At 60.1% G+C, this 57,671-nt stretch carries 48 protein-coding genes (1 of these 48 running past the window's edge); 30 read left to right on the top strand and 18 right to left on the bottom strand.

The annotated features are described in order from the left end of the window. The 9 genes from helD to ACFQZG_RS24340 form a co-directional block, all read left to right on the top strand. On the top strand, window positions 1-2,209 hold the 3' portion of the coding sequence (gene helD / locus ACFQZG_RS24380; RefSeq protein WP_378157337.1) for an RNA polymerase recycling motor HelD. 209 nt of this gene lie to the left of the window's left edge; 2,209 of the gene's 2,418 nt are visible here — the last part of the coding sequence; its start codon lies beyond the left edge, outside the window; the stop codon is at window positions 2,207-2,209. A gap of 224 nt (window positions 2,210-2,433) precedes the next feature. After that, window positions 2,434-2,931 (top strand): RNA polymerase sigma factor, encoded by a 498-nt coding sequence (locus ACFQZG_RS24375; RefSeq protein ID WP_378157336.1) that lies wholly within the window; start codon window positions 2,434-2,436, stop codon window positions 2,929-2,931. Continuing rightward, window positions 2,912-3,538 (top strand): hypothetical protein, encoded by a 627-nt coding sequence (locus tag ACFQZG_RS24370; protein ID WP_378157334.1) that lies wholly within the window; start codon window positions 2,912-2,914, stop codon window positions 3,536-3,538. The genes ACFQZG_RS24375 and ACFQZG_RS24370 overlap by 20 nt, the downstream gene beginning before the upstream one ends. Before the next feature lie 176 nt (window positions 3,539-3,714). Then, window positions 3,715-4,545, top strand: coding sequence for a metallophosphoesterase (locus ACFQZG_RS24365; RefSeq protein WP_378157332.1), 831 nt, complete (start codon window positions 3,715-3,717; stop codon window positions 4,543-4,545). A gap of 220 nt (window positions 4,546-4,765) precedes the next feature. After that, window positions 4,766-5,959, top strand: coding sequence for an Alp7A family actin-like protein (locus ACFQZG_RS24360; protein WP_378157330.1), 1,194 nt, complete (start codon window positions 4,766-4,768; stop codon window positions 5,957-5,959). Further along, complete coding sequence (locus ACFQZG_RS24355) at window positions 5,956-6,393, top strand: hypothetical protein (protein ID WP_378157328.1); 438 nt, start codon at window positions 5,956-5,958, stop codon at window positions 6,391-6,393. Before ACFQZG_RS24360 ends, ACFQZG_RS24355 begins: the two co-directional genes overlap by 4 nt. A gap of 14 nt (window positions 6,394-6,407) precedes the next feature. Further along, a complete protein-coding gene (locus ACFQZG_RS24350) occupies window positions 6,408-6,863 on the top strand; it encodes a hypothetical protein (RefSeq protein WP_378157326.1) in 456 nt (151 codons plus the stop codon). Window positions 6,864-6,927: 64 nt separating this feature from the next. Beyond that, complete coding sequence (locus ACFQZG_RS24345) at window positions 6,928-7,404, top strand: nucleoside deaminase (RefSeq protein ID WP_378157324.1); 477 nt, start codon at window positions 6,928-6,930, stop codon at window positions 7,402-7,404. A gap of 151 nt (window positions 7,405-7,555) precedes the next feature. Further along, window positions 7,556-9,112, top strand: coding sequence for a histidine kinase N-terminal 7TM domain-containing diguanylate cyclase (locus ACFQZG_RS24340; RefSeq protein ID WP_378157323.1), 1,557 nt, complete (start codon window positions 7,556-7,558; stop codon window positions 9,110-9,112). 86 nt (window positions 9,113-9,198) lie between these two features. Here the strand turns inward: ACFQZG_RS24340 and ACFQZG_RS24335 are convergent, their stop codons facing one another. Further along, on the bottom strand, window positions 9,199-10,311 hold the full coding sequence (locus tag ACFQZG_RS24335) for a PdaC/SigV domain-containing protein (protein ID WP_378157321.1): 1,113 nt from the start codon (window positions 10,309-10,311) through the stop codon (window positions 9,199-9,201). Between the two features lie 144 nt (window positions 10,312-10,455). On the opposite strand from ACFQZG_RS24335, the gene ACFQZG_RS24330 reads away from it, so the two are divergent. After that, a complete protein-coding gene (locus tag ACFQZG_RS24330; RefSeq protein ID WP_378157319.1) occupies window positions 10,456-11,403 on the top strand; it encodes a LysR family transcriptional regulator in 948 nt (315 codons plus the stop codon). A 256-nt stretch (window positions 11,404-11,659) separates the two neighbouring features. On the opposite strand, the gene metE is transcribed toward ACFQZG_RS24330, so the two are convergent. The 6 genes from metE to ACFQZG_RS24300 form a co-directional block, all read right to left on the bottom strand. Then, window positions 11,660-13,930, bottom strand: coding sequence for a 5-methyltetrahydropteroyltriglutamate--homocysteine S-methyltransferase (gene metE, locus ACFQZG_RS24325; protein ID WP_378157317.1), 2,271 nt, complete (start codon window positions 13,928-13,930; stop codon window positions 11,660-11,662). 95 nt (window positions 13,931-14,025) lie between these two features. Then, a complete protein-coding gene (locus tag ACFQZG_RS24320; protein WP_378157315.1) occupies window positions 14,026-15,804 on the bottom strand; it encodes a sensor histidine kinase in 1,779 nt (592 codons plus the stop codon). A 28-nt stretch (window positions 15,805-15,832) separates the two neighbouring features. Continuing rightward, window positions 15,833-16,624 (bottom strand): response regulator transcription factor, encoded by a 792-nt coding sequence (locus ACFQZG_RS24315; RefSeq protein WP_378157313.1) that lies wholly within the window; start codon window positions 16,622-16,624, stop codon window positions 15,833-15,835. Window positions 16,625-16,701: 77 nt separating this feature from the next. Next, window positions 16,702-18,378, bottom strand: coding sequence for an extracellular solute-binding protein (locus ACFQZG_RS24310; protein ID WP_378157311.1), 1,677 nt, complete (start codon window positions 18,376-18,378; stop codon window positions 16,702-16,704). A 79-nt stretch (window positions 18,379-18,457) separates the two neighbouring features. Further along, window positions 18,458-19,354: a carbohydrate ABC transporter permease gene (locus ACFQZG_RS24305; RefSeq protein ID WP_378157309.1), complete on the bottom strand. Its 897-nt coding sequence runs from the start codon at window positions 19,352-19,354 to the stop codon at window positions 18,458-18,460. Window positions 19,355-19,397: 43 nt separating this feature from the next. Further along, a complete protein-coding gene (locus ACFQZG_RS24300; RefSeq protein ID WP_378157403.1) occupies window positions 19,398-20,339 on the bottom strand; it encodes an ABC transporter permease in 942 nt (313 codons plus the stop codon). A gap of 269 nt (window positions 20,340-20,608) precedes the next feature. Between ACFQZG_RS24300 and ACFQZG_RS24295 the strand changes: the two genes are divergently transcribed. Then, complete coding sequence (locus ACFQZG_RS24295) at window positions 20,609-21,334, top strand: HAD family hydrolase (protein ID WP_378157307.1); 726 nt, start codon at window positions 20,609-20,611, stop codon at window positions 21,332-21,334. 140 nt (window positions 21,335-21,474) lie between these two features. Continuing rightward, entirely contained in the window at window positions 21,475-23,154 is a 1,680-nt protein-coding gene (locus ACFQZG_RS24290) for an SGNH/GDSL hydrolase family protein (protein ID WP_378157305.1), read from the top strand. Window positions 23,155-23,718: 564 nt separating this feature from the next. Here ACFQZG_RS24290 and ACFQZG_RS24285 read toward each other — a convergent pair. Then, on the bottom strand, window positions 23,719-25,254 hold the full coding sequence (locus ACFQZG_RS24285; protein ID WP_378157304.1) for a M20/M25/M40 family metallo-hydrolase: 1,536 nt from the start codon (window positions 25,252-25,254) through the stop codon (window positions 23,719-23,721). A gap of 160 nt (window positions 25,255-25,414) precedes the next feature. On the opposite strand from ACFQZG_RS24285, the gene ACFQZG_RS24280 reads away from it, so the two are divergent. The 4 genes from ACFQZG_RS24280 (at window position 25,415) to ACFQZG_RS24265 (ending at window position 27,776) form a co-directional block, all read left to right on the top strand. Continuing rightward, a complete protein-coding gene (locus ACFQZG_RS24280; RefSeq protein WP_378157302.1) occupies window positions 25,415-25,666 on the top strand; it encodes a hypothetical protein in 252 nt (83 codons plus the stop codon). 92 nt (window positions 25,667-25,758) lie between these two features. Next, window positions 25,759-26,751: a glutathione S-transferase family protein gene (locus tag ACFQZG_RS24275; protein WP_378157301.1), complete on the top strand. Its 993-nt coding sequence runs from the start codon at window positions 25,759-25,761 to the stop codon at window positions 26,749-26,751. Window positions 26,752-26,780: 29 nt separating this feature from the next. Next, on the top strand, window positions 26,781-27,284 hold the full coding sequence (locus ACFQZG_RS24270) for a GNAT family N-acetyltransferase (protein WP_378157299.1): 504 nt from the start codon (window positions 26,781-26,783) through the stop codon (window positions 27,282-27,284). 36 nt (window positions 27,285-27,320) lie between these two features. After that, complete coding sequence (locus ACFQZG_RS24265) at window positions 27,321-27,776, top strand: GNAT family N-acetyltransferase (RefSeq protein ID WP_378157297.1); 456 nt, start codon at window positions 27,321-27,323, stop codon at window positions 27,774-27,776. Between the two features lie 102 nt (window positions 27,777-27,878). Here ACFQZG_RS24265 and ACFQZG_RS24260 read toward each other — a convergent pair whose 3' ends face one another. The 4 genes from ACFQZG_RS24260 to ACFQZG_RS24245 form a co-directional block, all read right to left on the bottom strand. Continuing rightward, a complete protein-coding gene (locus ACFQZG_RS24260; protein ID WP_378157295.1) occupies window positions 27,879-28,658 on the bottom strand; it encodes a sporulation protein in 780 nt (259 codons plus the stop codon). Window positions 28,659-28,749: 91 nt separating this feature from the next. Continuing rightward, entirely contained in the window at window positions 28,750-31,104 is a 2,355-nt protein-coding gene (locus ACFQZG_RS24255; protein ID WP_378157293.1) for an ATP-binding protein, read from the bottom strand. A 176-nt stretch (window positions 31,105-31,280) separates the two neighbouring features. Next, complete coding sequence (gene sigJ, locus ACFQZG_RS24250) at window positions 31,281-32,180, bottom strand: RNA polymerase sigma factor SigJ (RefSeq protein ID WP_378157291.1); 900 nt, start codon at window positions 32,178-32,180, stop codon at window positions 31,281-31,283. After that, window positions 32,170-33,498, bottom strand: coding sequence for a phytoene desaturase family protein (locus ACFQZG_RS24245; protein ID WP_378157289.1), 1,329 nt, complete (start codon window positions 33,496-33,498; stop codon window positions 32,170-32,172). Before ACFQZG_RS24245 ends, sigJ begins: the two co-directional genes overlap by 11 nt. A 202-nt stretch (window positions 33,499-33,700) precedes the next feature. On the opposite strand from ACFQZG_RS24245, the gene ACFQZG_RS24240 reads away from it, so the two are divergent. Genes ACFQZG_RS24240 through ACFQZG_RS24205 form a run of 8 tightly spaced genes read left to right on the top strand, consistent with a single transcriptional unit; the run spans window position 33,701 to window position 39,652 of the window. After that, complete coding sequence (locus ACFQZG_RS24240; protein ID WP_378157287.1) at window positions 33,701-34,072, top strand: GntR family transcriptional regulator; 372 nt, start codon at window positions 33,701-33,703, stop codon at window positions 34,070-34,072. Window positions 34,073-34,075: 3 nt separating this feature from the next. After that, entirely contained in the window at window positions 34,076-34,816 is a 741-nt protein-coding gene (locus tag ACFQZG_RS24235; protein ID WP_378157285.1) for an ABC transporter ATP-binding protein, read from the top strand. Further along, window positions 34,816-35,559 carry an ABC transporter permease subunit gene (locus tag ACFQZG_RS24230; RefSeq protein ID WP_378157283.1) on the top strand — a complete coding sequence of 248 codons (744 nt, stop codon included), beginning with the start codon at window positions 34,816-34,818 and terminating at the stop codon, window positions 35,557-35,559. Before ACFQZG_RS24235 ends, ACFQZG_RS24230 begins: the two co-directional genes overlap by 1 nt. 5 nt (window positions 35,560-35,564) lie before the next feature. Continuing rightward, window positions 35,565-36,659 (top strand): DUF4097 family beta strand repeat-containing protein, encoded by a 1,095-nt coding sequence (locus ACFQZG_RS24225; protein WP_378157281.1) that lies wholly within the window; start codon window positions 35,565-35,567, stop codon window positions 36,657-36,659. Beyond that, on the top strand, window positions 36,656-37,582 hold the full coding sequence (locus tag ACFQZG_RS24220; protein WP_378157279.1) for an ABC transporter ATP-binding protein: 927 nt from the start codon (window positions 36,656-36,658) through the stop codon (window positions 37,580-37,582). Before ACFQZG_RS24225 ends, ACFQZG_RS24220 begins: the two co-directional genes overlap by 4 nt. Then, window positions 37,575-38,519, top strand: coding sequence for an ABC transporter permease (locus tag ACFQZG_RS24215; RefSeq protein ID WP_378157277.1), 945 nt, complete (start codon window positions 37,575-37,577; stop codon window positions 38,517-38,519). Before ACFQZG_RS24220 ends, ACFQZG_RS24215 begins: the two co-directional genes overlap by 8 nt. A 37-nt stretch (window positions 38,520-38,556) precedes the next feature. Continuing rightward, complete coding sequence (locus ACFQZG_RS24210) at window positions 38,557-39,255, top strand: YdeI/OmpD-associated family protein (protein ID WP_378157275.1); 699 nt, start codon at window positions 38,557-38,559, stop codon at window positions 39,253-39,255. 19 nt (window positions 39,256-39,274) lie between these two features. Then, complete coding sequence (locus ACFQZG_RS24205; protein WP_378157273.1) at window positions 39,275-39,652, top strand: MmcQ/YjbR family DNA-binding protein; 378 nt, start codon at window positions 39,275-39,277, stop codon at window positions 39,650-39,652. 142 nt (window positions 39,653-39,794) lie between these two features. On the opposite strand, the gene ACFQZG_RS24200 is transcribed toward ACFQZG_RS24205, so the two are convergent. After that, window positions 39,795-42,203, bottom strand: a complete 2,409-nt coding sequence (locus ACFQZG_RS24200; RefSeq protein WP_378157271.1) for a glycoside hydrolase family 2 TIM barrel-domain containing protein — start codon at window positions 42,201-42,203, stop codon at window positions 39,795-39,797. Between the two features lie 143 nt (window positions 42,204-42,346). On the opposite strand from ACFQZG_RS24200, the gene ACFQZG_RS24195 reads away from it, so the two are divergent. Beyond that, window positions 42,347-43,198 (top strand): AraC family transcriptional regulator, encoded by an 852-nt coding sequence (locus ACFQZG_RS24195; protein ID WP_378157402.1) that lies wholly within the window; start codon window positions 42,347-42,349, stop codon window positions 43,196-43,198. Between the two features lie 7 nt (window positions 43,199-43,205). Here ACFQZG_RS24195 and ACFQZG_RS24190 read toward each other — a convergent pair whose 3' ends face one another. Next, window positions 43,206-45,791, bottom strand: a complete 2,586-nt coding sequence (locus tag ACFQZG_RS24190; protein ID WP_378157269.1) for a winged helix-turn-helix domain-containing protein — start codon at window positions 45,789-45,791, stop codon at window positions 43,206-43,208. Between the two features lie 160 nt (window positions 45,792-45,951). On the opposite strand from ACFQZG_RS24190, the gene ACFQZG_RS24185 reads away from it, so the two are divergent. Then, window positions 45,952-49,344 (top strand): S-layer homology domain-containing protein, encoded by a 3,393-nt coding sequence (locus tag ACFQZG_RS24185; RefSeq protein WP_378157267.1) that lies wholly within the window; start codon window positions 45,952-45,954, stop codon window positions 49,342-49,344. Window positions 49,345-49,395: 51 nt separating this feature from the next. On the opposite strand, the gene ACFQZG_RS24180 is transcribed toward ACFQZG_RS24185, so the two are convergent. Next, window positions 49,396-49,932 carry a hypothetical protein gene (locus tag ACFQZG_RS24180; RefSeq protein WP_378157265.1) on the bottom strand — a complete coding sequence of 179 codons (537 nt, stop codon included), beginning with the start codon at window positions 49,930-49,932 and terminating at the stop codon, window positions 49,396-49,398. A gap of 157 nt (window positions 49,933-50,089) precedes the next feature. Next, entirely contained in the window at window positions 50,090-51,250 is a 1,161-nt protein-coding gene (locus ACFQZG_RS24175; RefSeq protein WP_378157263.1) for an MFS transporter, read from the bottom strand. Between the two features lie 140 nt (window positions 51,251-51,390). Between ACFQZG_RS24175 and ACFQZG_RS24170 the strand changes: the two genes are divergently transcribed. Continuing rightward, complete coding sequence (locus ACFQZG_RS24170) at window positions 51,391-51,783, top strand: winged helix-turn-helix transcriptional regulator (protein WP_378157261.1); 393 nt, start codon at window positions 51,391-51,393, stop codon at window positions 51,781-51,783. On the opposite strand, the gene ACFQZG_RS24165 is transcribed toward ACFQZG_RS24170, so the two are convergent. Both ACFQZG_RS24165 and ACFQZG_RS24160 read right to left on the bottom strand, forming a co-directional pair. Continuing rightward, entirely contained in the window at window positions 51,780-53,057 is a 1,278-nt protein-coding gene (locus ACFQZG_RS24165) for a sensor histidine kinase (protein ID WP_378157260.1), read from the bottom strand. The two genes, ACFQZG_RS24170 and ACFQZG_RS24165, sit on opposite strands and share 4 nt — an antisense overlap. Then, window positions 53,057-53,734 (bottom strand): response regulator transcription factor, encoded by a 678-nt coding sequence (locus ACFQZG_RS24160; RefSeq protein ID WP_378157258.1) that lies wholly within the window; start codon window positions 53,732-53,734, stop codon window positions 53,057-53,059. Before ACFQZG_RS24160 ends, ACFQZG_RS24165 begins: the two co-directional genes overlap by 1 nt. A gap of 167 nt (window positions 53,735-53,901) precedes the next feature. On the opposite strand from ACFQZG_RS24160, the gene ACFQZG_RS24155 reads away from it, so the two are divergent. Genes ACFQZG_RS24155 through ACFQZG_RS24145 form a run of 3 tightly spaced genes read left to right on the top strand, consistent with a single transcriptional unit; the run spans window position 53,902 to window position 57,205 of the window. Next, window positions 53,902-54,642 (top strand): polyphosphate polymerase domain-containing protein, encoded by a 741-nt coding sequence (locus tag ACFQZG_RS24155; protein ID WP_378157401.1) that lies wholly within the window; start codon window positions 53,902-53,904, stop codon window positions 54,640-54,642. Next, window positions 54,639-55,319, top strand: a complete 681-nt coding sequence (locus ACFQZG_RS24150; protein ID WP_378157256.1) for a DUF4956 domain-containing protein — start codon at window positions 54,639-54,641, stop codon at window positions 55,317-55,319. Before ACFQZG_RS24155 ends, ACFQZG_RS24150 begins: the two co-directional genes overlap by 4 nt. Before the next feature lie 32 nt (window positions 55,320-55,351). After that, the gene (locus ACFQZG_RS24145) at window positions 55,352-57,205 is read left to right on the top strand and encodes a carbohydrate-binding domain-containing protein (RefSeq protein WP_378157254.1); all 1,854 of its coding nucleotides are present in this window, start codon (window positions 55,352-55,354) and stop codon (window positions 57,203-57,205) included. Window positions 57,206-57,671 lie beyond the last annotated feature (466 nt).

Genomic DNA, 57,671 nt, shown 5'->3' with positions numbered 1-57,671 from the left:
AGAAGCGCTGTTGTCCGAACGGGAGCGCAGTCATCGCCTGCGAGCGCAGCAATGGCACAATATGAAGAGACTGTTGCCGTCGCCATACTTCGGACGCATCGACTTCCGGGAGGATGGCCTCGGCTTCACCGAGCAGATCTACATCGGGGTCGCTTCCTTCGCCGACAAGGACGGCATGACTTACTTGATCTATGACTGGCGCACGCCGATCGCGGGCATGTACTACGATTATGCTCCCGGTGCGGCCGCTTACGATACGCCGGACGGGCGCTTCGGGGGGACGATGGAGCTGAAGCGGCAGTACCAGATCCGCGAGGGCGTCCTTCGGAACGTGTTCGACGCGAACGTAACGATCGGCGACGAGCTGCTGCAGCAGGCGCTGGGTCAAGGCGCGGACGCTCAGATGAAGAGCATCGTGGCGACGATCCAGCGGGAGCAGAACGCCATTATCCGGGAGGATAAGAGCCGGATGCTCATCGTGCAAGGGGCTGCGGGCAGCGGGAAGACGTCCGCCGCGCTGCAGCGGGTCGCCTACCTGTTATACAAACACCGGGATCGGCTCAAGGCGGATCAGATCGTCTTGTTCTCGCCGAACCCGATGTTCAACAGCTACGTCTCGACCGTGCTTCCCGAGCTCGGCGAAGACAACATGCAGCAGGCGACGTTCCAAGAATATCTCGAACACGGCGTCGGAGAGACGTTGCGCCCGGAAGATCCGTTCGATCAGATCGAATACGTGCTGACCGAGCAGGCTACGCTAGCCTACGAAGCCCGGTTATCGGGCATCGTATACAAGGCTTCCGCGTCGTACCTTCAAGCGCTCCAGCGTTATGCGCAATGGTTGGGCCAGGAGGGAATGCGATTCAACGGCATCCGCTATCGCGACCGAGAGCTGATTAGCGCCGAGCGAATGCAAGAGCAGTTCTACCGCTATGATCGTTCTATTCGCTTGGCCAATCGCCTCGCGATGCTGCAGGAGTGGCTGCTGAAGGAGCTCGCCTCGCTGGAGCGCCAAGAGCTGGAGGCTGCCTGGGTACGGGAGGAGCTCGATTATCTCGAGAAGGAGCAGTACGCGGACGCGTTCGGGCAGCTGCACAGGGAGAGAGGCGTCTTCGACTTCGCCGAGAAATACGAGGTGATTCAGGAGATGCTGAGCAACGACCGCCCGCGGGACGAGAGCGAGTTCGACTATGCCGAGCGCGAGGAAGAGCTTCTAGGCCGCGAGGTCGTGAAGGCAAGCTTCCGTCCGCTGAGGCGCGGCGTGAAGCGGATGTCGTTCGTCGATACCGTCGGGATGTACGCCCAGCTGTTCGGGGATGCGGACGCATTCAAGTGCATGACGAACGGGACCGAGGCGCCCGAGCATTGGGCGATCGTCGGAGAGCAGACGAAGGAGAAGCTGAGCCGCGGCGAGCTGTTCTATGAAGACGCGACGCCGTACCTGTACTTGCAAGAGCTCATGATCGGCACCAGGAGCAGCTCGGAGGTGCGACATGTGTTCGTCGACGAAGGCCAGGACTATTCCGTCTTCCAATACGAGTTCCTGAAGAAGCTGTTCCCCCGCGCCCGCATGACCGTGCTCGGCGACTTCGGCCAAGCGATCTTCTCCCAGGCGACGGAATTGGCCGGCGCGGATTCGCCGCTCGCCCGGCTCTACGGCGAGTCCGAGACGAGCTTGGTCCGCCTTGTTAGCAGCTATCGCTCCACCTTCGAGATCGTCTCGTTCACGAAGTCGCTCCTGCCGGGCGGCGAGGACATCATTCCCTTCAATAGAAGCGGGAAGAAGCCGACCCTCTGCCGAGCGAACGACGAGGAGCAGCTTGCCGCGCGCATCGCCAGGGACGTCGCGGCCTTGCGGTCGGAAGGCTGCGATTCGATCGCCGTTATTACGAAGACGGCCGCCGATAGCCGCGTCGCGTACGATCTGTTGACGGCGCAAGGGTGCAAGGGGCTGAAGCTGGTGACGAAGGAGACGCCGACCTTCGAGAAGGGGACGATGCTGCTCCCCGCGTATCTCGCCAAGGGCGTCGAGTTCGACGCGGCGCTGATCTACGATGCTTCTTCGCGGACGTATCGGCGGGAGAGCGAACGCAAGCTCTTCTATACGGCATGCACGCGCGCGATGCATCGGCTGCTGCTCTATGCGACGGGAGAATGGACGCCGTTCGTTCAAGGCGTAGATCCGTCGCTGTACGAGGTAGAAGAGTAGGAGAATGGACGACGAGCTCCGCAAGTTAATCGATAACCGAGGGCACCTTTAGAAGGTGCTTCTCGGTTTTTTTTCGTTCATGCGCCATTTTCCACAATAAGGCCTGCACGCATTCGCGATCCTTCCGTCGTCTATAGCATTAGAACGCGGCGAAAAAAGAATTTTGGGCGAAATGAAAAATACCGGGCCGCTCAGTTGTGTTATAAGCGAAAGGGGGTACTGAGGTGTACAATTCATTAGAGCTCAATGAATCTGTGCGGCGGGCCTTGAATCAATATTCGCAAAGCTTGATCAAAGTCGCCTTCGCCTATTTGAAGAATATGGCCGACGCGGAAGAAGTGACGCAAGAAGTATTTCTCTCTTATTTGCAGAAGCGCCCCGTGTTCGAAAGCGCCGAGCATGAGAAAGCGTGGCTCATTCGAACGACGATCAATAAAAGCAAAAACATGCTGAAAACCGGATGGTTCAAAAGCAGAAATCCCGTTCCCGAAAACCTGAGCTACCTCCCGAAGGAAGAGAACGAAGTGTTGCAGGCCGTACTCGCGCTGGACAGCAAATATCGGATTCCGATCCATCTGCATTATTACGAAGGTTATTCGATCCAAGAGATCGCGGTTATTTTGCGGGCCAAGCCCGCAACGGTAGGTACATGGCTCGCCAGAGGGCGTCTGCTCTTAAGAGAGAAGATGGGAGGCATGGAAGATGAAGAAATCTGTTTATAAATCCGCGATGTCCCGCGTCGAGACGAGCAAGGACTTCGAGGAAGCCACTTATCGCAAGCTGTTACGGGAAATGAACAAGACGCAAGACCAAACTTTCAAATCCAAGGAGCGGATCAATATGACACAAGTGAAGAAAAGCAAGCGCATCGGGTTGGCAATCGGAATCGCGGCATGCGCGGCGGCGCTGTCGATCGGGATTTTCAACATGAACCAGAATACGTCCAATACGGCATCGCCTGAGCCTTCGGTATCGGCTTCCGCGCCGGCGACTACGACTCCGTCGCCTTCGATCTCGGCACCCGAGTCTTCGGCTCCGGCCCAAACGACGAGGCCGCCGGTTACGGGTAAAGTACAGGTTAATATCGACGGCGTCATTAGCGAAGTAAGCGCGGACGGCAAGAGCTTCAAGGTCGGCGATCTGTGGGTAACCGTGACTCCGGAGACGATCATGGGCATCGACGGTCCGACGGCAGGAGAACAATCCGAAGAGCTGCTGCAGAAGGAATTCAAAGTCGGCAACATCGTATCGGGCTTCACGTCCGAGGACATGAGCACGGGCAAAGTTAACGCCACTCGCATCTACAACAACATGGCTCCGCAACAATAATGCCGACGCACGTTAGGCGCCTTCTCGCGAAGGCGTCTTTTCTTATTGCGTGGGCTGCCTTCCTGGACAGGCCGGAAACCGGCATCGTACGTCGAAGGTCCAAGAGAGAGGGAAGACTTCCGAATATAAATGCTCATATGCCGCAACAGGCGAATCCGAAATAAGGGTGATGGCATATGAAAGCCGCGACTAGGAGCAAGCCACTCCTCTGCAAGCCCATAAGTACCGCGATGCGAACGCTGCCGAGAGCTTCGGCCCAAACCGTGAACTTCGCGATTATCGGCGATAGCCACGTCGGGTATCAGAATAGCCTTGCGATCTTCAAGGGCTTGCTGCCCAAGGCCGTGAAGTCGGGGAACAAGCGGTTCGCGATATTCGGAGGGGACAACAAGCACGGCTCGAAGGGGGCGCAGGCCGAAGCGGATTACAAGGCGTTCAAGGACGTCGTCGACAACGCGCTCGGGAGCATTCCTTACCGCGCGTCGATCGGCAACTGGGAAGACGACACGAGGGACCTGTTCCGGAAATACTTGAACAGGGTGTACGGAATCATCAACTTCCCCGGAACGGGCGGCAAGGTAAAATACGTCTGGTTGGACAACGCGCCGGGCAAATTCTCGTACCAGAGCATCAACCTGCTGAAGTCGCTCAGCCCGAACTATTCCTATATCATCGATTGCCACTGGCCGCTGCGGGTGAACGGCATCACCGTCGATCCGACGCACGTCCTGAGCGCGACGGAGACGGGACACTTCTTCAACGCGATTCCCGCGAACGTGCGGGACAAGGTGCTAGGCATCTTCACTCATCACGCGCATACGTTCTTCGAGAACAAGAGCACGATCTATACCGGCTTCGCCAATACGAAGTTCTATGTATGCGGCTGCTCCGGCGATTATAACTGCCGCTGCTCCGGGGCCTCCTGCAACCGGGGGTACTACGAAGGCTCGCTGATCATCCAAGGCAGCCAGATATCGCTCGGCCTGGTGAAGTCCGTGCGGGTTTGAGACAATCGCGGAAGCACCCTTGAAGGGTGCTTTTTGTTTTGTCCGTACTCAACTTTAAATTTTAAAGTTCACCTTTTAAAATTCAACGTTCAAAGGGCAACTCCGCGAAGCGCTTTTCATTAGAAAAGCTAAATGTTAAAAACTTCTAATTACCATCACAAACTGCCATTTTTATGCGAATCTATTATTTATCTCATAGTAGGGTAGGGAGGGAACGCTTATGGCCAAGCATGATTACGTCGCCGCGAACGTTCGGCTGGCGATCGATAACGGCAGCAGTCACATCAAGGGCATCTGCGACGAGTTGAACGACGCGTTTATTTTCCCGAATGTCGTGGCTCAGCCGTTCGGAGAGCGCCATCTGCTTATGGAGCAAGGCGATCCGCTTGATTTCCTGGACGTCCAGATCACCTCGCACGCGATCGATTCGGAGCAATACCGCCACGTCTACGTCGGCAACCTGGCGATCGGCGAGGAAGGCATCGTGCACGAGATCGTCGGCGATAAGGCCGTCCAGAAGAAAGCGCAGCGGCCCGAGACGATCGTCACCCTCCTGACGGCCGCGGCCTATGCGGTCGCCAAGAAGCACGAAGAGGATATTAGGCGCGGCCGCAAGCATATTAAGGCCGACGTCGACTTAGGGACGGGGCTGCCCATCCGGGAAATCACGAAGTTCAGGGAACCGTTCGCCCGCCGGATCGCGGGAGGCGTTCATTCCGTTACGTTCGTGACGACCCCGGTATTCAAAGGCGTGACGGTCGATCTGGCGTTCTCGCTGCCCTCGGATATCAGCATCGACGACGTATCCGGCGTCTACGACATGGAAGCGACCTCGCAATCGCAACTGGCTCATAAGGGCTTCGGCATCGCGGACGTCGGCGGCGTCGATATGGACATCGCCTTTTTCCGGCGGGGGCTGGACCTGGACCAGCGGCATTCGACCGGGGTCAAAATATATCTTAACGACGCGCTCGAGAGCATACGCAACGAGGTCAACGCAGGCGGCGAAGAATTCATCTCCAGCACGGCGGAGCTGACGTTAATGCTGGTCAACAAGGAATACGAGATCTATGCGGAAGGCAAGGTCGCGTTAGACATGACTCCTCTCGTCAACCGCCATATGCGCCTATTGGCGGAGAAGGTGCTGAAGTACGCCCGCAACGCCTGGAAGGACGTCCGCTACGCGAAGGAATTCTGGTTCATCGGCGGCGGAGCGATCGTGCTGCAGCCGTGGATCGAGAAGCTGAACGCGGAGCTCGGCTTGCCGATTCGCTTCGATAGCGCGGAATACAGCCAATATCGCAACGTAAGGGGAACGTTCTTCCTGTTGGAGCACGCTTTGAAGCAAGGGGCCGACGTGGCCGCGGGCGATGCGAACGGGAAGGGAGATCCGGGCGTGAGCGAGACGGATTGAAGAAGAAGCGGAGATCGACGGTGCCGGTTGTTCCCGGCAAGGACGTCACCCTCTACGTGCCGACCGATACGCCGCCCGCGGTCGTTCGGTTCATGAACCGTCTGAAGGACGAAGGCCGGTTCAGCGAGGGGATCATGGAGATCGTAACGGGCCATGTTCTCCATGCGCATTCGGCTTCTGTCGAGACGTCATTCGAGGTGGCGGGGGTCGCGCGGGAGGAAGAAGCATTCGACGCCTCGGACAGGGTCGTCTTCGAATTACGCTTCGAGGAGCCGGCGGCTTCGGAAGAGGCGGTCGGATCCGAGCCCGGCGTGCCGCGCGAATACAGCCCCGACGATCTGTTCCGCCTGGCCAGTCGGAATGCCGGCAAGTTGCTGGGCCATAGAGACAACGACGAACGGAGCGATCGCGAAGCGGGGAGCTCCGATACATGAAGGGAGGACATCGCATGTCTAACGAGGCTGCCGAAGGGGCGCGCACGATTACGCTGAGCGACGATATTTTTCGCCAACCGGGGTTGGATATCTATTCGCAGATGGTCTATATCATTCTGAGAAGCACGTCCACGGATTCGAACATTCCCGAGCTGTCGACGATCGCCAAGCTCGGCCGGATGAGCGACAAGCAGGCGGTGAAGGCGCTGCAGCATCTCGCGGAGCTGAAGATCGTCTCGGCGAAGTTGTTCCGGCGCATGGTCGGAGACTTCCACGACGACCGTCTCTCGTGGGCGGCCAAAGGCTTGTACGCGTACTGCAAGAACAATCCGCACATCAGCTGGCACGACCTGCTCGAGCTCGCCGGCCAATCGGGAGAGGACGAGCACCGCGTTCGCGCCGCGCTGAAGGAACTGAATAAGCATGGCTACCTTGACGAATATCCCGAATGGCGGCACCTCGCGAATTGAGCCGGCGTGGTAAGATAAGGGGACGAGTCTGATCCGCATAAGCGGACGCCAAGGAGGTCTACCCATGATTACAGGTACGGATATGAAATACTTGCAACGCTGCATCGAACTGGCCGAGGCCGCGCTGGAAGCAGGGGACGAGCCGTTCGGTTCCGTCCTCGTGTCGGCCGACGGAGAAGCGCTGATGGAAGACCACAACCATGTCGCCGGCGGCGACCACACCCAGCATCCGGAGTTCGCGTTGGCGCGCTGGGCGGCGCAGCATCTGACGATCGAGGAGCGAAGCGCGGCGACGGTCTACACGTCCGGAGAGCATTGCCCGATGTGCGCGGCGGCCCACGGCTGGGCCGGACTCGGCCGGATCGTGTACGCGAGCTCGTCCGCGCAGCTCGCCGAGTGGCTGGGCGAATTGGGGGTCCCGCCTTCCCGCGTGCGCAATCTGCCGATCGGCGAAGTCATTCGCGATACGGTCGTCGAAGGCCCCGTGCCCGGGCTCGCGGAGAAGGTGCGAGAGCTGCATCGCCGGATGCGAGCGAAGTAGCGACAGGCATGCGCATGCTTCCCGGGAGTCGTCCGGCTAACCCCGAATATTGCCGATTTATGTTAATATAGAGGGACAAGCTTGGTCGAAGGCGGCGAAGCCGGATGCGTTACGATAGGCGGCGGCGCGGCTTGGAAAGAGGGATCGCAACATGAATTCGCAATTGACGGCGTTCGTGACGCTCGCGTGCACTTCGGGCGTGTTCAACTTGTTCCTATGCCTATACGTCTTCGCGAAGCGCCATCTGTACACCGACATCGCGAACCGGTTCATCTGGTATACGGTTTCCATTACGATCTACTGCTTCGGTTCCGCGTTCAGCCTCATGGCGACGACGCTGGAGCAGATCGAGTTCTGGACGGCCGTGCTGTACGTCGGCATGCCGGTCTCCCCGCCGCTCGGGCTACTGTTCGTCATGCATTACTTGGGTTACCGGATTACGAAGGGACGCATCGCGGCGTTGGTGGCGATTCCCGGCATCAGCTTCGCGCTCGTCGCGACGAACGGTTGGCATCATCTGTTCTACCGGACGCTGGCGCTCGATCCGATCCGGGGCGCTCCATACGTGTACCTGGAGATCGGCGTGTGGTACGTCGTGCACGGCGTCTTCATCTTCTCCTGCATGTTCGCCGCGCTCCTGCTCGTCTTGTCCCGGTGGAAGGAGACGGACAAGGCGTACCGGCCGCAGCTGCTCGCGCTCATCATCGGCCAGATCGTCCCGATCGTGACGGCGTTCGTCTACTTGATCGGCCTAACGCCTCCGGGCATCGATCCCGTGCCGATGGTATTGTGGCTCTCCTCGGTATCTTACGTGGTCGCGATCAACGCTTCGCGCATGTTCTCGCTGACTCCGGTCGCGAAGGACGCGATCTTCCACGGCATCCAAGACGGCGTCATCGTGTTGGACGGATCGCATCGCATGGTCGAGTTCAACGAGACGAGCAAGCGGATGTTCCCGCGGCTCGACAAGGCGATGTTCGGGCAGCCGTTCGAGCAGGTCTGGCACGAGATAACGGGAGAGCATGCCGCGCCCCGGCTGGAGGAGGCGCCGTTCGAATGGGCGGCGTCTCCGGAGACGGGCGGCGCGAATCAGATTTACGCGATCACGACGTCGCCGCTTAGCGGCGCCCATCATCGCGGAGGCTTGCTGATCTTGTTCGCCGACGTTACGGAGATGAGGAGCCTTCAGAATAAGCTGGAGCGCCAGGCGTACTACGACGAGCTGACCGGCGTCCTCAACCGGCGCGCGTTCTTCCTTCGCGGAGAAGAGGCTTTCGCGGACTCCGGACGCTCCGCATCGCCGTTCGCCGTCGTTCTATTCGACATCGACCACTTCAAGTCGGTGAACGATACGTACGGTCACGCCGCCGGCGACGACCTGCTCGCGCACGTCGCGAACGCATGCCGCGCGGAGCTGGCGGACGACGTGTTGTTCGCGCGCTACGGTGGCGAGGAATTCGTGCTCGCCCTGGCGGGAACGGCCGCGGAAGGCGTCGCGCTGGCGGAGCGGCTGCGCAAGGCGCTGGAGGCGCAGCCTCTCGCGACGGACGCGGGGACGATCGCCGTAACGGTAAGCTGCGGCGTTGCCGAAGCTTCGCCTTCGCAAGGGCAGACGCTTCACCAGCTGCTGCATCTGGCCGACCAGGCGTTGTACGCGGCGAAGCGCCAAGGGCGTAACCGGACGGAAGCGTACGCGGCGGGATCGTAATTCGATAGGCAAGAACGACGAAGCACCCCGAATTCGGGGTGCTTCTTTCAACTTCTATAGGACAATTCCCTTGTCGCGCCGCTTCGTTACCCTCTAATCGTGAGAGAGCCGTCGGCGCCCGTTGTCGCGCTCAGACCCAGGATGCGGGAGAACAATGCGTCCGGTACGTACGTCGTGCCTTGGATTAGCTTCGGGGCGGAGAGCAGCTTGATCGGAGTCGAGCCGTTCAGCGAATAGCTGTTGACACCGATCGTAAGCTGCGTTCGCGCGCCGTCGCGGGACAGCGTAGCGGTGCGCGTCTTCGGCACCCACGTTAACTTGTAGCCAAGCGCTTCGGCGACTTTGCGGAGCGGTACGAGGGACTCGCCGTTCGCGCCGGTCTTCAGCTCGGAACGAATCAGCGCGATCGACGGGCCGAGCGTCGTCTTCTTGTCTACGGGAATCTCGATGATACCGCCGGCGTAAGGCGCAAGATCGTATTGCTGGAAGACGAGATTGACGATGCCTTGATTCACGTAGAAGGACGTGTCCGACGCGACTCCGCCGAACGTTTCCATGGCGTCGGGGAAGTAGCGGTCCGGATCGTGCTGAATCGCATAGCGAACCGCGCGGTTCGCCGCCGCGGTTCCGCCGTCGCCGAGCGCCTTCGTTAACGTCACATCGGACGCTTGCTGCTCGTTCGCGACCGTGTACCCGGCCACGAACGTGCCGCCGTGCGCGCCGCCCGTGTACGTGTAGGTAGACACCGTGAACGAGAGGATGCCGCCGGAAGCCGCGCTGCCGTCGGACTTCAGCTCGTAGGACAGTTCCATGGCGTAAGGCCGGGCGGGATAGTCGAACTTCTTGGCGTCTTCGGCGTTCTCCGCGGATTGCTTCTTCAGCGAAGCGAGCAGATCCGTCGCCTTCTTCTCGATGGCGGCGTTCAGCTTATCTTGATAAGCGACGTCGAGCATGCCGCTAAGGACCGGCAGCTTAATATTCGCTTCGATGAGATCCGAATTCTCTTCGATGACCTTGTCGGCGATCTTGACGGCTTGCGTCGAAGCGGGCAGCTTCGCGCTGATCGGGGCGGCGACGGCGATCGGCGCCGCGATCGGAACGGCGACGACGGGTTGTTGCGCCGCGGCGAGAGCGGGCGCCATGGCGAGCAGGCTCGTGCCTGCAACGGCGACGGCGAGTAATTTGAACGGAGATTTCATCGGGTTAGCCTCCAGTAGTTGGTTCGTAAGTTGCGCACATCCATGTAGACGAACGATCGGGGCAAAAGGTTCATTCCGATCCGCCCGGTCATGTTATAGTTAAATCTAGTAAGCAATCGACTGCCATAAGGACGGATTATCGCGATGACCCTCCAGCAACTGAAGTATATCTTAACGATCGTCAATTACGGCTCCATCAGCGAGGCCGCCAAGCAGCTGTTCATCTCCCAACCGAGTCTGTCGAGCGCGGTGAAGGAGCTCGAACAGGAGATCGGCGTGGACATCTTCCTCCGCTCGTCCAAGGGAATCGCGCTGTCGAACGAAGGAGCGGAGTTTCTCGCCTACGCCCGGCAAGTCGTCGAGCAGGCGGAACTGCTCGAGCAGCGGTACATGAACAAGGCGCCGTCCCGGAAGCTGTGCTCGATCTCGACGCAGCACTACGCGTTCGCCGTGCAAGCGTTCGTCAGCCTGCTGAAGGACTTGAACGCGAACGAATACGAATGCACGCTCCGCGAGACGAGAACGCACGAGATCATCGAGGACGTGCGGAACATGCGCAGCGAGATCGGCATCTTGTACTTGAACGACTTCAACCGCAAGGTGCTTGAGAAGCTGCTCAAGGAGAGCGACCTGCGGTTCCATCCGCTGTTCGTCGCCGAGCCCCACGTCTTCATCAGCACGGAGCACCCGCTCGCCGCCAAGCCGATCATCGAGATCGAGGACTTGGACGAGTTCCCGTGCCTCGCGTTCGAGCAGGGAGAGTTCAATTCGTTCTACTTCTCGGAGGAAATTCTGAGCACGAGATCTCACAAGAAGAAGATCCTGGTCAGCGACCGCGCCACGTTATTCAATCTCGTCATCGGGCTGAACGGTTATACGATCAGCTCGGGCGTGTTGAACAAGGACCTGAACGGCGAGCAGATTACGTCCGTGCGTCTTCGCACCGACGAGCGCATGGAGATCGGCTACGTGACGAACAAGAAGACGAACCTGAGCCAGCTGGCCGCGGCCTACGTCGGCAAGCTGCAGGACGTCATCGAGCAATTCGGCTACACGATCGTGCGAGAACGCGAAGAGGATGATCCCGTCTGACGGGGACCATCCTCTTTTTTTGCTTGTCCTTAACGTTGCCGCGGACCGTGGAGCTCTTATTTCGTTGAAATCCCCCAATGTCGCCGTTCGAGGGACACAGGAGCCGCTAATTGGCTTTCGGAGTATTCGCTTGCCTGTCGCGCGTGCGAATAGGGGCTGCTATGTCCGCCTTGTGTCGGTATCTAGCCAATCTCGCGCCAATAAGGGCTCGTGTGTCCGTTAGGTTCGGGGCGAGATGGGCTAGCGGGACACCCGATTACAACGTCGCGCGTACTTCCTTCGCCGCTTGGACGAGGTTGCGCAGGCTCTCCCACGTCTCCGCGTTGCCGCGCGTCTTCAGCCCGCAGTCCGGGTTGACCCATAGCTTGGCTACTTCGATCTTGCCCAGCATGCGGCCAAGCGCTTGCTTGATCTCGTCTACGCTGGGAATGCGCGGGGAGTGGATGTCGTAGACGCCAGGTCCGACTTCCGTCCGGAAGCCGCACGCGTTCAGGTCGTCGATGAGCGCGAGGTCGGAACGGGAAGCTTCGAACGTAATGACGTCGGCGTCCATCGCGTCGATATCGCGGATAATATCGCTGAATTGGCTATAGCACATGTGCGTATGGATTTGCGTCGTCGATTTCACGCCGCTATGCACGAGGCGGAACGCCGGAATCGCCCAGCTCAGATACTCGCTCTGCCAGTCGGAGTGGCGCAGCGGCAGCTTCTCGCGCAGCGCGGCTTCGTCGATCTGGATAATCTCGATGCCGTTCGCTTCGAGGTCGAGCACTTCGTCGCGGATCGCGAGGGCGATCTGAAGCGCGCTGTCCTTGAGGCTGATATCCTCGCGAGGGAACGACCAGTTCAGAATCGTGACCGGACCCGTCAGCATGCCCTTGACCGGCTTATCGGTGACGCTGTTCGCGTAGACGGAATATTCGACGGTCATCGGTTTCGAGCGGGAGATATCCCCCCAGACGACCGGCGGTTTCACGCAGCGGGTGCCGTACGATTGAACCCAGCCGTTCTGCGTGAAGAGGAAGCCGTCCAAGCACTCGCCGAAGTATTCGACCATGTCGTTGCGCTCGAATTCGCCGTGCACGAGCACGTCGAGGCCGATCTCTTCTTGCTGCTTGACGCATTCCGCGATGCGATCGAAGTTGAACTGCTTATATTGTTCTTCGGAGATGTTGCCTTTCTTGAAGGCGGCCCGGTTAGAACGCACTTCGGCCGTCTGCGGGAACGAACCGATCGACGTCGTCGGCAGCGGAGGCAGGGCGAACTTCTCGTTCTGGATCGCTTCGCGCTCCGCGAAAGCCGGCAGGCGGGTGAAGGCGGCATCGGTCAGCGAGGACAGGCGAGCTTGCACTTTGCCGTCGTTCGCCAGACGAGCGCCTTGGAACAACTTCTCGTTCTGCACGTATTGAGGCGTCGCTTTCGGGCTGGCCGAAGCCAGAATCGTCTTCAGTTCGGCGAATTCCTGCAGCTTCTCTTCCGCGAACGCGAAGTAGCGCTTCGTCGTCTCCGGCAGCTTCGTCTCGTGCTTCAGGCTGTACGGAACGTGCAGCAGCGAGCAGGAGGAACCGAGCACGACTTGCTTAGCGAGCGAGTTCAGCTCTTGGCACAGCTCGACCGTGCGGCTATAGTCGTTCGCCCAGATGTTCTTGCCGTTCACGAGGCCGGCGAACAGTACCTTGTCGTCGGCGAAGCCATGCTCGCGAACGAGCGCGAGCGTCTGCTTGCCTTCCGCGAAGTCGAGGCCGATGCCGTCGAAGGGCAGCGCTTGAAGCGCTTGGTAGCCGTCGCGAACGTCGCCGAAGTAAGTCTGGGCGATGACTTTGACGGAGCCTTTGGCGGCCAGGATGCGGGTGTACAATTCATTGAACAGCGAGAGTTCTTCCTTGGTCAGGTCGGTCACGAGCTGCGGCTCGTCGAGCTGCACCCACTCCGCGCCGAGAGCGCCGAGCTTCGAGATCGCGGAGACATAGGCGTCGGCGATCGCCGCGACGAAGTCGCCGGCTTGCTTCGCGCCCGTGTAACGAGCCAGCTTCAGCAGCGTGAAGGCGCCGACGAGCACGGGCTTCGTCACGATGCCGAGCTGCTTCGCTTCTTGGAATTCGTCGAACGGCTTCGTGCCCGCGAGGCGGATCTCCGTCGTATCGTCGATCTCCGGCACCATGTAGTGATAGTTCGTGTTGTACCATTTCTTCATCGCGAGCGCTTTGACGTCGCCCTGCGCGCCTTGGTAGCCGCGAGCCATCGCGAAGTACGTCTCGAGCGGAGACAGGCCGAGCGCCTGGTAACGCCGCGGGACGATGCCGAACAGGCTGGCTGCGTCGAGCACGCCGTCGTAGTAAGAGAAGTCGCCCGAAGGGATGAAGTCGATCGCGCTGTCTTGCTGACCGCGCCAGTGCTTCGCTCTCAGCTCGGCGCTCGTCCGATTCAATTCCTCGAGAGACAGATCGCCTTTGAAAAATTTCTCCGACGCGAACTTCAGCTCGCGCAATGCCCCGACGCGAGGATAACCGATAATGGATGTTTTCAATGCGAACAACCCCTTGCTCTGAATGTTGACTTCAGTATAGAGCGAGGGGTCTGCTATCGGGAAACACGTAAATACTATGATCGGCTATAGTTTTTTTATATGGCGTCGTTCGTGGATTTACCGTTCTCGTACATTCGCTCCATGCAAGGGATCACGATCGTCACCGCCGTGCCAATGCCCGGCTTGCTGGAGATCGACACGCCGTACTTGTTGCCGTAGTACAGCTTGATGCGTTCCTCGACGTTACGGATGCCGTAGCCGGCTCCCTCGAAGCCGTCCGACGACCGGAGCTCCTTCAGCCGGCCGGGCATGATGCCGGTGCCGTCGTCGATGACTTGGAACACGATCGTATCCTGATCTTTCTCGGCTACGATTCGAATATGAATGCGGTCGCCGATCCACCCGTGCTTGAGCACGTTCTCGATGAACGGCTGCAGCACGAGCTTGATCGTATCGTAACGGAACACGTCGGCGCTGACGTCGAATTGGATCGACAACCGGTCCCCGTGCTTGATTTTCTCAATATCCAGATAGGCTTGCGCCTGCTCCAGCTCCCGATAGACCGGAATGATCTTGCGTCCTTCGTTCAACGATAGCCGGTAGAACGTTGCCAATCGCCGCACCATCTCGTGAAGCGTGTCCACTTGGCCGAACTTGGCCAGCCGGCTGATGGAGGACAGCGTGTTATAGAGGAAGTGCGGATTGATCTGGGCTTGCAGCGATTCGAGCTCCGCCTCGGTCTTGCGCAAGTTCGTCGCGTACACTTCCTCGAACAGCTGCTGCGTCTTCCCGCCCATCTCGTTCAAGGCGACCGCGATCTGGTGGAATTCGTCCCGGCCCTTGTATTGCATCCGCTTGTGGAATTCTCCGCCGCGGAACGATTCGAGCACGGCTACGACCTTATGCACCCTCCTGGCGAAGAACCTCGAGACGAGCATGCCGACGAACGAGAACACGACGACGCACCCTAAGCATACGAGGATGGTCAGCAGGCGGACTTTGTTCGTATCCCCGTCCGTGATGCTCTTGGGCACGAGGGCGGTCAGATGCCAACCGAGCGCGGGCAGCGGCTGATCGATGACCAGATCGTCGCTCGTGTCCGTATTCGTCCAGAGAACACCCTTCGGAAGCGCGATCTCCCCGGACGAGACGACGACCCTGTCGCGATCGTCGGAGATGAGCAACGTCGTCCCTTCGCCGATTTTCCGATAGTCGACGCTCTGGAACAAGTCCGCGAGATGGACGCTAATGCGGATGAATCCGATCTCCGTCACCTTGCCGGCTTTGAAGTCGACGATTCTGCGCAATAGCGAAATCCGGCCGTGTTCGTCGTCGTCCTCGATGGTCCGCCATTGCAGGGTTTCTCCGAATACCTCCGCGGGGTAATCGGCATACCAATCCTTGTCGACGATCCGTTTGATATGATACCAGTCGTACAGCCGGTTCTTCGATTGAAGCGGATCCATGCCGTTATAATCGCTATAGATTTCCGGGAGCGTCTCGTTGTGAAGATAGATGGACAGCCAGATCTTCCGATTGGTCGCCTCGACCGTCGTACGGAATTTCGGCTGCAAATATTTCGTCGTCGTCTCGTATCCGACCCAGCCCGCCTCGTAATTACGGAGATGGTCGGCCAAAGACTCGTCGTAATAGAGCATATCGGAGAGCCGCTTCGTATCCTCGAGCCGGTACGCGATATTGTCCGTTACTTGCTTCAGCGTGCCTTGTATCGCGCTCCGCGTCTGCTCGCGGATCGAGTCGACGAACACGGAATTGGCGAAATAGCCGACCAGCAGCACCGGAACGATGATGATGGCGGAGTAAGAGAGCATGAGCTTATATCCGAACGGAATGTACTTCTTGTTCTTCGGCATGCCGGCGGCCTCCGCTCGTCTATCGTTCCTAATGCTTGCGCCTGTATTCAAGCGGAGTCATGCCGACCGTCTCCCGGAATTGGCGGCTGAAGTAGGGCAAGTACCGGTAACCGACCTGCTCCGCGACCTCGTAGATCTTGATTCTCGTATCCCTCAGCAGCTCCTTCGCCTTCTCCATGCGAAGACCGATCACATAGTCGTTGAACGATTGCCCGGTTTCTTCCTTGAAGAGGAGGCCTAGATAATTGGGCGAAAAAGAGAACCGAATCGCGAGATCCCGGAGCGTCACGTTCTCGTGCAGGCGTTCGCGAATGCTGGCGACGACGCTCTCGATCAGCTTGCCGTTCTTCGTCGATTCCTTGGCCGGCAGGCTCTCCGAGTCGGTCGTGCCGGCGGTTCTGGAGAGCTCCAAATAGGCGTTCTCGGTTCTCTCCCGTTGCATCTTCACGATCAGATGCTCGCGAATCTTGGTTAAGCTATCGATCAATTCTCTATCGTCCATCGGCTTCAATACGTAGCCGAACGCGTTCATCGTCATGGCTTGCTTAATATAGTGAAAATCCTGATGCCCGCTGACGAATACGACGCTGATGTCCGGCTGCAGCTCCAGCGCCTTCGCCGCCAGCTCGAGTCCGGTCATGTTGGGCATGCGGATATCGGTGACGAGAATATCGATCGGCTCGCTGTCTAGCACTTCGCAAGCGGCGAAGCCGCTGTTCACCGCGGCGACGACTTCCATGCCGAGCTCCGTCCAGGGAATGAACGCGCGCATCCCTTCGAGATCCAACATTTCGTCATCGGCCAGCAATACTTTGTACATCGTCGCCAACTCCTTACGAAAGGGGGAAAAGAGGGTATACCGTAAAGTATACCCTCCCCGTTAGGCTATTCCAATGCTTAGCCTTCCATCTTCGCCTTGTTCTCTTGCCACTTCGCCGTCTTGTAGGCGAGCACTTTGTCGTAGCCGACGTCCATCGCGTCCTTGTCGGCTTGGTCGAGAACGGCCAGCACTTCTTCGTCGCTCTTCGCGAACAGCGCCTTCGCTCTCGCTTCGAGGAAGATGTCCTCGACGGCCGTCATCGCGATGCCTTCCTCCGTGTCCGGAGCCGGCTCGAGGTTGATGAACTGCGTGGCGTCCGCTTGCGTTTTCCACGTGATCTCATACTGCCAACGAGTCGACCAGTTGCGCTTCTCTACCGGCAGCGTACTTTCGAACTTCGCTTTGGCCGTATCGATGAATACGGTATTGCCGTTCCACATGATGTTCGTCGTGACCGCTTGCAGCTTGTTGAGACCTTCGGCGTCGGACGTGTATTTCTCGGTGAAGACCGGCGTCTCGCCGTCCGCTTCCACGCCGTCCCAATAGCCGCCAGGAGGTCCCCACATCTGAATGCTCTGGCCTTCCGGACCGGTGTACCAGTCGAGGAACGCGAACACCGCTTCCGGATCCTTCGCGGACTTCGTGATGACGCTGACGTTCCAGCCGAGACGCGTGAACGTGCCCGGGAAGATCTTCTTGTTATCGAGACCCGGCTTGGCGATCGGCCAGATCATAATATAGCCGGCATTCGGATCTTCCTTGGACAAGATCGCATGGCCTTCCATTCCGAGCTCGGTCGGGCTTGCGGAGGACAGCACCGCGACGCGGCCCGAGTTGACTTTCTCTTTCACCTGATCGACCGTCTGAGTCATGGCGTCTTGCGTCATGAGCTTCTCGCGGAACAGCTTCGAAGCGTATTGCATCGACTCGCGGAAGATCGGGTCCTTGAAGATGGAGCCCAGCTGGTCGCCGTTCGGAACGCCGCGAATGCCGACCCACGTGTTGAGCGCGTTCTCGCCGAAGGCGGTGTAGAGCGTGTCGAGTCCTTGGCCGTCTTTGGCCAGATGCGATTCGTATGGGATAACGTCCGGATACTTCTCCTTGACGAGCTTCAGGTAGTTGTAGAGATCGTCGGTCGTCTCCAGCTTCGGAGAGCCGAGCTCTTCGTAGATCTTCTTGTTCACGACGTAGCCGGCGTTGCCGTTCGGCTGGCTCGTGTACCAGTTCGGGAACTGATACAGCTTGCCGTCCGGGGAGCGCAGCATGTTGATGCCTTCTTCGCCGAGCCACTTCTTCAAGTTCGGGTACTTCTCCAAGTAATCGTCGAACGGCACGAGCATGTCCGCTTGGCGAAGCATCTCCACGTCCGCGCCGCGGTCGAGCCAGACGACGTCCGGCAGCTCCTTGGACGCGAGCATCGTGTTCAGCTTCTGCGCAGCGCTTCCGCCGGAATGGATGGCGGTGACGTTGACCTTCTTGTTCTCCTTGATCCACTTCGAAGCGGCATCCTCGCCCCACGGCGGCATCGTGTACCAGTCGTAATGCCCGTAGAAGCTCAGCTCCAGGGGTTCCTTGCCCAGTTCGTACGCGGCTCCCGCCGAAGCGGACGCGGTTTCGGTGCCCTGAGGCGCGGAGGCGTCCGGACTCGCGTTGCCGTTCTCGCCATTGTTGCCGTTCGAGCAGCCGGCAAGGACGGTCGTGCCCATAAGGACGACGCCGAGTGTCGAGAGTAAAGCCTTCTTCGTGCTTTTCATTCTCTGATTGCCCCTTTCGATTTCGAATGTAATCTATGTTTAAAGCGCATGCTCTAAACGCGGAAGAGAGGTGTCGTTCCTATTCCTTCAAGGAACCGACGAGAACGCCTTTGACGAAATACTTCTGAAGGAACGGATAGACGGCTACGATCGGAACCGTCGCGACCATCATGATCGCCATCGATAACGACTTGCTCGTCACCGTTCGCATGCGGCCCATCGCGCCTTGCGCGGCGGTATCGATGGAAGAGACGTGAGCGGTCACGATGTTGGAATTCAGAATCTGCTTCAGCAGCGTCTGGATCGGGATCAGGTCTTCCTTGTTGATGTAGATGCTCGCGAGGAACCACTCGTTCCAATGGTAGACGGCGGTGAACAGCGCGAGCGTCGCGATGACGGGGCCGGACAGCGGGAACACGATCCGGAAGAACGTTCCCCAGTGGCCGCAGCCGTCAATCTTCGCCGATTCCTGCAAGCCGTCCGGCAAGCCGTTGAAGAACGTCCGGAAGATGATCATGTTCCAGACGCTGATGAGCGACGGAATGATGAATACCCAGAACGAATCCATCATGTCGAGGCTGCGAATGAGCAAGTAGCTCGGAATGAGTCCGCCGCTGAAGTAGAGCGTCACGATGCAGAACACCATGTAGAACTTGCGGCCGATGAGCTCCTTCTTCGTCATGCCGTAAGCGAAGATCGCCGTCGCGAGAATGGACGTTACGGTACCGACGACCGTGCGCAGCACGGATATGGAGAAGGCGCCGAGGAGACGGTCGTCCTTGAACACGATCGAATAGTTCTCCAGCGTCCAATCCCTCGGCCAGAAGGTGACGCCGCCGATCGACGTGTCCTTGCCGGTGTTGAACGAGACGACGAGCGAGTTCCAGAACGGATAGAAGGTAACGAAGGCGAGCAGTGCAAGCAGCACGTAAATGACGTTGATCATTGCGCGGTCGCCGAAGGCGAGTTTTCTCATGGGTGACTATCGTCTCCTTTCCCTGACGGACTGACGGCGCGGATTACCATAGGCTGTTGCCGGAGCGGCGCGCCAGCCAGTTGGCGATGAGGAGCAATCCGACGCTGATGACCGCTTTGAACAAGCCGACCGCGGTCGCGTAGGAGAACCGGTTGTTCGCGATGCCGACGCGGTAGACGTACGTGTCGAGCACGTCCGATACGTCCCGCAGAATCGGGTTCGTCGCCAGCAATAGGATGTCTTCGAAGCCGGCGCTGAGCAGGTTGCCGATGGCCAGAATCATGAAGATAACGACGACGGGCATGATCGACGGCAGCGTGATGAGGAACATCTGCTTGAATCGGCTGGCGCCGTCCATCTCCGCCGCTTCGTACATGTGAGGGTCGACGCCGGCGATCGCCGCCAAGTAGACGATGGAAGCGAAGCCGATCTCCTTCCACAGGTTGGTCGCCACGAGAATGGACCAGAAGTATTCGGGAATCGACAGGAAGTTGATCGGTTCCTCGATCAGGTTCGTCTTCTCCAGCAGGATGTTGACGCTACCGTTATCGGTGGACAGCATCGACATGACGAACCCGGCGACGATGACCCAGGACAAGAAGTGCGGCAAGTAGCTGACGGTCTGGACGATCCGCTTGAACGCCATGTTGCGAACCTCGTTCAACATGAGCGCGAGCAGAATCGGAGCCGGGAATCCGATGCAGAATTTCAGCAAGCTGATAATGATCGTGTTGCGCATGACGTCGTTGAAATCCGGCGAATCGAAGAACGCTTCGAAGTGCTTGAATCCGACCCACGGGCTATCCCAGAAGCCCTTCAGAATCTTGTAGTCCTGGAACGCATTCAATACGCCGTACATCGGAATGTAGCTGAAGATGAAGATGACGACGAGCGCCGGGAGCACCATCAGTTGAATATCCCATTGCTTCAGGAAGCGAATGGCCGTCCCCGGTTTCTTGTCGTTCGTCTTGGTTCCTACTCGCATTGTCGGCTGCGGCAACGCCATCCCTCCTGACCGGGTGATCTATAGGTCTCATTATAAGGAAGTGAAAGCGCTTAAACTATTGAACGAATTAACTAAAAATGATAATAATCAACTGAGTTTAAGCGCTTCAACTTTCAGGCGGAAAATCGCGCTTGGCGAACGTTGCAGGAATGTGTCGTAAAAGGTCGAAGGAGACGAGGCCGTGGTATAATGGGGGAATTCTGTTGTTCCGCGGTCGTTCGATCTCGGCAAAAGTGGGGGAATCGCGCATGTACGATACTTATATATTCGATCTGTACGGCACGCTGATTGATATTCATACGGACGAGGAATCGCCCGAAGCATGGGAGCGGCTCGCGTTCCATTACCGGTACGGCGGGGTAGAAATCGGCGCGGAGGAGCTGCGGCGGGAATTCGGGGAGGAAGTTCGGAGACAACTGGATGCGCCGCGAATCGCGTGCGAGCATCCCGAATTCGTCATGGCGGAGACGTTCGAGGCGATCGCGAGGCGCGGAGGGATGTCGCCCGCGGAAGGATGGGCGGAAGAAACGATGCGGTGGTTCCGGGTGCTGACGGTTCGCAAGCTGCGGCTGTATCCCGGCGTCGAAGAGACGCTTCGCAAGTTGCGAGCGGCCGGCAAGAGGACGTACTTGCTCTCGAACGGACAGAAGACGTTCATCGAGATGGAGCTGCGGGCGCTCGGCATCGATGGCTTGTTCGACGGCATCGCCATTTCGTCCGAAGCTGGCGTGGCGAAGCCGGACCCGCTGTTCTACGCCTATCTCCGGGAGACGTACGGAGCGGACTTGTCTTCCGCGGTCATGATCGGCAACGACCATCGGACCGACGTCGAAGGCGCTCGCCGCGCCGGCATCGACGCCTGCTACATCCACTCCAATTGCTCGCCGGACGCCGGCGAGGCGGACGTGGATTGCAGGTTCAAGATATGGGACGGCGACTTCGGCAGCGTGGCACGGTTGCTGCTGCGGGCGTGAGAAGGCAGGGGCAGTGTCGGCGGCAACCTCTAACGAAGATTAGACCGCCCGCGGAAAAGCCAAGATCGCCTCATTCGAACGGAAGCGGGACTCGGTTACGCTAGGAGGAGACAATCTTAGCGAAGGAGCCCGAGATCCTCATGAATCCCTTATTTCAACCTGACGTAAGGCCGCTGAAGAAGCTGCGCATCGCCTTCCTCGGCGATAGCTTGACCGATGACGGCAAGTATATCGCTTACCTCGACGCGTATTTCCGTTATCACGCGCCGGAATGCGACATTACGCTTATTAATCTGGGCGTCGCCAGCGAGACGGCTTCGGGTCTTAGCGAGCCGAGCCATCCGTTCCCGCGGCCGGTCGTCTTCGACCGGCTCCAACGAGCGCTCGCGGAGAGCAAGCCGGACTGGGTCGTCGTTTGCTACGGACTCAACGACGGGATCTACTATCCGTTCGGCGACAATCGATTCGCGGCGTACCGCGACGGCTTGCAGCGGCTGCTTCGCGTGATCCGCGGCTTCGGCGCCAAAGCGATCGCGCTGACGCCGTCGCCGTTCGACGCGCGGTCGGTGCCCGAACTCGCCAGCCTGAGGCCGGAAGACGCGGCGGACTTCGCGTTCGACGCCCCGTACGAGCAGTACGAGACGGTCATGCGGCGTTATGCCGATTGGGTGCTGTCGCTCGGCGAAGAGGAGGCCGATGCCGTCATCGACATTCACGGTCCGATGCTCGCCCGGATCGAAGCGGAACGCCGGGCCGACGCAGGCTACCGGTTCGGCGACGGCGCGCATCCGGACGCCAAGGGGCATTGGGAAATCGCGAAGGCGCTGTTGCGCGCGTTGTTCCATGTGACGCTGGAGCGGACGCCGGACTTCGTCGCCGACGGCGAACAGGGATCGGGGACGTTTTCTCTCGTATGGGAGCGGCATCGGCTGCTGAGCGCGGCTTGGAAAGAACACGTCGGGCATGCGAATCCGCGGAAGGAGGAGGGGGCGAAGCCGCTGCCGGAAGCGCTGGCGGCGGCGGAAGAGTTGGCGGAGCGGATCGGCAGAGCGATCGCTGACGACCCGGGCGCACGGCTGCAACTGCGCGAATCGGAGTGGCGGGGACGGAAGCGGCTGGACTTCCTGTTCGAAGGCCGCGAAGGGCTGCTCGTCGTGCCGGATTCGCCGGCGGAAGGGAGTCCGTGGATCTGGCGTGCGGAGTTTTTCGACGCGTTCGCGCAAGCGGACGAGGCGTTGCTCGACCGGGGCTGGCACATCGCGTACTTCCGGTTGAGCGACATGTACGGCAGTCCGGGCGCGGTGGAGCGGATGCGCGAATTCCAGCGCCATCTGGTCAAGGTTCATGTTCTCGCGGAGCGGGCCGTGCTGTTCGGGTTCAGCCGCGGCGGGCTGTACTCGTTCAACTACGCGGCGACGTATCCGGATCAAGTGGCGGCGCTCTACCTGGATGCGCCAGCGCTCGACTTGCGCCGATGGCCGGGGGACAAGACGAAGGCTTCCTACTCCGAGCAGGCTTGGCACGAGTGCTTGGCGCTATATGGGCTAACGGAAGAGATGTTCCCGGCCGCGCGCGTCTCGCCGCTCGACCGCGTCGCGGAAGTCGCCGCGGCGAACGTGCCGATTCTGATCGTGACGGGAGACGAGGACGAGGCGGTGCCGATGGAGCAGCACGCGCTGCTGCTCGTTGACGCGTACCGCCGTCTCGGCGGCGACGTCGAGCTGATCGTGAAGCCGGGCGGCCGTCATCATCCGCACAGCTTGTCCGATCCGACGCCGATCGTGCGGTTTATCGAGGAGCGGACGGGGCGGAACCGATAGGCGACTCGGCGTGCAGTAGGCGGGAAAAGTCGGGTTACTGAAGAGAAGTTGGCGACTTGGCGTACAGTAGCCGGGAATAGTCGGGTTGCTGAAGAGAAGTTGGCGACTTGGCGCGCAGTAGCCGGGAATAGTCGGGTTACTGAAGAGAAGTTGGGCGCGCGGCGTGCAATAAGCGGGAAAAGTCGGGTTACTGAAGAGAAGTTGGGCGCGCGGCGAGCAATAGGCGGGAAAAGTCGGGTTACTGAAGAGAAGTTGAGCGCGCGGCGTGCAATAGGCGGGAATAGTCGGGTTACTGAAGAGAAGTTGGCGACTCGGCGTGCAATAGGCGGGAAAAGTCGGGTTACTGTAGAGAAGTTGGGCGCGCGGCGTGCAATAGCCGGGAAAAGTCGGGTTACTGAAGAGAAGTTGGGCGCGCGGCGAGCAATAGGCGGGAAAAGTCGGGTTACTGAAGAGAAGTTGAGCGCGCGGCGAGCAATAGGCGGGAAAAGTCGGGTTACTGAGGAAACCGGCTGCTACGCAACAACGGAGCCCGCGATCGCGTGAGCTCCGTTGTTCATCTAGCGTCTATCGAACGCCAAGCAGGCCATAGATCATGACCGCGGCCTGCGCGCGGGTGACGATGCCCTTCGGCGCGAAAATACCGTCAGCCACGCCGCTTACGACGCCTTGCTCCGTCAGCAAGGAGACTGCGGTCCTCGCGCCGGCGGAGATCGTCCCCGCGTCTTCGTACCCGGCTAACGCGGCATCTGCGTTCTGCGTTGTTTTGCCGGTCAAGGCCGTCATTATCTTCGCGCCTAGCACCGCCATCTCTTCCCGCGTAATCGGGCGGGACGGCTCGAACAGGTCGTCGCCGAAGCCTTGCACGAGGCCTAGCGCCGCCGCGGAAGCGACGTAAGGATAGTGCCAATCTCCCGGCTTCACGTCGGCGAACGTCGCCGTCGCTTCCGGGTCCAGCAGGCCGTACGCGCGCACGAGCATCGCCGTCAATTCGGCGCGGGATACCGTCTTAGACGGCTCGTAATGTCCGTTGCCGTCGCCGACGGCAACACCGATGGCATACAGCGCGCGAATGGATGCGCTCGCCCACGGCACGCCATCCAGGTCCTCGAACGAAGTCGTGGCGCGAGGCGCCCGGATTTCGAGCAATAGCCGGGTAAGCAGCCGCGTGAACGTGCTTAGGTGCTCCTCGATTCGTCCCGGGTAGTTGGCCGTCACGTAATCGAGCGTGTCCTTCTCCGTGTGCCAGATTTCCCCGTCCTTGACCGTCTGGGTGTACCCGTCCTGCTTGCCGAGCGTCCAGTTCGTCGCTTCCAAGTACCCGTAAGGAATGCCCGCATACTTGAAGTGGACGTGGTCGCTCGCGTCGATCGTCGTTCCGGCAGGATAATCGGGATTGAGGCCGGCCTGCGTCGTCACGTTCAGCCCGAGCCGCTTCGCGATGTCGAGTCCGAGCTCCCGGACGAACCCGTCGGCTCCTTCGCTGCCGTAGACGTGCATGTCGTCGCCGACGGCGAGACTGTCCAGATTGATCATCGCGACCGCGTTCTCGATCTCCTCGTGCGTCAGCAGGGATACGAAGTATTCCGAACCGATCAGCCCGACCTCCTCCGATCCGAAGGCGATAAACTTGATCGTGTACGGCGTCTCCGCCTTCGCGACAGCCTTGGCCGCCTCCAGCATGACGCCGATACCCGAGGCGTTATCGTCGGCGCCCTTCCCGACTTCTACCGTATCGTAATGCGCGCCCACGTATAACACGCGAGACGAGGCTCCCGGCTTGGTCGCCACGATATTCGCCGACGCGACGACGGGGCCGTCTTCCTCGAGCCGATATTCGAACGGCTGTTTCTCTGCCGCGAGTCCCATGCCGAGCAATTCCGCCATAATGTATTCGCCGGCAGCCGCTTCTTCCTCGCTGCCCGCGACGCGCGTTCCGAACGTCTCGCTGATGTACCTCGTTGTCTCGTAAGCGTAATAACCGGGGTCGCCTTCCTTCAACGGAGAGACGCCCGCCTCTTCCGCCATTGCGCCCGGCGCGATCGCGCCTCCCGCCAGCATGAAGCAAGCCAACATGCCTAGCACTCTTCTCTTACCGAACATCGTCATCCTCCTAGCGAATGTCATCGTTCCTAACCATTCGATAGGCCGCTCGCGTATTCCTTCGCGATACATTCTTACATTCCGGTGATGCGGCTTGGACATAGCGATAACATTCGTTCGGTAAACTGGAACAAATTACATATAAGGAGTCGTTCCGACCATGATCGCAACGCATTATCAAGAACCTTCCAGGATGCCCGAGTATCGCATCGGCGACAGCGAATCGATGCAGAACAAGCTGTTGTACCTGATTCGCACCGGGAACATGAATGCCCCGGCATTGGACAAGCTGCAATCGCAATGCACGGACGAGCTGTATCGGCTGCGCTCGGAGCTCGATCTGCTGCTGCAGGAGCTAAGGGATCTCGCGAAGCCGGCGGATTACGCCGATAGGGAAAGCATCGCTGCCTAGGAGAAGGCGACGATGCTTTTTTTATTCGCCGAATTCATCTAAGATAAGTAGCAAACAAGCTTCAGATTCTATATAGATCGAGGGTGACGCGCATGACCGAACAGACTGGCAGTCCGAATGCCGAAATCCGCAAGGACGGCTCCTTCAACCGTCAGATTAACCGATTCACGACCCCGTTCGGAGAGGGGCCGGACGAATTACCCGTGGAAGAGGGGCGCTACCGGCTCGTCTGGTGCGCGGCTTGCCCGTGGGCGCACCGCGCGGTCATCGTCCGCGGCGTGCTCGGGCTCGAGGACGCGATCGGCCTAGGAACGGTAAGTCCGATGCGTCCGAGAGTCGGCCGCGTCGATTGGGAATTCTCCCTCGATCCGGACGGCGTCGATCCCGTTCTCGGCGTCCGGTACATGAGCGAGCTATACGCGAACTCGGACCCCGACTACGCGGGGAGACCGACGGTACCGGCAATGATCGACGTCGATTCGCGCAAAGTCGTCAACAACGATTACTTCACGCTTACGAACGCGTTCGAGACGGCTTGGGCGCCTTATCATAAGCCGGGGGCCCCGGATTTGTATCCGGCGCATTTGCGCGGGGAGATCGATTCGCTGAACGAGACGATTTTCCACGAAGTGAACAACGGCGTCTATAAGTGCGGCTTCGCGTCGTCCCAAGAAGCTTACGAACGGGCGTACGATACGTTGTTCGCGAGACTGGACGAGCTGGAGAAGCGGCTGTCCGAGCGTCGGTTCCTGCATGGGGACTACATAACGGATTCCGACGTGAGGCTCTATACGACATTGGCTCGCTTCGATGCCGCCTACTATGCCGGGTTCCGGACGAACCGCAACCTCATCCGCGAGTTCGAGCATCTATGGGGCTACGTTCGCGACTTGTACGAGACGCCGGGCTTCGGGGACACGACGGACTTCGACGCGATCAAGCGGCATTATCACCTGTCCATCACGATACATCCGGATCGGCCCGAAGTCGGCATTCTGCCTAAGGGTCCCGATCTCGCGGCATGGCAAGTTCCGCACGGGCGGGAGCGGCTGAGCAAGCAGGAGAGCAAGTTCCTCATTCCGTAAAAAGAGGAATACGAAGGAGTCGATCACGAATGATCTTGCGAGAAGCGACGGAAGAAGAGTTGGCGTACGTCCGGGAACGGCGCGTCGCCGCATACGAGCCGTACGCGAAGCTCATCCCGGCGGGCCATTGGGAAGCGCTGAAGCGATCGCTATCGTCGGCTTCCGACCGGGCGCCCGGCGTACGGCTGATCGTCGCCGAAGCCGCGGGAGCGATCGCGGGCAGCGTTGCGCTGTTCCCTCCGAAGGCGAACGCTTACGACGGACTCGTCGACGCGGTCGACTATCCGGAGATCCGCATGCTCGCGGTGGATTCCGCTTATCAGGGCGGAGGCGTGGCATCGGCGCTCATTCGGGAATGCATCGCGAGCGCGAGAGCCCAAGGCTACGCGTCGATCGGCTTGCATACCGGGGAATTCATGGCGCCGGCCATTCGGCTGTACGAGAAGTTCGGCTTCGAGCGCGTGCCCGAGCAGGACTTCCAGCCGGCGGACGACGGGATCAACGTCCTGGCGTTCCGGCTGACGATAGGATAACGAAGGGATAGACAATAGAATAGGGGAGAATGCAACGTGGATATCAGGGTCGACGATTTAACCGAAGCGAAGGTATTGGGACTTATTCGGGAGCATCTGGCGGGGATGTTCGAGAGCAGTCCGCCGGAGAGCGTCCACGCTCTCGACGTAAGCGGGTTGAAGAAGCCCGGCATCACGTTCTGGAGCGCTTGGGAGCAAGAGGAGCTGCTGGGCATGGGCGCGCTGAAGGAGCTCGATGCGGAGCATGCGGAGCTGAAGTCCATGCGCACCGCAGCCGCGCATCTGAGGAAGGGCGTCGCCCGGCACATGCTGGCGCATATTATCTCGGTCTCCCGGGGGCGGGGGTACCGGCGGCTCAGCTTGGAGACGGGCTCGATGGAGGCGTTCTTGCCTGCGCAGAAGCTGTACGAGAGCTTCGGGTTTCATTATTGCGGACCGTTCGACGACTATGAAGAGGATCCGAACAGCGTATTCATGACGTTGGCGCTGTAGTAAAAGGTATGATGGATTCATGCTGGGCATAGTTACGGAGTAATGAAAAAACCACCCCTGCAATGGGGTGGTTTTATCGTTCAACAAGGCTTCCGTCAATCCTTACGCGTATCTGCGGATCGTCTCCGCGAGCTCGCTGGCGATGAAGCCGGCTCCGGACGCGAGTTGATCGCGACCGAACCTCACCTTGACGAAGCTCTCGTCCGTGTCCATCGCCTCGGCGAACAATCCGCCTAAGCCGCGCGATCTGCGGTCGATCTGCAGCAGCAGGTCGATGCCGTGGTCGTGGGGGTAGAAGATGATCTCCAATTCGTCGAGTCTGTCGCGGAATTGCGAGCCGGGGATGAATTCGAACTCTTGCACGAACGGAAGTCCGTTCGGTCGGCCGTAGTGCGGCGCATACTCGCAATTCGCGTCGCGAAGCCGGAAGCCGAGCTGTTCGACAGCCTCCAGCACGGTCGCGGCGTAAGGGTGAGGACGCACGTGCAAGTAATCTTGGTCCTTCGGATCGACGCCGTCGTTAATCTCGAGACCGGTCTGGAACCAGACTGGCGTTCTTCCGAGCGTTACCGGCGTAATCGCCGGCAGTTGGAGCGAGACCGGGAACTCGTAGACCTGCTCCGCCTCGACGGTGAATTTGCCCGCGAGCTTGAACTTGGCGATCGTAGCTTCCAGATTCAACCTCGCGTCGTTGTTTTCTTTCAGATATCGGGTTCTCAAGAACGCATACACGTCTTCGACTTCTTGGTTCACGCGCCCGCCTTGAATGCGGACGACGCCGGTTATCGTATCGCCTGCCCGGACGGCTTCCTGATGGAGCATGAGATCTACTTGCGCAGCGCCGATCCCGACGCTGGCCAGCATTCGTTTGAACATGGACATGGCTGTAAATCCCCTCCTTGTAATGACATATTCACTCATACGAGGAGGATGATCTTCCGGTTTCGCATTCACGCTAAAAATCGTCTAAAGACTAAGCCACCGATTCCCCCGAGTCGGGAGGAGGCGCGCTCATTTCGGGCTGCTGAGGATCGCTCAGCGGCAAGCACACTTCGACGCTCGTGCCGACGTCCAGTTGGCTTCGGAACGTAATCGTTCCCTTATGGTTGGCGATGATCTGCTGGCTGACCATGAGACCGAGCCCGTTGCCGGAAGACTTCTTCGTGAAGAACGGTTCGCCCAGACGGCGAAGCTCTTCCGGAGCGATGCCGCAGCCCTCGTCGGTCACTCTTACCGTCAAGCTTACGGCGGGCCGGTGCAGCAGCTCGATTCGGATCGTTCCGCCGCCTTCCATCGCTTCCATCGCGTTCTTCAGAATGTTGAGGAACACTTGCTTCAGTTGGTTCGGTTCGCAGATGACGTTCGGTACCGGCTTCTCCGGGAATTCGGTGACGAATTGCACGTTGCTCATATTCGCCTGCGAATCCAGGAACAAGAGCAGGTCGCTTACGATCTCCGTCAGATCGGCGGGACGATAGCGGCTGACTTGCGGCTTGGACAGCACGAGAAACTCGCCGACGATGAAGTTGATCCGGTCGAGCTCGGACATCATGATGTCCATATGCGCTTCGGACAGCTGCTTCTGTTTCATGAGCTGGACGAAGCCGCGCAGCGTCGTGAGCGGATTGCGGATCTCGTGCGCGACGCCGGCGGCCAGCTGGCCGATGATGCTGAGCTTCTCCGATCGGCGGATGACTTCTTCCGTGTGCTTGCGGGCGGTAATGTTACGCGAGATCGTGGCGATCGAGATGATGGCGCCGTGCTTGTCGCGAATGCCGGACACGGTGATGCTTAAGTCGATCGGCCGCCCGTCCTTCCGGAGCCGGACCGTCTCGAAGTCCGCGACCGGTTCCCCGCGAAGGACGCGGTTTCGAATGTCGGCCGCCTCCTCCTCCGATCCGATCGGCACGCTGTTCGGACATTGCCCCAGCAGATCGGCGAGCTGCCAGCCGAACATCGATTCGAACGCTTTGTTGACCGAGAGAACGTTGCCCTTCAAGTCGGTGACGTGGATGGCGTCCGACGTGTTGCCGACGAACGACTCCAAGTATTCCTTCATGCTGCGCAGCTCTTCGGCGTTGTCCGTGATCTGGTTCGTATACTCATGGAGGTTGCCGGACATCAGGTTCACGCTAGAAGCGAGCGTGCCCAGCTCGTCCTTGCTCTTCACGACGACGGTCGTCCCGAAGTTGCCCGAAGCGATCTCGTTCACCTTGCGCACGATCCGGTTCAGCGTCTGCACGAGGAAGCCCGATACGAAGTAGCTCGCGATCAGCGTGGCCAGAATGAGGACGAGCGAGATGAAGGAATGCACGGTCAATTGGCGCCGCAGCGCTTCGTCGATTCCCTTGCGGTCGAAGCTGACGCCGACGACGTAGGTTTTGTCCCGCTGAATCGGCAGGAAGCTCTTGATCACGCTCGCGGTGGTCGAAGCTCCCGACGGCTGTTCGATCGTGACCTTCTCGTTCGCGAGCACCAGCTCGCCTTGCGCGACGGCCTGCTTGACGTGAACCGCGTCCCTCGACTCGCTCTGCAGCTTGTAAGTGCCGAACGGCACTTGTCTCACGTCGAGGTTCTGAATCAGCTGGCCTTGCTTCTTCCGCCATATAATCGGTTTGCCGAAAAACTCGGGGTCGATGCCCGAGATCTCCAGAATGTTCGGATTGCTGCGGAGAATCGTGCGGATGACCGCGTTCGTGCCGCTGTTCTCCTCGAATTCGAGCACCGGATTGCCGTCCACGAACGGATTGATCAGGTAGTCCGTCGTGCCGTCGTAATAGTTGCCCCACTTGTAGATCTTGGACGGGTCGGACGTCGCGAAGTTGATCGGCCCCGACCAGAAGTGCGGCATCCGCTCCCCTTTCGATACCGTCTGGACGTCGCGATGATCGAACAACTCGTTGAACGCCGTGAACCAGTAGCTCCACGTCTTCGAGCTCATGCCGACCTCTTCTGGCGCGGACGACTTACTTACGACGATATCCCCGTCGCTCTTCCGCTGCCAGAGAGTGATGCCTTCGACGCCGAGCCGTTCGCTGAGCGCGGCAAGCTGTTCGTTCGTCACGTTGTCGGCGCGCGGATCGAGCTCCTGCTTCGCCGCGATGGCGGTCAGCCGGATTTTCTCCGCGAGGGCATCCTCCATGTGCTGGCGGAATTCTTGCGTCGACTGCACGGAGGCGTTGACTTGCATGGCGACGTCTTGCATCTGTTGCCGCGCGTTCTCCCGCATGTCTCTCTTGGTCGAGTAATAATAAGCGGATATGTTCAAGGACAGTACGATCGTCACGACGAGCGTAATGAGCAGCGTTAGCTTGGTGCGTATCGACACGGGACGTGCCTCCTGATGGGCGGGTGTGCGGCCACTGGTTGTATACGAGTTGTATAGGTAATTAGTTCGACATCATTCGACAGATCCCTTCAATTCCGCGCGGCTAACTTTTCGTTAAATGTTCACAGAAATGAAAACCGGCAGGAAGCTCTCGCTTCCTGCCGGCCCTGGTTGCGTTAACTATCGACAAGATCCAAGTGTCGCAGCTTATCCGGATTCCGAACGAGATAGAGCCGCTGAATGCGTCCGTCCGCGACTTCGACGCTGACGATCGTCGGGGGAGGGTTGCTCGGGCTGTCGAGCACGAAGCCCAGCTGCCCGTTAATCCGAACGAGCCGTACCGTTCCGACGCCGCCGTCCTTCGCCGCCAATCCGAGGATGAACGCAATGACGCGTTTGCTCGTCGAGATGGGATTGATTGCGGCCGACGCTTTGCCGCCGCCGTCGCTGTACAGCACGATATCGTCCGCGAGCATCGTCATCAAGCCATCCAGATTACCCGTCGCCGTCGCTTCCAAGAACCGCAGCACGAGCGCTTCGGACTCCGCGCGGGCGGGAACGTCCGCGGGCGGCTCCGCTTGAATTTTGCGCTTCAGCCGGCTGAAGATCTGGCGGCACCCGAGTTCCGTCTTGCCGAGGAACGAAGCGATGTCGCGGTAGTCGAATTCGAACGATTCGCGAAGGATGAACACGGCGCGCTCCACGGGCGTCAGCCGATCGAGCATGACGAGGAACGCGTACGAGATCGTATCCTCCAGCACGACCGTCTGGAGCGGGTCTTGCCCGTCGCCTTCGCCGTAAGGCTGCACGAGAGGTTCGGGAAGCCAAGGGCCGACGTACACTTCGCGCTTCTTGCGGGCGGACTTCAGGAAGTCGAGGCAACGATTGGTGACGATCTTGCATAGATACGCCTTCTCGTTGCGGATCGGACCGCCGTCGCCGTCGTTGTCCAGTTGTCGCGCCGTGACGAACGCGTCGTGCACCAAGTCTTCCGCGTCGGATACCGATCCGAGCATGCGGTAGGCGATGGACAGCAGCAGCGGCTTGTAGTCGCGGTACAAGGAATCAAGCTCCAAGGATTATCCCTTCTTTGTCCTGTTCTATACTCGCTATTATACATCGAGCCGCCTCTTTCGCGCTCGCCAGCGAAGCATGGAGCAGCATGCCTTCGGCGCCGACCCAGTCGCCGGCGACGAACAAGCCCGGCCGTCCCGCGACGACGGGGCCGGGGCGGCCCGCGAGACCGCCGCCGGCTGCGGTTACCACCGCATGCGAGACGGTCATCCGCGGCAGGAAGCGCTTCTGAACGACATGATCGCGCCAGCCCGGCTGTATGAGATCGAGGAAGCGCTCCAACTGCCGTTCGTCTTCCGCGGCATCCTCGCGCTCCGACGGCGGCGAATACTTCATGACGTGCACGACGGCTTGATTCGGATCGTCGCCGAACGTCGCGGTGGCGGAGTGGTTGGAGAAGTATAGCGGCTGGTCGGCGCCCAGGGCGAACTTCGTCTTCGGCTGCGGCAAGCCGTTCATGACGAGGTCGAGGCAAGCCGCTCGCACCGGAACGAGCCGTTCATAGAGCGCCGCTTCCTCCGGAGCCAGCGCGGGATTCAGCATCGACAGCGTCTCCGACGGTCCAGCGGTGGACAGCACTCGGCGCGTCGTCAGCTCCGTTCCGTCCTTGAGCGTGACGACCATTCGCGGCTCAGAGCCGGTAACGTCGCGGACCGGAGCGCCGACGCGGATCTCGGCGCCGGTTAGACGGGCTTGCTCCGCCAGACGGTCCGCGATCGTCTGCCAGCCGCCGTCGACGTACAGCACTTGGGCGATCTTGAGCTGGTCGATCGCGGCGCCGGCGCTGAGCAGCTCCGGCGCGTTGCAGTACGTCGCTACCCGCACGAGGCCGAGCAAGACGTTGCGAACGCGCGGACTCGGGATGTTCCGCTCGAGGTACTCGCGCATGCTTACGCCGTGCAACTCGGACGTATCGATCTTGCGGATGCCTCCGTAGAAGCGGATCACCTGCAGCTTCTCGCTCCACCGGAGATAGCCGCCGAGCAGCAGTTTCCCGAACGGCAGCGCGAGGAGCCGTTCTCCCGCGGCTCCGAACACGAACGAGCCGGCCGCCTTCGGGGACGCTCCGGACGGCATGACGCCGACTTCGCGCAGAATCGGGAGGGTGCTCTTATATAGGGCGTGCCCTCCCAAGTTCACCCGGGCGCTTGCCATATGCTGCGAGGCGGCTCTGCCTCCGAGGCTTGCGCCCTTCTCCAGCACGAGTACCTTCCGGCCGGCGCGCGCCAAGTAGACCGCTGCCGTTAACCCGGCGATGCCTGCCCCGATTACGACAACGTCCCAATTCGGTTCAACGTGATTCTGATTAGCGGAACTCATTCTCCATCATCCTCTCTTCTCGATTGCTTACATGACGATCCGCGCGATCGATCTGTGACACGACTCGCCAACGGCTTGGACGCACCCTATTTTCGCGCATGCTTCCGAACGAATGGGTTGACAATCTTACCAAAGCGCCATATTGTTTATAGTGCACTAGTCAAATAGTGCACTGGTTCACGGTCTAGAAGGAGGATCGGACGTGCAACTGAACTTTGACAGTCCCAAACCGATATATTTGCAAATGGTCGACGAGGTCAAGAAGGCGTTGGCCAGAGGCGAGCTGTCGCCCGGAGATAAAATTCCTTCGCTCAAGGAGAGGGCGCACATGTCCCAAGTAAATCCGAATACGGTGCAGCGGGCATACCAAGAGATGGAGCGCGAAGGGTTGACCGAGACGCTCCGCGGCCAAGGCACGTTCATCCGGAACGACCCGGCGCTGCTGCATACGATCCGAACGGAAATGGCGCAAGCGGCCGTACGGCAATTCGCGATGGAAATGCGCGAGCTCGGCATAGAGCCGGACGAAACCGAGCGCCTGCTGCGCAATCAACTATACGGGGAGGAGGGGTAGACGATGTCCGAAGCGACAGAAGCGTTCAACGTTGACGAAGAGCTGCAGCCGAACATGATCGAGCTGACGGGAATTCATAAGAAGTACTTGCTGAAGCACGCCTTGCGAGGCATCGACCTGCGGATTAAGCGGGGTACCATCGTCGGCTTGCTAGGACCGAACGGCAGCGGGAAGTCGACTTTGCTCAAGACGCTCGCCGGCTTGATCTATCCGACCTCCGGCACCATTCTCGTGAACGGCCGCGAGCCTGACGTGCGCAACAAGGCGCATATCGCTTATCTGCCCGAGATCGACAATCTGTACGGCTGGATGACGGTCAAGGAGACGCTCGGCTTCATCTCTGCGTTCTACGCGGATTGGGAGGAGGACAAAGCCGCGCAGATGCTGATCGCGATGGAGCTGGAAGAGAAGATGAAGGTACGGAACCTGTCGAAGGGGATGCGCGCCCGGCTGAAGCTGATCGCCGCGCTGTCGCGCAACGTGCCGCTCGTGCTCCTCGACGAGCCGTTCTCCGGCATCGACCCGGCCTCGCGGGGGAGAATCATCCGTTCCATCGTCAGCGAATTCCGCGCGGACGAGCAGACGATCGTGTTGTCGACCCACTCGGTGAAGGAGTCCGAACCGATGTTCGACGACGTGATTTTCCTCAAGGACGGGAAGGTCCGCGTGCACGATACGGCGGAGAACCTGCGCGCCGAGCACGGCTGCTCGCTCGAGAACTTATGGGAGAAGGTGTACGCGTAATGGCATTCCGCAAATTGTTCCTGAAGGAGCTGCGCGGCGCCTTGCCGCTCTACGCCGTGTTCTGCGGGGCGGTGCTGCTGCTGCACCTGTTCCTCTTATATAAGAACGACGACTGGGATCAAGCGTACATCTCGTCATTCAGCTTGCTCTTGCCCTACATCTTCGCGGGAACGATGGCGGTCGGTCTCGGGTATTACCAGCTGCACGCGGAATGGCGCACGAACACGGTGTATCTGCTGCTGTCGCTGCCCGTCCGCGGCTGGAAGGTGCTGGCGGCGAAGCTGTCGGCGACGATCGCGCTTCTCGCGGCGACGAGCTTGTGGATCGCCGCGAGCTACGCGGCGACGCTGCTGCCGACGAATTGGCGGGAAATGAACATGAACGACCAAGTGACGGAATCGTTTCCTTCGCTCTTGAACATGGCGGCGAACGCGCTGTGGATGTACTTGTTCTTCGTCGCTTTCTTCATCGTCGTCGTCCAGTTCGCCTTCCTCTGCGGGCAACTGGTCGCGAGATTCAAGTGGTTCGTCGTCTTCGTCTCCTTCTTCGCGGCGCTGTGGCTCGTCATTAAGCTGAATCCGCTGCTGTCGGACGCGCTGCGGTGGACGCCGGAGATGATGATCGGAGGCAACGAGCTCGAGAAGCTGTACATGCACTCCGGCCCGTTCATCGGACTCGCCTTGCTCGGGGCGGCGCTGGCTTGGCTGAACGGGTATATCTTCGAGAAGGAAGTGGAGGTGTGAAGCGGATGTTCCGGAAGAAAAAAACGCTGCTTCTCCTCCTCGTGGCCGCGCTGTTCTGCCTCATGATCGCCGAAATCTGGAAGGGCAAGGAAAAGCCGTTCGAGACATTCCTGAGGCCGTTCGTGAACGTGGAGAAGTCGGACAAGTACGCCCAGCGTCAGCGCGAGACGGTCGCGAAGACGGACAAGGAGCTTGCGATTCCGCGAGGGGACTTCTCCGAGGTGTCGCTGTCCGGTACGGGCGGACGCATCTCGGTCGGCCGATCGGCGGACGCCGAAGTCCGTTTGCGCTATACGATCGCCGCCCATGCCGCCGGCGAGGCGACGGCCGTCCGTAAGCGCGATGCGATCCGGGTGGAGCAAGCCGCCGAATCCGGCCGCCTGACGCTGAAGGCGACCGCGAACGGGAAACGCCCGGATTCCGACGACATCGTCATCGATTACGAGCTGCTCGTGCCGGACGGCATGAACGTCCGGATCGACAGCGAGAATGCGACGGTCCGCGTCGAAGGGACGGTCGGCGACGCGGCGGTCTCGGGAGTCGCCGAACTGGTGGAGATCGTCGGCGTTCAAGGCGACGTATCCGCGACGTCCGATTACGGCAACGTCTATATATCGGGCATAACCGGGAACGTTACGCTGGTCAACCTGGCGGCGGACGCGAACGTAACCGATATTCGCGGCAACGTCGCGATCGACAACGAATCCGGCCGGAACTTCGTCGGGCGCGTCGAGGGCAAGGTAAGCGGCGTAACGCACGGAGGGCCGGTCTACGCGCGGGAGATCGACGGATCGGTCGAGTTGGACAGCCGCAACGCCGATCTGCAGTTGGAGGACGTTCGCGGCGACGTTCGCGTCGAAGCCGTCAATGGCAAGACGACGTTGATCCTGCCCGCCGACGCGGGGTACGCATTGAACGCTTATACGAACGGCGGACGCTTCCGCACGACGCTGCCGATTCCGGTCGAGAGCGCGGGCAAGGGCGAATACGCGCTGCGCGGCATCGTCGGCGACGGCAAGTGGCGGGCGGAAGTGACGTCGCGTAGCGGCAACATCGTCATTTATACCAATGAAGAACATAACGGGAGGGTAACGCCATGAGCGAAGCGGTAGTAAGCTTACGCAACGTAACGAAGAGAATCGGCAAGAACACGATCATCGACGATCTGACGTTCGACGTGCCGAAAGGGGAAATTTTCGGCTTCCTGGGGCCGAACGGCGCCGGGAAGACGACGACGATCCGGATGATGGTCGGCCTGATGTCGATCACGAAGGGCGAAATTCTGATCAAGGGCAAGAATATCAAGACCGAGTTCGAGCAAGCGATCCGCCATGTCGGCGCGATCGTCGAGAATCCGGAGATGTACAAGTTCCTGAGCGGCTACCGCAACTTGGTCCATTACGCTCGCATGGTGCCCGGCGTGACGAAGGAGCGGATCGACGAAGTCATCAAGCTCGTGAAGCTGGACGACCGGATCCACGACAAGGTGAGGAAGTACTCGCTCGGCATGCGCCAGCGGCTCGGCGTCGCCCAGGCGATGCTGCACAAGCCGGACCTGCTCATTCTCGACGAACCGACGAACGGTCTCGATCCGGCGGGTATCCGCGAGCTTCGCGACTACTTGCGGTACTTGACCCGCGAGGAAGGCGTCACGGTTATCGTGTCGAGCCACTTGCTGACGGAGATGGAGCTCATGTGCGACCGGATCGCGATTCTGCAACGAGGCAAGCTGGTCGACGTGAAGGGAATCGGGGAATTCGTCGGCGGCGACGATAAGGCGCAGACTTACTTGATCGAAGCCTCGGCGGACGCGCTCGCGTTGGCGGACATCCGGGCGATGAACGGAGTAGAGGACGCGAAGGCGGTCGCGGCGGGATTCGAAGTCGTGACGAGCCGCGACCGGGTGCCGGAGATCTTATCCTACTTAATTAAGAACGACGTCGACGTATACGGCGCCCGCGCGGTGCGGCAATCGCTCGAAGACCGGTTCTTGGAAATGACGGGAGGCGAGAATATTGGTTAATCTGATCATTAACGAAAATATGAAGGTGTACCGCCGTTACCGTACGTGGGCGATGATCGGCTTCATGGTCGCGATCGTCATCTTGGCCAGTACGGTAGACTGGTACTACGATAACAAGGACGCGTCGGATACATCGTGGAAGGCGGAGCTAACGGAGCAGAACGCGCATTTCGAGAAGACGATCGCCAATCCGGAAGCGGACGAGGACAACAAAGAATGGGCGCAAGAGCAATATACGCTGAACGAGTACCGGCTCGCGCACGATATCGCTCCCGAAGCCGGGACGATGTGGGACGGCATCAACGGCGCGGCCACGCTCGTCATCCTCATCACGCTGTTCACGGTCATCATCGCGGGGGACAGCCTCGCCGGCGAATTCTCGACGGGGACGATCAAGCTGCTGCTCATCCGGCCGGCGAACCGGCTGAAGATCCTCATCGCCAAGTACGTGTCCATGCTCATGTTCGGCGCGCTGCTGCTCGTCGTGCTGTTCGTCTCTTCGATACTCGTCAACGGCATCCTCTATCAATTCGACTCCGCGGGCATGCCTTATCTGACCATCGATTCCGCCGGCATCGTCCACGAGCACAACATGGTCGCCAACCTGTGGAAGACGTACTTGCTGAACGGCGTGTCGACGATCATGTTCGTGACGCTGGCGTTCATGATCTCGTCCGCGTTCCGCAGCAGCGCGATGGCGATCGGCTTCGGCATCTTCCTGCTGTTCGCCGGGGCGATCGTCATGCAGTTCCTGCAGCCGTACGCTTGGGCGAAGTACATGTTGTTTGCTAATATAGATTTGACGCAGTACATCAGCGGTCAGCCTTATCAGGAAGGCATGACGCTCGGCTTCTCGATCGCGGTGCTGGTCGGCTACTATATCCTGTTCAATCTGGTCGCCTGGCTGGCGTTCACGAAGAGAGACGTGGCCGCTTAAGTCCGAGGGGGCGACCGAACCATCGGAGGCGTTCCTTGTGTCCAAGACGATCGTCGACAAGCTGAACTTGAACAAGCATGACCGAATCGCGGTGCTGAACCGGCCGGAGGGCGACGACGCGCTGGCCGGGTTGGCCGCTCACGATACGTCGCTCGAGGGCGGCGGTTACGATATGATTTTCGCGTATGCGCTCGATATGGAGGCGTTGAAGGAGCTCGTGACGGACGCGATCGGCCGCGAGCGGCTGTCCAAGGGCGGGTATCTCTATGCGGCGTATCCGAAAAAAGGCAACAAAGTCTACCCGACCTACATTCACCGGGACAGCTTGTTCGACGGATTGGGCGCTAACGAGGATGACGGTTATATCGGAACGAGCGACCTGAAGTTCGCGCGCATGGTCGGGCTGGACGACGTCTTCACGGTCGTCGGCTTCAAGCTCGACCCGCGGAAACGGGAGGCGACGGGTTCGGCTGCGGCTGCGACTTCGGCGAAGCCGAGCCAGCGGGTAGACGATTACGTCGCGCTCATCCCGAGCGTGGAGCAAGACTTGGCGGATGCACCGGATGCGTTGGCGTTATATGCGTCGCTGACTCCGGGTTACCGCAAGGATTGGGCACGCTACGTGTATAGCGCCGTACAGGAAGACACGCGGGAGAAGCGCCGCGCGGAGATGAAGGACATTCTCGGCGCGGGCTACAAGAGCGTGGATCTGTACCGGCGACGCGCGGAAGGGTAACGAAGCGGAGGTCGGAAGAATGCAGACGCGGGAAGGGATAGACATGCTGGAGCGGGTGCGCGGGATATGCGCCGGACTGCCGGAAGTCGAGGAAGTGGTCGACGGATTCGGCCATGACGTCTTCAAGGTTCGGGGCAAGACGTTCATCATGATGGGCGAGAACGACGGCGCGCCGGGTATCTCGTTCAAGTCCGACAAGGAGGAGCAGTCGCTCCTGATCCAGCAGGGCGGGTACGCGCGCACGCCGTACATCGGGCAGCACGGCTGGGTATCGCTCGACAAGGCGGCGACGCCCGATTGGGACGAGCTGCCCGGGTTGCTCCGGAGCGCGTACTTGCGCGCCGCGCCGAAGAAGCTCGTTAAGCAGGTGCTGGAGGAGTCGGGGAGCCAGCGATGAAGCGACTGACGTTCGAAGTCGTCGCGGACGGTAACATCGAGTCGTGAATGACTCGCGCCATAACGGCAATCGTTGCGGCTACGGATCAATAAAGAAACCGCGCCTTCCTCGTCTATTGACGAAGTAGGCGCGGTTTTGCTTTTTAGTCGGAATGCGCTGGTACAACCGAGATTTCCGCAGAGCACCCCGCCAATCCCGGCGCTTCCGCGCGAACGGTGATCTTTCCCGCCTCGGTCCGCGAGCGGACGAAGGCAAGGAGCTTGCCGTGGCGGGCGCGACGGACGGGCGAGCTGTACGGCTCGACGTCCTGCGCGTCGCCGTTCTCGAGCCCCATCAATTCTCCGGGGCCGTCGACGGTTACGCGGATCGGTTGATCGGCCGCGAAGACGAGCCGACCGGCTTCGTCGACGATATCGATCTCGACGTGCGCCCAATCCTCTCCGCTGGCGAGCAGCTCGACACGATCGGCGCGTAACTCAAGCTTCTTGGGCTGCGACGCCGTATGTAGCTCATGCGAACGGAAGACGCCGTCGCCGTTGCTAGCGACGACCCGTACGGTGCCTTCCTCGAAGTCCGCTTCCCAGACGAGATAGCCTAGCTGCGAAACGGCCAATCTCTTCGCGCCGAGCGATCGCCCGTTCACGAACAGCTCCGCTTCCTCGCAGTTCGTGTAACAGATGACCGCAAGCCGTTCGCCCGCGTTCCAGTTCCAATGGGCATCCCCGCCGCCCCATCGTCCCTTGCCCGAGAGCCCCGGATCGTCGGCCTTCGCCGCGGCGAGGAACGCCGTCGGTTCCGCGCTCCACAAGCTCTTGCGGAAGTAGTAGCTGGACTTCTTGAAGCCCGCGAGATCGAGGAATCCGGCTTGCGAAGCCCGCACCGGCCAGCCGTGCGCCTCGCCCAAGTAGTCGATGCCGGTCCAGATGAACTGGGCGCAGATCGCGTCGTTGTCCCGAACCGCGAGCCAGGCTTCGAGGCTTGCGCCGTTCTCGCTGCCGTACGTGACCCGGTCCGGATACTTCTCGCGCGCTTCGGCGTACAGATGCTCCTTGTAGTTGTAGCCGATAACGTCGAGAGCATCCGTGTAACCGATTAAGTTGGATAGCTCCGGGAACGCGATCGCCGCGGTGACGGGCCGCGTCGGATCGCACTCCTTCACGTAGCTCGCAAGCTGCTTCGCGATCGTCGCGAGCCGTTCCGCGTTCGGCTTGTTCGGGTCGTACTCGCGCTCGGCCGCGGGCTTATTGGCGTCATTGTTGCCCGTCATCGTCCGGAAATACGGATGGCAGTAAGGATCGTTCGGATAGTCGACCTCGTTGCCGATGCTCCACAGAATGATGGACGGATGGTTGCGGTCCCGCAGGACCATCTCCTTGATGTCCGCCTCGCCCCACTGCGGGAAATCCTCGTAGTAGCCGTAATGCTTCGGCGGATATACGTTATGTCCGGTCGACCACTTGTTCTTGACGCCCTCCCATTCGTCGAACGCCTCGTCCATGACGAGGAAACCCATCCGGTCGCACAGATCGAGCAAGTTCGTCGCGGGCGGATTATGGCTCATTCGGATCGCGTTGCAGCCCATTTCTTTCAACGCCTCGAGCCTCCGTACCCATACGTGCTCCGGAACGGCGGCGCCGAGCGCTCCCGCGTCGTGGTGGACGCATACGCCTTTGATTTTCATATTCGCGCCGTTCAGGCAGAAGCCCTTATGCGCGTCGAAGGAGAACGAGCGAATGCCGACGGGCGTCGTAACGTCGTCGAGCAGCTCGCCGTCCTTCAGCACCTTCGTCGACAACGCGTACAGATAAGGGGTGTCCGGCGACCACAGCTTCGGTTCGTCGACCGTCAGCGCATGATCCGAGGCCGCCGCTTCGGCGCCGCCCGTTAAGTCGCGCTCCTCCTCGGTCGCGGCGACGATGCGTCCGTCATGATCCCGCAGCGTATGGCGAATCGTGACGCGCTCGTCCTGCGCCGTGCAATTGGACAGTCTGACGCTCAGCGCTACGGTTGCGCGTTCCGGCGACACGTCCGGCGTCGTGACGAACACGCCGTATCGCTCGATATGGATCGGATCCGTAATCGTGAGGTACGCGTTGCGGTAGATGCCGGAGCCGGTAAACCACCGCGAGTCCGCGATATCCTTGTGATCGACTTTCACGGCGACGACATAATTGTCGGTATCCCCAAACGACGCGAAGTCGGTGATGTCGTACGAGAACGTGCTGTATCCGTAAGGGCGCTTACCCTGATAATAGCTGTTACACCATACTTGCGCGTTGTTGTACACGCCCTCGAAGGTAATCGAGACGCGCTTGCCCCGCAGCTTAGAAGGCAACGCGAAGCGGTAGCGGTACCAGCCCGTTCCGCCCGGCAAATACCCCGTCCCGCTGGAATGCGCTTCGGAGAACGGCTCCTCGACGGACCAGTCGTGCGGGAGCGTCACGCCGCGCCAATCGGCGTCGTCATAACCTTTGTACCAGGCGCGAGGCTCGTCGCCGCGATGAAACTTCCAATTCAGATGGATGTTCCGAATGATTCTTCCTGTCGCCATCCTCTTGCTCCCTTCGCCGCTTGGGCATTCACGAAATTGCGGATTGTTCGCCTTCATTATAAGATGACGAGTAGGGAGTTAGAATGAATCAACTTGCTATCGACATGCACAAAATTGCTATCGGGGTGACGAATGTGATCAGTATGTCCGGCAATGCGCATCGCGATTGGATCGAAGCGGGAGTCGACGATACGGGCAGCGCCCTGGTCGTCAATTGCTGCGGTTATCAGAAGCTGGAGACGCGGGATCTCGTCCGGAACCGGGAGAAGGGCAGACTGGATTACCAGTTGATCTACGTCGTCGGAGGGAAGGGGACTTTTCGGTTCGGGGGCAAGAGCGCGGAAGCAACGGAGGTGCCGGACGGCAACATCGTGCTGTATTCTCCGGGAGAGCCGCAGCATTACAGCTATCGCTCCGCGAATGGGACGGAGGCTTACTGGGTTCATTTTACGGGTAGTGCCGCACGGGATTATGTCTCGGAGCTCGGACAGGTCGGATCGCCCGTCCGCGCGGTCGGCATCATGGATGAGGCGGTCGACTTGTTCAAGAGTATCATTCGCGAGTTGAACGTGGGCGAACCGCTGAGCGGGACGATGGCGTCCGCCTATCTGCTCCAGCTGCTGGCGCTGTTCGGCCGGAGGCTTCGGAACGCGGAAGCGCACCGGAAGGCGGAGCCCCATGCCGACATTCATCGGATTATCGCGATCATGCACGAGAAGTACAATCGCCGGCTTGTCGTCGGAGAGCTTGCCCAGGCGTGCAATCTGAGCTTGTTCCGGTTCATTCATAAGTTCAAGGCCGTCACCGGCAAGACGCCGGTCCAATACGTGACGGGCATCCGCATTAACGAGGCCAAGCGAATGCTCGCGGAAACGTCGCTCCACGTCAAAGAAGTCGCAGCCATCGTCGGCTACGACAACCCGCTCTACTTCAGCAGAGTGTTCGGCCAGGCGACGGGCATGCCGCCTAGCCGTTATAAGGATCAGTTCTCATAGGGCGCGATTAGGATTCCTCTTCCAGGAGGCGTAATTCCTTCGCCCGCGCAAGCGCCTGCGTCCGCGAGGAGACGCCGAGCTTGCCGTACAGGCGGGAGACGTATACTTTGACCGTGCCGACGGACAGGTGCAGCTTGTCCGCGATGACCTGATTCGAGTTGCCTTGGCGAATCAGCTCCAACAGCTGGAGCTCCGTGCGGGACAATTCTTCGATAAGCTCGGGAGGCGGCGAGGCCGGCTCCTGTTTCGTCGTACCCGGGTAAGCTTCCAGGAGTGCGCGAGCGTAGCGGCTCGACGGATCGCCTTGTTCGGCATGCCTGCGCAGCAGCTTCGCCATCACCTCTCCCGCGTCGACGAAGCTGCGCACGTACCCGTTCGCTTCGCCGATCGCCAGCGCCTCCTGCAGCGCGGCCATCGCCAGCGCGCGTTGACCGAGGCTCTCCTGCAAGCACGCTTGCGCGATCGCGATTTCTGCGAGGCTCATGAGGTTGCCCTCCCGCTGCGCTTGCGGTTTCAGCAGCTCCAGCAGGCGCAGCGCTTCGGGTTCCTTATGCTGAGCGCCGAGCAGGCGGGACAGCGCCAACGCTTCGAACTCCAGGTCGAAGGTCGGCCTGTCCTTCGCGGATAGCCGCAACGCGCCCGCAAGCTTCTTAGCTGCAGGCAATTGGCCGTGACGGAGGTGGAGCTGTAGCAGCGTTGCCCGAACGTAAGCCGCCCATTGCGGCTCGGGAAGCTTCAGGACAACGGCTAGCGTCTCCTCGAGCGTCGTATAAGCAAGCTCCAGTCGGCCCGTAGCGGCATAGACGTTCGCCTGCGTAATCCGGTTCGGCACGTACAGCCCCGGCACGAGCCGCGAGCGGCTGGCGCGCTCCACCTGCAGCAGCAGCCGCTGGCTCTCCTCCAACCGGTTCCACTCGTAGTAGCCTTCGGCGAGCGATTGCACGAGATACAGGTTAATGAGCGAAGCTTCCCAGCCGTGCTTCTCCAGCACGCCGGAGAATTGCTTGCCGATCGTCTCCGTATCCGGCGACAGCACGCCCTTCAGCCCGAACGCGTTGCGCCGGACGAGAGGGTCCGCGTTGTTGTAGTTGAAGTTGTAGAAAATCGGGTTATGAGGCAGCAACGCATCCATAATGCCCGCGGAGAAAGCGAACCATTGCTCGAACTTGCCGCTGGCGAACACGAGGTTCGATTTCACGAACAGGATGCCGCTCTGCAATTGCTTGCGCTGCTCGTCGGTCGCCGTTGTCCCTAGACGGAGTTCGACGCGGGCAAGGGTCTGCTCCGCCGCTTCCGGCTGTCCGGTCACGACGAGCAGGAACGCATGGAGCAGCGACAGCTCGGACGCAAGCTCCGTCTCCGGCGGGAAGCTGCCGAACCAGCGGAGCAACGCCCCGAATTCGCCGCGCTGCAGCACGGTGGCGATATGGCGCGATAGGTACGATTCGGCAGCAGTGTAGTCACCGGCCGCGATCGCGTGGTCGATCGCTTCGTCCAGGTAACCGCGCGCGCCGAAGCTGGCGCTCGCCGCCGCGTGCGCGTCGTGCCACAGGTCGTCGGAATTGCGCCGGGCGGCGTTCCGCAAGTATTCGGCGAACAGGTGGTGGTACCGATACCAGGCGCGCTGGTCGTCCAGCGGCACGAGGAACAGGTTCCACTCTTGGAGCCGCTCCAGCATGCCGAGACCGTCGTTCCGGCCCGTGACGTCGTCGCAGGTTCTGGCATCCAGGCGCGTCAGCACGGACGTGCGCAAGAGAAAGTGCTGCATGTCCGCCGGAAGCTTCGCCATCACCTCGTGGAACAAGTAGTCGGCAACGTCGCGGTTATAGCCGTCGAAGCCGGCCATGAACGCCTCGCCGTCGCCGGCCGAGCGCAAGGAGATGCCGAGCAGTTGCAAGCCGGTAATCCATCCTTCGGTATGCGTCAGCAGGCTCTCGACCTGGCTCTGGGACAAGGGAACGCCGATCGCGTCCTGATAGAACGACTCGGCTTCCGGAGCCGTGAATTGCAGCTGCTTCAGGTCGATCGTCGCGAGCTCTCCGCGCACGTGCCATTTGACCGTCGGAAAAGGCAGTTCCCCGCGGCTGGCGATTACGAGGCGCAGCTGCGGCGGCAGATGTTCGATGCAATAGGCAATATTCTCGTGAATGCCGGGGTTCGCGATCAGATGATAGTCGTCGAGAACGAGCGCGGCGGGGCGATCGGCCGAGTATAGCTCATTGATCATGGCGTCGAGAAACGTATTTATCGATAGGCTCGGCAGCGTATAAGACAACTGCGACAGCCGTCGCCCAGTGGTCTCCGGCAAGACGGCGGAGAGCGCCTGCGATACGTACCGCCAGAAGCGGGTCGGATCGTTGTCCGCCTCGTCGAGCGACAGCCAGGCGACTCCGCAGCCGGTCCGCCGGGTCCATTGGCTGAGCGCGGTCGTCTTGCCGAAGCCCGCGGGCGCGCTGAGCAGCGTCAGCCGTCCTTGTACGCCTTGCTCGATCAGCTCCGTCAGCCGTTGCCGTTCGACGAGATGCATGCGGCTGACGGGAGGGGTTGTTTTCGTATGGAGAAGCACCGGCGTGCGTTCGAGATGTGTCGTCATAGTACCTCCGCGAGTAGACAGCATTTCCTATATATACGCATTATATCTTTTTTTTCGCGGAGAGATCGAGTGGAGAATTAACTTTGGTTAACTGTTTTATGAACGTTGCGGTGCTAGAGTAGGGGGGATAAGAGGGGAATCAGGGGAAGGATGGATATTCATGTCGATGACTCGAAAATGGCGGAAGACGCTGCTCGTCTTGTGCGCCTCCGCGCTGTTGATGCCGGTATGGCCGGGTACGCGCACGAGCGAGGCGGCGAGCGCGGGGGTTGCGGATGGTTATGCGGTCGAGAGCATTGCGCCGGCGGGGCAATATGAATTTGGGTCTCTATTGGATGTAAGTACGGACGGCGAAGGGTATGTGTATGCGGCGGATTATCAAATCAACGGCGTCCATAAGCTCACCGGCGACGGTACGATCGTGTCGAAGTGGGAAGGGGACGGAAGCTTTACGCCATATGTCGTGGAAGCAAGCGTCACGGGATCCGTCTACGCGTCCGACGGTTATTCGATTAAGTTGCTGGATATGAACGATGGGCAGTCGGTACTCGCGACGATCGGAGCCGGGCAGTTCGGCTACATTACCGACATCGAGATCGACTCGGCAACAGGCAGCATCTATGCGACAGATTCGGATCAGCACAAGCTGTGGGTTGTCGAGCCGAACGGGACGATTAACGCGGTGTCGGAGTACGAGAATGCCGATAGCCAGATGGTTTCGTTCAATGAACCGGAAGGCGTCGCCCTGGACGGGGCCGGCAATATCTACGTGCTCGAGGCGGGATCCCGGATCTTGAAGCTGAACCCGGTGGGTCAGTTGATCGAAGCGTACAAGGATACCCGCTACAATTCAATATCGGCAATCGACGTAAGCGCGGGCGGGACAATTTACGCGACGGACAACGTTCAGGATGTCGTGCTTAAGTGGGAGAGCTTGGACACGGTGCTGAAGGTCGGCGGAGAAGGCAATAAGGATCTGCAATTCAACGATCCTTCGGGCATCGCCGTGGACGATGAAGGAAACGTCTTCGTGGGAGAAAGCTCCAACTACCGCGTTCAGAAGCTGGACGCGAACTTGGAACATCTGGCGACGTGGGGGAGCACGGGCGGAGAGAGCGGTCAGTTCTTCATTCCGCAGGGGATAACCGTTGATCCGAACGGCAACGTGTACGTTGCAGATAGGGGCAACAACCGTGTACAGAAGTTCGACGGGCAATTCATCTTCATCGAAGAGCGCGGGTTTCCTGGCTTCTCACCGCATGGAATGGCGACGGATGGGGCGGGAAATGTCTACATTGCCACCGAAGATGGAGAATTGTACAAGTATGACCCGGCGAATGGTACGACAGTGCTAGTTAACAACGACTTTATTGAGCTTAGCGGCGTTAGCATCGATGCGGAAGGCAATGTCTACGCGGCGGATACGACGGGGCATAAGGTTGCGAAGTTTCCTCCTGATTACGTGCCGGAAGGCGATGATGGCGAGAGCGATAGCGAATATGTGACGTGGTCTGGGGAGCTTGACGAGGCCAGTTTATACTTCCGGCCGCAAGGCATCGCGGTGGACAGCGAGCGAAACGTCGTATATGTCAGCGATTCCACGCATATTCAAACATTTACGACAGACGGAACGCAGATCGAGACGACGTGGGGAGAGCCGGGCAACGGCGAGTTCACCTATATTTCCGGCATCGCGCTCGATCCTGCAGGCAATCTATATGTAGCGGACAGCGGCGCTAACAAGATTAAGAAGCTATCGGCAACGAACGGCGCGCTCTTGGCGAGCTGGGGGGCCAGAGGCAGCGATCCAGGCCAGACGGACGATATCGGCGGCATTGCAATCGACCGCGACGGCAATGTCTACATTACGGATGTGTGGAATCATCGCGTGCAGAAGTTCGCCTACAGCTTAAACCAACTGGGAGGCTTGGCCGTAACGGGCGGCACGTTAGGCGAGACGTTTGATCCCAAGATCGGAACTTATACGGTGTCCGTAGCCGGCAACGTGCCGGAGATAACGTTGACTCCGACGGAGCTTCACCCGAACGCAACAACGATCGAGGTTGACGGACAAGCGGTCGACAGCGGCGGAGCTTCCCAGGCCATCGCCGTCGCCGCGGGCGCAACGAAGAACGTCGACGTCGTCGTCACGGCGAGCGACGGGCAGAAGAAGACATATACGCTTGCCGTGACGCGCGGCGCGGATACGACGCCTCCGCCGTCGACCGTCGTGCCTAACCCGCCGGACGAGTCCCGTCCGATCAACGTCGTTACGGACGAGTTCGACAATACGGTCAGCTTGAACGTCACGCGCAAGCGCTCCGCAGACGGCAAGAAGACGGACGTCGTCTCGCTCGACGAGAGGGGTATCGAGACGTTCGCGAGACATGCGGCTGCCGCGGGACGGAAAACGGCTCGCATCGTCATCGACGATCTGCCGCGCGACCCTGCGGACTCGGTCGTCGTCAACCTGTCCAGACGAGCGGTCAACGCATTGGACGACTACGATATCGGACTCGAGATTCAGACCGGGGACACGATGATCTCGTTGTCGCCGGAGACGTTGGCGCTGCTGAAGTCCCAAGACAAGGACATCGTCGTGCAGATCGTGCCGATTCGCTCGACGCAAGCGGCGCAACAGACTGCCGACCGCGTTCTGAACGCGCCGGAAGTGAAGGAAGCTTCCCCGAACGGCAATGCCGAAGTCGTCGGCACGTCCGTGGACATCGAGACGAACTATGCGGGGCCGACGACGAAGGTCGTCTTCCCGCTGACGAACGTCAAGCTGCCGACGGATCCGATCGCTCTGCAGCAGTTCCTGAGCTCGCTCGGCGTATACGTCGAGCATAGCGACGGCGAGAAGGAACTGCAGCGCGGCACCGTCGTCTACGACGCGAAAGGCAAGCCGATCGGCTACGAGATCGCGGTGAGCAAGTTCAGCGCGTTCACGCTCGTGAATCTTCACGACGCGGTCGCGCACGCGAGCTATATTACCGGTTCGCCGGACGGGCTGTTCCATCCGGAGCGGACGATCACGCGGGCGGAGCTCGCGACGCTGCTGGCGCGCACAATCGGCACCTCCGCGAAGTCGAACGCCGCTGGCTTCTCCGACGTACCCGCCGGCTACTGGGCGACGGACGCCATCGCGTTCGCGAAGGGCGCCGGCCTCATGAACGGCGATACGAACGGACGGTTCCGTCCGCAAGCCGCCGTCACCCGCGCGGAGATGGCGACGATCATCGCCAACTGGAAGAAGCCGCAACCGGCGCAAGCTGACACAGGGGTCTTCGCCGATGCGCAGGGCCATTGGGCTGCAGCGTCGATTGCAGCCGTGCGCGAGGCGGGGTGGATGCAAGGCTACGAGAACGGTACGTTCGCGCCTGACAAACCTCTGACCCGCGCGGAAAGCGTCCGCATCCTGAATCGTCTGCTAGAGCGGCCGGCGCACGAAGCGAACGCCGAACGCCAGCCGACGTGGACCGACGTTCCGGCTTCCCACTGGGCGTACGCGGACATCGAATCGGCATCGAATACGGTCGTCGGACGTCCATAATCAATAAGAGAGAGGCACCCTCATCCAAGGGTGCCTCTCTTTGCTTGCGAGCTATGAACCGGAAGCCAATGCGCTCGTCCGTCGCTTCCGCTGCCCCCAAGGCTTGAACACCGACAAGACGAACATCGCGGCGAGCGATACGATCTGAAGAATAATGCCGACCATCATCTGATTCTGATTCACGAGGAATGCCGAGTCATGAAGCGCGTTCAACCCTGCGTCGTCCGTCATTCGCACCGCCTTCAGCGTCCATAGGTACATACCGATCGGACCGAGCGCGATCGCGACGAGCGTTAAGATCTCCTTGGCAATGATCCAATAGAACTTGAACAGCCCCCACTGCGTCAGCACCGACAGCAAAATGCCGGTCACGAGCGTCCCGATCGTCGAAGCGCGCACGGACGACTCGGACAGCACCTGCATAGCCGTATAGCATGCCCGAAGCACGCCTTCATCGCTTGTGCTCGCAGCTACGAGGCTAAGAATGAGGAAAGCGACGGCTCCGCCAAGCATGATCGCCGCGAATAACAGATGGAGGACGAGCAGCCATCTTCTCTGCGTTAGGTTGATTCTAGCGATATCGTTCACCCCCTGACTTTCGCCAAGCCATGTTTCCTTGGCCTCATTATAGCCGATACGTCTAAAGCTCCTCTTACCGAAGTATAAAAAAAGAATAAAGAAGCCGCCTCGCGCATCATGCGCAAGACGGCCAAGCCGACGTTCCGAGTAAGTCGATTGCCTGCAATTACGCCGCCAGCGTCTTCGCTCCCCGCACCCGCGCGGCCGCCAGCGACAGGCCGAACGCGACCAGGAGCGACGCTCCCGCCAGCCACGGCAGATCGGCCGAGGAGTCGGCGATATTGTAGAAGTAGCCGCCGGCTCCGGCGCCAAGGGCGAGCCCGAGATGCGTGAACGACGTGTTCATGCCGAGGACGAGATTGGCCGAGCCTGGCGCCGTCCGTACGAAGTGCGCGTTCAGCGCCGGGGCGGTGACGAACATGCCGAGCCCCCACAGGCCGATGAGCGCGAGACCGGCGGCTGGCGACGCGCCGGCGAGAAGCGGAAGCATGATCAGCGAAGCCGCGGACAATGCCAAGCTGACGACGAGCATCGTGCCGCTGCCGAAGCGGTCCACGCCGTAGCCGCCGAGCTTCGAGCCGACGATGCCGATGAGACCGAGGGCGAGCAACACGCCGCCGAGCGCTCCGGACGACAAGCCGAGTTCATCCTGCACGAGGGGCGCCATATACGTCAGCATGACGGAATTGCCCGCGCTCCAGAGCATCGAGAGGAACAGCGGGCCGATGACGGTCAGGCTCCCGAGCACGGCGAATTGCTTGCCGAACGGAGCCGGCGCGTCGCCTTCGACGTCGGGAAGCATGCGCTTCAGCAGCCCGATCACGAGCAAGCTGCCGCCTGCCATCGCATAGAAGATCGATTCCCAGCCCCATGCCTCGGTCATGGCGATGCCGATCGGCACGCCGAGCACCATCGACGAGCCGAAGGCAAGCGCGATCGTTCCGATCGCGCTGCCGATCCTCTCCGCCGGCACGAGCTTCGCGATCGATCCGAGCGCGACGACGCAGTAGACGCCGGCGCTTACGCCGAGCAGTACCCTTAAGGCGAGCAATACCGCGAATCCGTCGCTTAACGCGGATGCCGCGCTGGCGAGCACGAACGCCGCGAGCGACGCCAGCAGCATCGACTTGCGTGCCGCGCGGGCCGTCGCCGCGATCAAGATCGGCGTGCCGATCGCGAATCCGAGCGAGTACGCCGTGACGAGTTGCCCGGCTTGGGCTGTCGTTACGCCCAGATCCTCGGCTAGCTCCTTCAATATGCCGGACACGACGAGCTCCGCCGTCGCGACGAGGAAGGCGCCGATCGCGAGCCAATATACGTTTTTCATCTCCATCCACCCTTTCGAGAGTTGATGGATTGAATTATAATGAACGTACTAACTTTTCGTAAGAGAGCAAAACAGATTGACCTTATCCAACAAAACTGACCAACTTACCTTTCGGTAAGTAGAAAAGGGGAGAGCGACTAATGAATCAACCCGAATACGTACCCGAGGATCAAGAGCTCGCGCACGTTGCCCAAGACGGAGCGAGCGTGCCGAACATCTGCGAGGCGCTGCGCATTATCGGAGCGAAGTGGAGCTTCATGGTCATCGCCAAGCTGGCCGAAGGCCCGCAGCGTTTCAAGCAGCTGCTGCGCAACGTGGAAGTCGTCAAGACGCAGTCGCTCACCGACACGCTGCGCCACCTCGAGCAGACGGGCGTCGTGCGCCGCGAGGTGTTCCCGACCGTGCCGGTCACCGTCGAATATTCGCTGACGGACAAAGGGCACGACTTCCGCAACGTGCTCAGCGAGATGGACGCCTGGGCCGCGCGGTGGTCGCCTCCAAGCACGCCCGCAACCGATCCGCACGAAGCTTAAGCCGACGGCAGCTGGACGTAGAACGACGTCGTCTCGCCGACCGTGCTTTTCGCGGACAGCTTGCCCTTGTGCTGCTCGACGATCGACTTCGCGATCGCAAGTCCCAGGCCGTAGCCGCCTTGCTTGCGGGAGCGGGACGAATCGGCGCGGTAGAAGCGGTCGAAGATGCGGCCCAGATGCTCTGCCGGTATCCCTTCGCCCGTATTCGTTACCGATAGCACGATATCGTTATGGCGGCGCTTCAGCGCAAGCTCGATCGAGCCTTTCGGATTCGTATATTTGACGGCGTTATCGAGCAGAATCATGACGACCTGCTTCAGCTGCTCGGCATTGCCGCGGGCGTTCAACCCGGGATCGATCTCGTAGCCGAGCGTCAAGTCGCGCTCGTACACGACCGCTTCCATCGTCAATATGACGCTCTCTACCGCCTCGCTGACGTTCACGTCCGCGTAGATCATATTCGCGCGTTCATCGTCCATCTCGGTCAAGTACAGCAAGTCGGAAGTCAGCGTCTTCATCCGGTCCGTCTCGGACTTAATATGGTGAAGCCACTTCGCTTGGCTCGCGATCGTGTCGTCGGAGTTGGATAGCAAGACGTCCGCGTTCGTGTTAATGACGGCGAGCGGCGTTCTCAGCTCGTGGGAGGCGTCGGCGATGAACTGCTTCTGCCGGTTGAACGCCTCTTGGACCGGAGCGATCGACCGGTTCGCGAAGTATCGGCTCGTGAAGAAGATGATGACGAGCATCGCGAGCCCGACCGCGAGGAACGTATAGACGAGATTCGTCAAAATGGTCTGCTGCGCGGTCACGTCGAGGAACAAGACGAAGTAGCCGGTCTCGTTGCGCTGCACGAGATAAGCCCATTTATTATCGTCGAGGTTCGTCTTCCCGCTCTCCGCGCTGCCCGCGGCGACTTTGCCGACGGCCTGCTTGTAGAAGTCGAGCTCCATATCGAACCGGGTGTTCACGGAGACGACGTTCCAGTCGTCGTCCGTCTGGACCGCGAACGATACCGAGCGATCTTCCGGCGGGCTGCCTCCTTTCATCGGATCCATCGGCGAGAGATTGTCGACGGGACCGAAGCCCGGGCCGTGATCGCCGAACTTGCCGCCGGGCTTATGGAAGAACTCCGACACCCGTCGCAGATCCATGTCGATGTCGCGGCTGACGTTCCGGTACGTGATCGTGTAGATCGCGGTGAACGCCACGAGCATGATGAGAGAGATGATGACCATGTTCACGATCAGGAATCGGTTTCGCAGCTTGTTGAACATTACGCCGTCGCCTCCAGCACGTACCCGACGCCCCGGATCGTGTTGATCCGGACGGAGGCGCTGAGGAACGCCAGCTTTTTGCGCAGGAACGAGATATATACTTCCACGTTGTTATGCTCGGCCTCGGAATCGAAGCCCCACAGCTTCTCGATGATCTGCTCCTTGGAGGTGACCGCGTTCTTCCGCGTCATGAGCAGCTCCAGGAGCTCGCTCTCCTTCAAGATCAGCTTCAGCTCCTTGCCCCTGCACGTCAGCTTCAGCGTCCCCGGATTCAGCCCGATATCCCCGTACTTCAGCTCGTCCTCCGGCACGGCTTCGCCTCTGCGGCGCAGCGCCGCCCGTATTCTCGCCAGCAGCTCCTCCGTCACGAACGGCTTCGACACGTAGTCGTCCGCGCCGTGGTCGAGGCCCGAGATTTTATCCGATACTTCCCCCTTGGCCGTCAACAGAATGACCGGCGTCGAGAGTCCCTTGCTCCGCAGCTTCTTCAATATCGAGATGCCGTCCATCTCCGGGAGCATGATGTCGAGCAGCAACAGATCGTAGATGCCCGCGAGCGCGCAATCGTACCCCGACTGTCCGTCGTGAACGGCGTCTACGGAATAGTTGTGTTTTTTCAGGATTTGACTTAACGCTTCGGCGAGATGAATCTCGTCTTCCACGATCAATATTCTCATGAGGGCATCCATCCTTCGCGCTTCGGGTATGGCTTCATTATAGGCACGAAACCTTTAATGAACCTTAACGTTCGGGCACCCGCGCATTTAAGATTCGTTAAAGGTTCCGGCTCTAAGATACAGTCATGAACGACGCGGCCGACCGCCGCACGGAAGGAGCGAAGGCGATGGCCATCGAGGTGTTCAACCGCTACGAGACCAAGTATCTCATGAATACCGAAGCATTCCATGAAATCTATCGACGGCTGCTCGAATATATGGAACCCGACGAGCACAACAAGAACGGCGATTGCTACGCCATTAGCAACCTCTATTACGATACCGAGCATCATTCGTTGATCCGAAGCAGCTTGTCCAAGCCGAAGTACCGGGAGAAGCTGCGGATCAGGGCATACGGCACGCCGGCGGCGGACGCGAAAGTGTACCTGGAGCTCAAGAAGAAGGTGTTCGGCTTAGTGAACAAAAGAAGGACCGCGCTGAAGCTGCCGGAAGCGTACGCGTTCGCGGGAACCGGACAGGCGCCGGAGCTGCGGTCGTATATGAACAAGCAGGTCGTTCGGGAGATCGAATATTTCCTCGGACGGTACGAACTGAGGCCGATGGTGTACTTAGCTTACGACCGAATCGCGATGTTCGCGAGGGGCAACCGGGATTTGCGCATCTCGTTCGATACGAATATTCGCTCGAGACGCCACGACTTGAAGCTCGAGAGCGGCGATTACGGGCAGCAGCTTATGGAGCCGGGGCAATGGCTGATGGAAGTGAAGGCGGAGAAGACGGTTCCGCTCTGGCTGTCCAAGCTGCTGTCGGAGCTCGGGATGTTCCGGACGAGCTTCTCGAAGTACGGCAACGAATATAAGAAAACCATCCGGTACGGCAACTTAGAAAAGGAGAGAATGTTACTATGATCGAATCGCTATTCGGGACGACGGCGGAGGGTACGAGCGTCGCGTTCTCCGATGCCATGCTGACCATTCTGCTCGCGATCGCGCTCGGCGCGCTGATCAGCTTCACCTATATGAGGACGCAGCCCGCCTACACGCAGAGCTTCGCCTTGACGATGGTCGTGCTGCCGGCGATCGTAGCCATCATCATCCTACTCATCGGGAGCAATATCGCGAGAGCGTTCAGCTTAGCCGGGGCCTTCTCGATCATCCGGTTCCGCAGCGCGCCCGGAGATCCGAAGGATATCGCGTTCGTCCTGTTCACGATGGCGTCGGGCCTCGCGTGCGGCGTCGGCGCTTACGATTACGCCGTGCTGTTCACCGTCATTCTGTGCGCGCTCATGTTCTTGCTCGGCAAGTTCAAGTTCGGAGCCCGGAGGTCTTCGCAGAAGCTGCTGAAGGTGACGATTCCGGAAAATCTCGGGTACGAAGAAGCGTTCGACGAGCTGTTCAAGCAGTTCAACGTCGGCTACGCGCTGAGAAAAGTGCGCACGACGGAGCTAGGAAGCTTGTACGAGCTCGTCTACGCGGTTACGATCGATCATCTCACGAATCAGAAGGAATTTCTAGACGCGGTGAGATGCAGGAACGGGAATCTCGATATTACGTTAACGATGGCGCCGACGGCGTCGGAATATTAATGACTCGAATTAGGAGAGAGGATGAGGATAGGATGAAGAAGAGCAACGGATTAGCGATGACAATGAGCACCTTGCTATTATGCGCCGCGCTCGTGTCGGCATGCAGCAATAACGCGGAGCCGGCGGCATCGGCGGTCGCCGAGACGGAGGCTACGGCGGGAGTGGCGTCGGGCTCGGGTTCGGGAGAGCAGCTGGCGAGCGTCGATCTGGCGGGCGAGACGCTCGTCGAGTATAAGGAAGAGGACGCGTATACGGATTGGGAGTCGGGGACGGTTACAACGATTGCGTTGAACGGCTCGGGAGCTTCGATCGACGGCTCCGGCGCGGAGGCAGCGGACGGTTCGGTGACGATTACGGCGGCGGGAACGTACGTCGCGAGCGGGAAGCTGGACGACGGGCAACTGTTGGTAGACGTGCCTGACAAAGGCGACGTGCGGGTCGTGCTGAACGGCGTCGATATTCATAACGGCGACAGCTCGGCGATCTACGTCGCGGAAGCGGGCAAGCTGATTCTGTCTTTGCCGGAAGGCGCGGAGAACGTTGTGTCCGATGGGGAGAAGTACGTCTATCCGGACGACGCGACGGACGAGCCTAACGCGGCGATCTTCAGCCACGACGATCTGACGATTAACGGCACGGGCAAGCTGACGGTCAAGGGCAACTACAATAACGGCATCGCGAGCAAGGATAAGCTGAAAATCACGGGAGGAAGCCTCAACGTCACGGCGGTCGACGACGGCGTGATGGGGCGCGACTTGGTGGGCGTGAAGGACGGCGACCTGACGGTCGACGCCGGCGGCCATGCGGTCAAGACGACGAACGACACGGCGGGCGAGGAAGGCATGATCGCGATCTCCGGCGGCGCGTTCAGCTTGGCGTCGGGAGAAGATGCGCTGCATAGCGCCGGCGGCATCCAAATTACAAGCGGGGAGCTTGCGATTCAGGCGGGCGACGATGGCATCAACGCGGATATCGCGATCGCCATTACGGGCGGCACGATCGGGATCGCGGAGAGCAACGAAGGTATCGAGGCGCCGCAGATTCATATCGCGGGCGGCGAGATTAGCGTGGCTTCGGGCGACGACGGCATCAACGTCTCCAGCGGCAGCGGCGAGACGGAAGCGATGGAAGGCCCGCCGGGGCAGGGCGGCGCGAATTCGTCCAACCTGCTGAAGATCAGCGGCGGCACGCTTCGCGTCGACGCGCAGGGCGACGGTCTCGACGCCAACGGATCGATCGAGATGTCCGGCGGCACGGTCGTCGTCAACGGTCCGACGAACAACGGCAACGGAGCGCTCGATTACGACGGCACGTTCGTCATGACCGGCGGGTACCTGGTGGCGGCGGGCAGCTCGGGCATGGTGCAGGCGGCGTCGGATGCGTCCACGCAGTACGGCATTCTGATGACGTATCCGCAGGCGCAGGAAGCGGGCACGCTCGTCCATCTGGAGAGCGAGGACGGCACGGACGTGCTGACGTTCGCGCCGTCGAAGAGCTATCAAGCGGTGTTCGTCGGCTCGCCGGAGCTGAAGAAGGACGGTTCTTACACGCTGTACTCGGGCGGGACGTCCAGCGGCGGGGAAGCGAACGGTCTCTATGAGGGCGGTGCGTATACCGGCGGCACCGAGGTCGTCTCGTTCCAGATCGCGGACATCGTCACTTGGCTCGACGAGAACGGCGTCACCGAAGCGAGAAGCGGCATGGGCGGTCCCGGTGGTGGCGGCTTCGGCGGCGGTGGCGGCGGCCGCGGTCAAGGCGGTCCGCGCGGCGAGGGTGGAGGTTTCGGAGGCAGAATGCCGCCGGACGGCGAGATGCCGCAAGGCGGTCAGGGAGGTATGCCGGTAGCTTCGGATGCGGGCGACGCGCAGGGTAGCACGGCGCAGTAAGGGCAACGGGTTTCGGTGGCAAGACGGCACACGGCTCGGGGTGGACCCCGGGCCGTGCTTTTTGCATGAATGCTCCGTCTCCAACGGTACCAGACACCGCTACAGCAACGAATCCGCCGACTCCCCGCCTCTAACGGTACCTGATACCGCTGCGGCAACGAATCCGCCGACTCCCCGCCTCCAACGGTACCAGATACCGCTGCAGCAACGAATCCGCCGACTTCCCGCCTCTAACGGTACCAGGTACCGCTACAGCAACGAATCCGGCGACTTCCCACCTCTAACGGTACCAGACACCGTTGCAGTAGCGAACCCGCCGACTTCCCACCTCCAACGGTACCAGTGCAACTAGAATAAAAAGTGGACACCTCATAAGCGCAAACAGATAATAAACTCAACAAGAATTAAGAGGTGTCCGGCATGAGTGAGAGAAGACAGCATTACAACGAAGAGTTTAAAGAACAGG

The sequence above is a fragment of the Cohnella sp. GCM10027633 genome (genome assembly GCF_042675445.1).
In the GTDB taxonomy this organism is placed as follows: Bacteria; Bacillota; Bacilli; order Paenibacillales; family Paenibacillaceae; genus Cohnella.
The sequence above is the reverse complement of the archived record's forward strand: the minus strand, read 5'-3'. Positions and strand labels throughout refer to the sequence as shown.

Coding starts and splice junctions, on each gene's coding strand:
- ACFQZG_RS24225 (WP_378157281.1), top strand. CDS start 35,565: ATGTTCCGGAAGAAAAAAACGCTGCTTCTCCTCCTCGTGGCCGCGCTG.
- ACFQZG_RS24200 (WP_378157271.1), bottom strand. CDS start 42,203: ATGGCGACAGGAAGAATCATTCGGAACATCCATCTGAATTGGAAGTTT.
- ACFQZG_RS24170 (WP_378157261.1), top strand. CDS start 51,391: ATGAATCAACCCGAATACGTACCCGAGGATCAAGAGCTCGCGCACGTT.
- ACFQZG_RS24235 (WP_378157285.1), top strand. CDS start 34,076: ATGTCCGAAGCGACAGAAGCGTTCAACGTTGACGAAGAGCTGCAGCCG.
- ACFQZG_RS24150 (WP_378157256.1), top strand. CDS start 54,639: ATGATCGAATCGCTATTCGGGACGACGGCGGAGGGTACGAGCGTCGCG.
- ACFQZG_RS24300 (WP_378157403.1), bottom strand. CDS start 20,339: ATGCGAGTAGGAACCAAGACGAACGACAAGAAACCGGGGACGGCCATT.
- ACFQZG_RS24370 (WP_378157334.1), top strand. CDS start 2,912: ATGAAGAAATCTGTTTATAAATCCGCGATGTCCCGCGTCGAGACGAGC.
- ACFQZG_RS24320 (WP_378157315.1), bottom strand. CDS start 15,804: ATGCCGAAGAACAAGAAGTACATTCCGTTCGGATATAAGCTCATGCTC.
- ACFQZG_RS24290 (WP_378157305.1), top strand. CDS start 21,475: ATGAATCCCTTATTTCAACCTGACGTAAGGCCGCTGAAGAAGCTGCGC.
- ACFQZG_RS24175 (WP_378157263.1), bottom strand. CDS start 51,250: ATGAAAAACGTATATTGGCTCGCGATCGGCGCCTTCCTCGTCGCGACG.
- ACFQZG_RS24220 (WP_378157279.1), top strand. CDS start 36,656: ATGAGCGAAGCGGTAGTAAGCTTACGCAACGTAACGAAGAGAATCGGC.
- ACFQZG_RS24155 (WP_378157401.1), top strand. CDS start 53,902: ATGGCCATCGAGGTGTTCAACCGCTACGAGACCAAGTATCTCATGAAT.
- ACFQZG_RS24190 (WP_378157269.1), bottom strand. CDS start 45,791: ATGACGACACATCTCGAACGCACGCCGGTGCTTCTCCATACGAAAACA.
- ACFQZG_RS24165 (WP_378157260.1), bottom strand. CDS start 53,057: ATGTTCAACAAGCTGCGAAACCGATTCCTGATCGTGAACATGGTCATC.
- ACFQZG_RS24335 (WP_378157321.1), bottom strand. CDS start 10,311: ATGAAATCTCCGTTCAAATTACTCGCCGTCGCCGTTGCAGGCACGAGC.
- ACFQZG_RS24275 (WP_378157301.1), top strand. CDS start 25,759: ATGACCGAACAGACTGGCAGTCCGAATGCCGAAATCCGCAAGGACGGC.
- ACFQZG_RS24345 (WP_378157324.1), top strand. CDS start 6,928: ATGATTACAGGTACGGATATGAAATACTTGCAACGCTGCATCGAACTG.
- ACFQZG_RS24360 (WP_378157330.1), top strand. CDS start 4,766: ATGGCCAAGCATGATTACGTCGCCGCGAACGTTCGGCTGGCGATCGAT.
- ACFQZG_RS24350 (WP_378157326.1), top strand. CDS start 6,408: ATGTCTAACGAGGCTGCCGAAGGGGCGCGCACGATTACGCTGAGCGAC.
- ACFQZG_RS24340 (WP_378157323.1), top strand. CDS start 7,556: ATGAATTCGCAATTGACGGCGTTCGTGACGCTCGCGTGCACTTCGGGC.
- ACFQZG_RS24160 (WP_378157258.1), bottom strand. CDS start 53,734: ATGAGAATATTGATCGTGGAAGACGAGATTCATCTCGCCGAAGCGTTA.
- ACFQZG_RS24295 (WP_378157307.1), top strand. CDS start 20,609: ATGTACGATACTTATATATTCGATCTGTACGGCACGCTGATTGATATT.
- ACFQZG_RS24280 (WP_378157302.1), top strand. CDS start 25,415: ATGATCGCAACGCATTATCAAGAACCTTCCAGGATGCCCGAGTATCGC.
- ACFQZG_RS24270 (WP_378157299.1), top strand. CDS start 26,781: ATGATCTTGCGAGAAGCGACGGAAGAAGAGTTGGCGTACGTCCGGGAA.
- ACFQZG_RS24230 (WP_378157283.1), top strand. CDS start 34,816: ATGGCATTCCGCAAATTGTTCCTGAAGGAGCTGCGCGGCGCCTTGCCG.
- ACFQZG_RS24330 (WP_378157319.1), top strand. CDS start 10,456: ATGACCCTCCAGCAACTGAAGTATATCTTAACGATCGTCAATTACGGC.
- ACFQZG_RS24245 (WP_378157289.1), bottom strand. CDS start 33,498: ATGAGTTCCGCTAATCAGAATCACGTTGAACCGAATTGGGACGTTGTC.
- ACFQZG_RS24260 (WP_378157295.1), bottom strand. CDS start 28,658: ATGTCCATGTTCAAACGAATGCTGGCCAGCGTCGGGATCGGCGCTGCG.
- ACFQZG_RS24315 (WP_378157313.1), bottom strand. CDS start 16,624: ATGTACAAAGTATTGCTGGCCGATGACGAAATGTTGGATCTCGAAGGG.
- ACFQZG_RS24285 (WP_378157304.1), bottom strand. CDS start 25,254: ATGTTCGGTAAGAGAAGAGTGCTAGGCATGTTGGCTTGCTTCATGCTG.
- ACFQZG_RS24205 (WP_378157273.1), top strand. CDS start 39,275: ATGCAGACGCGGGAAGGGATAGACATGCTGGAGCGGGTGCGCGGGATA.
- ACFQZG_RS24145 (WP_378157254.1), top strand. CDS start 55,352: ATGAAGAAGAGCAACGGATTAGCGATGACAATGAGCACCTTGCTATTA.
- ACFQZG_RS24305 (WP_378157309.1), bottom strand. CDS start 19,354: ATGAGAAAACTCGCCTTCGGCGACCGCGCAATGATCAACGTCATTTAC.
- ACFQZG_RS24195 (WP_378157402.1), top strand. CDS start 42,347: ATGTCCGGCAATGCGCATCGCGATTGGATCGAAGCGGGAGTCGACGAT.
- ACFQZG_RS24365 (WP_378157332.1), top strand. CDS start 3,715: ATGAAAGCCGCGACTAGGAGCAAGCCACTCCTCTGCAAGCCCATAAGT.
- ACFQZG_RS24310 (WP_378157311.1), bottom strand. CDS start 18,378: ATGAAAAGCACGAAGAAGGCTTTACTCTCGACACTCGGCGTCGTCCTT.
- ACFQZG_RS24185 (WP_378157267.1), top strand. CDS start 45,952: ATGTCGATGACTCGAAAATGGCGGAAGACGCTGCTCGTCTTGTGCGCC.